This window comes from Bradyrhizobium sp. JR4.1 (assembly GCF_040548605.1).
GTDB classification, from domain to species: domain Bacteria; phylum Pseudomonadota; class Alphaproteobacteria; order Rhizobiales; family Xanthobacteraceae; genus Bradyrhizobium; species Bradyrhizobium canariense.
Map to the genome: position 1 here is coordinate 1 of NZ_JBEPRY010000016.1, position 52,626 is coordinate 52,626.

General features: G+C 62.3%; 65 protein-coding genes and 1 pseudogene (1 of these 66 only partly in view). 38 read left to right on the forward strand and 28 right to left on the reverse strand.

Features of this window, described 5'->3' with window-relative positions; translation table 11 throughout:
• Window positions 1-272: 272 nt before the first annotated feature.
• Complete coding sequence (locus tag ABIB90_RS26640; protein ID WP_283806973.1) at window positions 273-398, forward strand: hypothetical protein; 126 nt, start codon at window positions 273-275, stop codon at window positions 396-398.
• Between the two features lie 203 nt (window positions 399-601).
• Here ABIB90_RS26640 and ABIB90_RS26645 read toward each other — a convergent pair whose 3' ends face one another.
• Window positions 602-1,108: an SCO family protein gene (locus ABIB90_RS26645; RefSeq protein ID WP_354201679.1), complete on the reverse strand. Its 507-nt coding sequence runs from the start codon at window positions 1,106-1,108 to the stop codon at window positions 602-604.
• 108 nt (window positions 1,109-1,216) lie between these two features.
• On the reverse strand, window positions 1,217-2,326 hold the full coding sequence (locus tag ABIB90_RS26650; protein ID WP_354172961.1) for an MBL fold metallo-hydrolase: 1,110 nt from the start codon (window positions 2,324-2,326) through the stop codon (window positions 1,217-1,219).
• Window positions 2,327-3,612: 1,286 nt separating this feature from the next.
• On the opposite strand from ABIB90_RS26650, the gene ABIB90_RS26655 reads away from it, so the two are divergent.
• Window positions 3,613-3,813 carry a hypothetical protein gene (locus ABIB90_RS26655; RefSeq protein ID WP_035992571.1) on the forward strand — a complete coding sequence of 67 codons (201 nt, stop codon included), beginning with the start codon at window positions 3,613-3,615 and terminating at the stop codon, window positions 3,811-3,813.
• Window positions 3,814-4,753: 940 nt separating this feature from the next.
• Here ABIB90_RS26655 and ABIB90_RS26660 read toward each other — a convergent pair.
• The gene (locus tag ABIB90_RS26660) at window positions 4,754-5,047 is read right to left on the reverse strand and encodes a hypothetical protein (protein WP_354201680.1); all 294 of its coding nucleotides are present in this window, start codon (window positions 5,045-5,047) and stop codon (window positions 4,754-4,756) included.
• Between the two features lie 99 nt (window positions 5,048-5,146).
• On the reverse strand, window positions 5,147-5,707 hold the full coding sequence (locus ABIB90_RS26665; RefSeq protein WP_354201681.1) for a hypothetical protein: 561 nt from the start codon (window positions 5,705-5,707) through the stop codon (window positions 5,147-5,149).
• Window positions 5,708-6,255: 548 nt separating this feature from the next.
• On the opposite strand from ABIB90_RS26665, the gene ABIB90_RS26670 reads away from it, so the two are divergent.
• Complete coding sequence (locus tag ABIB90_RS26670) at window positions 6,256-6,744, forward strand: hypothetical protein (protein WP_354201682.1); 489 nt, start codon at window positions 6,256-6,258, stop codon at window positions 6,742-6,744.
• A 1,033-nt stretch (window positions 6,745-7,777) separates the two neighbouring features.
• On the opposite strand, the pseudogene ABIB90_RS26675 reads toward ABIB90_RS26670, so the two are convergent.
• The 5 genes and pseudogenes from ABIB90_RS26675 to ABIB90_RS26695 form a co-directional block, all read right to left on the reverse strand.
• Window positions 7,778-8,475, reverse strand: a pseudogene (locus ABIB90_RS26675) (type 1 glutamine amidotransferase domain-containing protein).
• 136 nt (window positions 8,476-8,611) lie between these two features.
• The gene (locus ABIB90_RS26680; RefSeq protein WP_354201683.1) at window positions 8,612-9,418 is read right to left on the reverse strand and encodes an alpha/beta hydrolase; all 807 of its coding nucleotides are present in this window, start codon (window positions 9,416-9,418) and stop codon (window positions 8,612-8,614) included.
• A gap of 30 nt (window positions 9,419-9,448) precedes the next feature.
• Window positions 9,449-10,129: an alpha/beta fold hydrolase gene (locus ABIB90_RS26685; protein ID WP_354163913.1), complete on the reverse strand. Its 681-nt coding sequence runs from the start codon at window positions 10,127-10,129 to the stop codon at window positions 9,449-9,451.
• A 249-nt stretch (window positions 10,130-10,378) separates the two neighbouring features.
• On the reverse strand, window positions 10,379-11,071 hold the full coding sequence (locus ABIB90_RS26690) for an AraC family transcriptional regulator (RefSeq protein ID WP_354163911.1): 693 nt from the start codon (window positions 11,069-11,071) through the stop codon (window positions 10,379-10,381).
• Between the two features lie 595 nt (window positions 11,072-11,666).
• A complete protein-coding gene (locus ABIB90_RS26695) occupies window positions 11,667-12,059 on the reverse strand; it encodes a VOC family protein (RefSeq protein WP_354163909.1) in 393 nt (130 codons plus the stop codon).
• 118 nt (window positions 12,060-12,177) lie between these two features.
• Here ABIB90_RS26695 and ABIB90_RS26700 point away from each other — a divergent pair, with 118 nt between their 5' ends.
• Together ABIB90_RS26700 and ABIB90_RS26705 are read left to right on the forward strand one after the other, a co-directional pair.
• Window positions 12,178-12,330, forward strand: a complete 153-nt coding sequence (locus tag ABIB90_RS26700; RefSeq protein WP_035992850.1) for an integrase — start codon at window positions 12,178-12,180, stop codon at window positions 12,328-12,330.
• Entirely contained in the window at window positions 12,330-12,713 is a 384-nt protein-coding gene (locus ABIB90_RS26705; protein WP_354163925.1) for a hypothetical protein, read from the forward strand. Before ABIB90_RS26700 ends, ABIB90_RS26705 begins: the two co-directional genes overlap by 1 nt.
• Before the next feature lie 146 nt (window positions 12,714-12,859).
• Here ABIB90_RS26705 and ABIB90_RS26710 read toward each other — a convergent pair whose 3' ends face one another.
• The 5 genes from ABIB90_RS26710 to ABIB90_RS26730 all read right to left on the reverse strand — a co-directional run bounded on the left by ABIB90_RS26710 (window position 12,860) and on the right by ABIB90_RS26730 (window position 16,154).
• Window positions 12,860-13,492 (reverse strand): class I SAM-dependent methyltransferase, encoded by a 633-nt coding sequence (locus ABIB90_RS26710; RefSeq protein WP_354163906.1) that lies wholly within the window; start codon window positions 13,490-13,492, stop codon window positions 12,860-12,862.
• A gap of 10 nt (window positions 13,493-13,502) precedes the next feature.
• Entirely contained in the window at window positions 13,503-13,913 is a 411-nt protein-coding gene (locus ABIB90_RS26715; protein WP_354163904.1) for a nuclear transport factor 2 family protein, read from the reverse strand.
• 69 nt (window positions 13,914-13,982) lie between these two features.
• Complete coding sequence (locus tag ABIB90_RS26720; RefSeq protein WP_502917013.1) at window positions 13,983-14,582, reverse strand: NADPH-dependent F420 reductase; 600 nt, start codon at window positions 14,580-14,582, stop codon at window positions 13,983-13,985.
• A 32-nt stretch (window positions 14,583-14,614) separates the two neighbouring features.
• Window positions 14,615-15,367, reverse strand: a complete 753-nt coding sequence (locus ABIB90_RS26725; protein ID WP_354163902.1) for a glucose 1-dehydrogenase — start codon at window positions 15,365-15,367, stop codon at window positions 14,615-14,617.
• Between the two features lie 52 nt (window positions 15,368-15,419).
• On the reverse strand, window positions 15,420-16,154 hold the full coding sequence (locus ABIB90_RS26730) for an SDR family NAD(P)-dependent oxidoreductase (RefSeq protein WP_354163900.1): 735 nt from the start codon (window positions 16,152-16,154) through the stop codon (window positions 15,420-15,422).
• A gap of 266 nt (window positions 16,155-16,420) precedes the next feature.
• Between ABIB90_RS26730 and ABIB90_RS26735 the strand changes: the two genes are divergently transcribed.
• The 3 genes from ABIB90_RS26735 to ABIB90_RS26745 all read left to right on the forward strand — a co-directional run bounded on the left by ABIB90_RS26735 (window position 16,421) and on the right by ABIB90_RS26745 (window position 18,107).
• Window positions 16,421-17,317: a LysR family transcriptional regulator gene (locus ABIB90_RS26735; RefSeq protein ID WP_354163898.1), complete on the forward strand. Its 897-nt coding sequence runs from the start codon at window positions 16,421-16,423 to the stop codon at window positions 17,315-17,317.
• Window positions 17,318-17,423: 106 nt separating this feature from the next.
• Entirely contained in the window at window positions 17,424-17,666 is a 243-nt protein-coding gene (locus ABIB90_RS26740) for a type II toxin-antitoxin system Phd/YefM family antitoxin (RefSeq protein ID WP_007592169.1), read from the forward strand.
• A 3-nt stretch (window positions 17,667-17,669) separates the two neighbouring features.
• Window positions 17,670-18,107, forward strand: a complete 438-nt coding sequence (locus ABIB90_RS26745) for a type II toxin-antitoxin system VapC family toxin (RefSeq protein ID WP_354163896.1) — start codon at window positions 17,670-17,672, stop codon at window positions 18,105-18,107.
• Window positions 18,108-18,156: 49 nt separating this feature from the next.
• On the opposite strand, the gene ABIB90_RS26750 is transcribed toward ABIB90_RS26745, so the two are convergent.
• The gene (locus ABIB90_RS26750; RefSeq protein ID WP_354163894.1) at window positions 18,157-19,062 is read right to left on the reverse strand and encodes a LysR family transcriptional regulator; all 906 of its coding nucleotides are present in this window, start codon (window positions 19,060-19,062) and stop codon (window positions 18,157-18,159) included.
• Window positions 19,063-19,171: 109 nt separating this feature from the next.
• Between ABIB90_RS26750 and ABIB90_RS26755 the strand changes: the two genes are divergently transcribed.
• The 3 genes from ABIB90_RS26755 (at window position 19,172) to ABIB90_RS26765 (ending at window position 21,191) form a co-directional block, all read left to right on the forward strand.
• Window positions 19,172-19,816, forward strand: coding sequence for a DsbA family protein (locus ABIB90_RS26755; RefSeq protein WP_354163892.1), 645 nt, complete (start codon window positions 19,172-19,174; stop codon window positions 19,814-19,816).
• Between the two features lie 72 nt (window positions 19,817-19,888).
• Complete coding sequence (locus ABIB90_RS26760) at window positions 19,889-20,785, forward strand: MBL fold metallo-hydrolase (protein ID WP_354163890.1); 897 nt, start codon at window positions 19,889-19,891, stop codon at window positions 20,783-20,785.
• A gap of 1 nt (window position 20,786) precedes the next feature.
• Window positions 20,787-21,191: a nuclear transport factor 2 family protein gene (locus ABIB90_RS26765; RefSeq protein ID WP_354163888.1), complete on the forward strand. Its 405-nt coding sequence runs from the start codon at window positions 20,787-20,789 to the stop codon at window positions 21,189-21,191.
• 74 nt (window positions 21,192-21,265) lie between these two features.
• Here the strand turns inward: ABIB90_RS26765 and ABIB90_RS26770 are convergent, their stop codons facing one another.
• Window positions 21,266-21,910: an NADPH-dependent F420 reductase gene (locus ABIB90_RS26770; protein ID WP_354163886.1), complete on the reverse strand. Its 645-nt coding sequence runs from the start codon at window positions 21,908-21,910 to the stop codon at window positions 21,266-21,268.
• Between the two features lie 139 nt (window positions 21,911-22,049).
• Window positions 22,050-22,496, reverse strand: coding sequence for an Rrf2 family transcriptional regulator (locus tag ABIB90_RS26775; protein WP_354163884.1), 447 nt, complete (start codon window positions 22,494-22,496; stop codon window positions 22,050-22,052).
• 220 nt (window positions 22,497-22,716) lie between these two features.
• On the opposite strand from ABIB90_RS26775, the gene ABIB90_RS26780 reads away from it, so the two are divergent.
• The 3 genes from ABIB90_RS26780 (at window position 22,717) to ABIB90_RS26790 (ending at window position 25,819) form a co-directional block, all read left to right on the forward strand.
• Complete coding sequence (locus tag ABIB90_RS26780) at window positions 22,717-23,598, forward strand: AraC family transcriptional regulator (RefSeq protein WP_354163882.1); 882 nt, start codon at window positions 22,717-22,719, stop codon at window positions 23,596-23,598.
• Window positions 23,599-23,688: 90 nt separating this feature from the next.
• Window positions 23,689-24,447 carry an SDR family oxidoreductase gene (locus ABIB90_RS26785; RefSeq protein ID WP_354163880.1) on the forward strand — a complete coding sequence of 253 codons (759 nt, stop codon included), beginning with the start codon at window positions 23,689-23,691 and terminating at the stop codon, window positions 24,445-24,447.
• Window positions 24,448-24,559: 112 nt separating this feature from the next.
• Window positions 24,560-25,819, forward strand: coding sequence for a serine hydrolase domain-containing protein (locus ABIB90_RS26790; protein ID WP_354163878.1), 1,260 nt, complete (start codon window positions 24,560-24,562; stop codon window positions 25,817-25,819).
• A gap of 7 nt (window positions 25,820-25,826) precedes the next feature.
• Here the strand turns inward: ABIB90_RS26790 and ABIB90_RS26795 are convergent, their stop codons facing one another.
• Window positions 25,827-27,377, reverse strand: coding sequence for a carboxylesterase/lipase family protein (locus ABIB90_RS26795; RefSeq protein WP_354163876.1), 1,551 nt, complete (start codon window positions 27,375-27,377; stop codon window positions 25,827-25,829).
• Window positions 27,378-27,626: 249 nt separating this feature from the next.
• Between ABIB90_RS26795 and ABIB90_RS26800 the strand changes: the two genes are divergently transcribed.
• The 3 genes from ABIB90_RS26800 to ABIB90_RS26810 are packed head-to-tail and all read left to right on the forward strand — an operon-like array spanning window position 27,627 to window position 29,505.
• The gene (locus tag ABIB90_RS26800) at window positions 27,627-28,424 is read left to right on the forward strand and encodes an AraC family transcriptional regulator (protein ID WP_354163874.1); all 798 of its coding nucleotides are present in this window, start codon (window positions 27,627-27,629) and stop codon (window positions 28,422-28,424) included.
• Window positions 28,425-28,480: 56 nt separating this feature from the next.
• Window positions 28,481-29,143 (forward strand): SRPBCC family protein, encoded by a 663-nt coding sequence (locus tag ABIB90_RS26805; protein ID WP_354163872.1) that lies wholly within the window; start codon window positions 28,481-28,483, stop codon window positions 29,141-29,143.
• Window positions 29,143-29,505 (forward strand): ArsR/SmtB family transcription factor, encoded by a 363-nt coding sequence (locus ABIB90_RS26810; protein ID WP_354163870.1) that lies wholly within the window; start codon window positions 29,143-29,145, stop codon window positions 29,503-29,505. The genes ABIB90_RS26805 and ABIB90_RS26810 overlap by 1 nt, the downstream gene beginning before the upstream one ends.
• 35 nt (window positions 29,506-29,540) lie before the next feature.
• On the opposite strand, the gene ABIB90_RS26815 is transcribed toward ABIB90_RS26810, so the two are convergent.
• The 3 genes from ABIB90_RS26815 to ABIB90_RS26825 form a co-directional block, all read right to left on the reverse strand.
• Entirely contained in the window at window positions 29,541-29,945 is a 405-nt protein-coding gene (locus tag ABIB90_RS26815) for an MAPEG family protein (protein WP_354163868.1), read from the reverse strand.
• Between the two features lie 25 nt (window positions 29,946-29,970).
• Window positions 29,971-30,384 carry a GFA family protein gene (locus tag ABIB90_RS26820; RefSeq protein ID WP_354163866.1) on the reverse strand — a complete coding sequence of 138 codons (414 nt, stop codon included), beginning with the start codon at window positions 30,382-30,384 and terminating at the stop codon, window positions 29,971-29,973.
• A gap of 106 nt (window positions 30,385-30,490) precedes the next feature.
• On the reverse strand, window positions 30,491-30,988 hold the full coding sequence (locus tag ABIB90_RS26825; protein ID WP_354163864.1) for a peptide deformylase: 498 nt from the start codon (window positions 30,986-30,988) through the stop codon (window positions 30,491-30,493).
• 76 nt (window positions 30,989-31,064) lie between these two features.
• Here ABIB90_RS26825 and ABIB90_RS26830 point away from each other — a divergent pair, with 76 nt between their 5' ends.
• The 3 genes from ABIB90_RS26830 to ABIB90_RS26840 all read left to right on the forward strand — a co-directional run bounded on the left by ABIB90_RS26830 (window position 31,065) and on the right by ABIB90_RS26840 (window position 33,825).
• Window positions 31,065-31,649 (forward strand): TetR/AcrR family transcriptional regulator, encoded by a 585-nt coding sequence (locus tag ABIB90_RS26830; RefSeq protein ID WP_354163862.1) that lies wholly within the window; start codon window positions 31,065-31,067, stop codon window positions 31,647-31,649.
• A 105-nt stretch (window positions 31,650-31,754) separates the two neighbouring features.
• Window positions 31,755-32,333: a DUF308 domain-containing protein gene (locus ABIB90_RS26835; protein WP_354163860.1), complete on the forward strand. Its 579-nt coding sequence runs from the start codon at window positions 31,755-31,757 to the stop codon at window positions 32,331-32,333.
• Between the two features lie 271 nt (window positions 32,334-32,604).
• Window positions 32,605-33,825 carry an MFS transporter gene (locus tag ABIB90_RS26840; RefSeq protein WP_354127948.1) on the forward strand — a complete coding sequence of 407 codons (1,221 nt, stop codon included), beginning with the start codon at window positions 32,605-32,607 and terminating at the stop codon, window positions 33,823-33,825.
• Window positions 33,826-33,847: 22 nt separating this feature from the next.
• On the opposite strand, the gene ABIB90_RS26845 is transcribed toward ABIB90_RS26840, so the two are convergent.
• The 3 genes from ABIB90_RS26845 to ABIB90_RS26855 form a co-directional block, all read right to left on the reverse strand.
• Window positions 33,848-34,234, reverse strand: a complete 387-nt coding sequence (locus ABIB90_RS26845; RefSeq protein ID WP_354163857.1) for an ester cyclase — start codon at window positions 34,232-34,234, stop codon at window positions 33,848-33,850.
• Window positions 34,235-34,291: 57 nt separating this feature from the next.
• Window positions 34,292-35,164: a bifunctional helix-turn-helix transcriptional regulator/GNAT family N-acetyltransferase gene (locus ABIB90_RS26850; protein ID WP_354163855.1), complete on the reverse strand. Its 873-nt coding sequence runs from the start codon at window positions 35,162-35,164 to the stop codon at window positions 34,292-34,294.
• A gap of 74 nt (window positions 35,165-35,238) precedes the next feature.
• Window positions 35,239-35,592, reverse strand: a complete 354-nt coding sequence (locus ABIB90_RS26855; RefSeq protein ID WP_354163853.1) for an MmcQ/YjbR family DNA-binding protein — start codon at window positions 35,590-35,592, stop codon at window positions 35,239-35,241.
• A gap of 171 nt (window positions 35,593-35,763) precedes the next feature.
• Between ABIB90_RS26855 and ABIB90_RS26860 the strand changes: the two genes are divergently transcribed.
• The 10 genes from ABIB90_RS26860 to ABIB90_RS26905 all read left to right on the forward strand — a co-directional run bounded on the left by ABIB90_RS26860 (window position 35,764) and on the right by ABIB90_RS26905 (window position 42,848).
• Entirely contained in the window at window positions 35,764-37,428 is a 1,665-nt protein-coding gene (locus tag ABIB90_RS26860) for an acetolactate synthase large subunit (protein WP_354163851.1), read from the forward strand.
• A 182-nt stretch (window positions 37,429-37,610) separates the two neighbouring features.
• Entirely contained in the window at window positions 37,611-37,958 is a 348-nt protein-coding gene (locus ABIB90_RS26865; RefSeq protein WP_007592122.1) for a Lin0512 family protein, read from the forward strand.
• A gap of 4 nt (window positions 37,959-37,962) precedes the next feature.
• Window positions 37,963-38,655: a GNAT family N-acetyltransferase gene (locus ABIB90_RS26870; RefSeq protein WP_354163849.1), complete on the forward strand. Its 693-nt coding sequence runs from the start codon at window positions 37,963-37,965 to the stop codon at window positions 38,653-38,655.
• 75 nt (window positions 38,656-38,730) lie between these two features.
• Entirely contained in the window at window positions 38,731-39,915 is a 1,185-nt protein-coding gene (locus tag ABIB90_RS26875) for a serine hydrolase domain-containing protein (RefSeq protein WP_354163847.1), read from the forward strand.
• A gap of 98 nt (window positions 39,916-40,013) precedes the next feature.
• Entirely contained in the window at window positions 40,014-40,223 is a 210-nt protein-coding gene (locus tag ABIB90_RS26880; RefSeq protein WP_027517471.1) for a YgaP family membrane protein, read from the forward strand.
• Window positions 40,220-40,741 (forward strand): RNA polymerase sigma factor, encoded by a 522-nt coding sequence (locus ABIB90_RS26885; protein WP_354163844.1) that lies wholly within the window; start codon window positions 40,220-40,222, stop codon window positions 40,739-40,741. The genes ABIB90_RS26880 and ABIB90_RS26885 overlap by 4 nt, the downstream gene beginning before the upstream one ends.
• 3 nt (window positions 40,742-40,744) lie before the next feature.
• Entirely contained in the window at window positions 40,745-41,092 is a 348-nt protein-coding gene (locus ABIB90_RS26890; protein WP_354163842.1) for a carboxymuconolactone decarboxylase family protein, read from the forward strand.
• A gap of 34 nt (window positions 41,093-41,126) precedes the next feature.
• Window positions 41,127-41,792 (forward strand): DUF429 domain-containing protein, encoded by a 666-nt coding sequence (locus tag ABIB90_RS26895; RefSeq protein ID WP_354163840.1) that lies wholly within the window; start codon window positions 41,127-41,129, stop codon window positions 41,790-41,792.
• Window positions 41,793-41,906: 114 nt separating this feature from the next.
• Window positions 41,907-42,050 (forward strand): hypothetical protein, encoded by a 144-nt coding sequence (locus tag ABIB90_RS26900; protein WP_354163838.1) that lies wholly within the window; start codon window positions 41,907-41,909, stop codon window positions 42,048-42,050.
• A 93-nt stretch (window positions 42,051-42,143) separates the two neighbouring features.
• Complete coding sequence (locus ABIB90_RS26905; protein ID WP_354163921.1) at window positions 42,144-42,848, forward strand: glutathione S-transferase family protein; 705 nt, start codon at window positions 42,144-42,146, stop codon at window positions 42,846-42,848.
• Window positions 42,849-42,850: 2 nt separating this feature from the next.
• Here the strand turns inward: ABIB90_RS26905 and ABIB90_RS26910 are convergent, their stop codons facing one another.
• The 3 genes from ABIB90_RS26910 to ABIB90_RS26920 all read right to left on the reverse strand — a co-directional run bounded on the left by ABIB90_RS26910 (window position 42,851) and on the right by ABIB90_RS26920 (window position 44,857).
• A complete protein-coding gene (locus ABIB90_RS26910; RefSeq protein ID WP_354163836.1) occupies window positions 42,851-43,633 on the reverse strand; it encodes a sulfite exporter TauE/SafE family protein in 783 nt (260 codons plus the stop codon).
• A gap of 3 nt (window positions 43,634-43,636) precedes the next feature.
• The gene (locus ABIB90_RS26915) at window positions 43,637-44,269 is read right to left on the reverse strand and encodes a TetR/AcrR family transcriptional regulator (protein WP_354163834.1); all 633 of its coding nucleotides are present in this window, start codon (window positions 44,267-44,269) and stop codon (window positions 43,637-43,639) included.
• 216 nt (window positions 44,270-44,485) lie between these two features.
• The gene (locus ABIB90_RS26920) at window positions 44,486-44,857 is read right to left on the reverse strand and encodes a tRNA-binding protein (RefSeq protein WP_354163832.1); all 372 of its coding nucleotides are present in this window, start codon (window positions 44,855-44,857) and stop codon (window positions 44,486-44,488) included.
• Between the two features lie 105 nt (window positions 44,858-44,962).
• Between ABIB90_RS26920 and ABIB90_RS26925 the strand changes: the two genes are divergently transcribed.
• Window positions 44,963-45,337 carry an ArsC family reductase gene (locus ABIB90_RS26925; protein ID WP_354163830.1) on the forward strand — a complete coding sequence of 125 codons (375 nt, stop codon included), beginning with the start codon at window positions 44,963-44,965 and terminating at the stop codon, window positions 45,335-45,337.
• Window positions 45,338-45,340: 3 nt separating this feature from the next.
• On the opposite strand, the gene ABIB90_RS26930 is transcribed toward ABIB90_RS26925, so the two are convergent.
• Window positions 45,341-45,988, reverse strand: coding sequence for a hypothetical protein (locus ABIB90_RS26930; protein ID WP_088941288.1), 648 nt, complete (start codon window positions 45,986-45,988; stop codon window positions 45,341-45,343).
• Window positions 45,989-46,359: 371 nt separating this feature from the next.
• Here ABIB90_RS26930 and ABIB90_RS26935 point away from each other — a divergent pair, with 371 nt between their 5' ends.
• The 7 genes from ABIB90_RS26935 to ABIB90_RS26965 form a co-directional block, all read left to right on the forward strand.
• Window positions 46,360-47,115 (forward strand): ABC transporter ATP-binding protein, encoded by a 756-nt coding sequence (locus ABIB90_RS26935; RefSeq protein ID WP_018459153.1) that lies wholly within the window; start codon window positions 46,360-46,362, stop codon window positions 47,113-47,115.
• Window positions 47,108-47,854, forward strand: coding sequence for an ABC transporter ATP-binding protein (locus ABIB90_RS26940; RefSeq protein WP_007592091.1), 747 nt, complete (start codon window positions 47,108-47,110; stop codon window positions 47,852-47,854). The genes ABIB90_RS26935 and ABIB90_RS26940 overlap by 8 nt, the downstream gene beginning before the upstream one ends.
• Before the next feature lie 33 nt (window positions 47,855-47,887).
• Window positions 47,888-49,111 carry an ABC transporter substrate-binding protein gene (locus ABIB90_RS26945; protein ID WP_007592089.1) on the forward strand — a complete coding sequence of 408 codons (1,224 nt, stop codon included), beginning with the start codon at window positions 47,888-47,890 and terminating at the stop codon, window positions 49,109-49,111.
• A gap of 72 nt (window positions 49,112-49,183) precedes the next feature.
• Window positions 49,184-50,047 (forward strand): branched-chain amino acid ABC transporter permease, encoded by an 864-nt coding sequence (locus ABIB90_RS26950; RefSeq protein ID WP_007609236.1) that lies wholly within the window; start codon window positions 49,184-49,186, stop codon window positions 50,045-50,047.
• A 1-nt stretch (window position 50,048) separates the two neighbouring features.
• The gene (locus ABIB90_RS26955) at window positions 50,049-51,017 is read left to right on the forward strand and encodes a branched-chain amino acid ABC transporter permease (protein WP_007592084.1); all 969 of its coding nucleotides are present in this window, start codon (window positions 50,049-50,051) and stop codon (window positions 51,015-51,017) included.
• A gap of 158 nt (window positions 51,018-51,175) precedes the next feature.
• A complete protein-coding gene (locus ABIB90_RS26960; protein ID WP_007592082.1) occupies window positions 51,176-51,820 on the forward strand; it encodes a DUF47 domain-containing protein in 645 nt (214 codons plus the stop codon).
• 15 nt (window positions 51,821-51,835) lie between these two features.
• On the forward strand, window positions 51,836-52,626 hold the 5' portion of the coding sequence (locus ABIB90_RS26965; protein ID WP_354163824.1) for an inorganic phosphate transporter. The gene runs 217 nt beyond the window's last position; only the first 791 of its 1,008 coding nucleotides appear in the window; its start codon is at window positions 51,836-51,838; the stop codon falls past the right edge of the window.

A 52,626-nucleotide genomic window follows, 5' to 3' on the forward strand; every position in this document is an offset into this window, starting at 1 on the left:
AGTGCTCGCTGCGACGATGAAGCCGAAAACCGAGGAGTCCGACGAGCTCTAACGGTTAACTGGAAAGATCAGCGCGCTGCGGCCTACCGCGTAGGGTTACTCCGAATTGGCTGCGACGGGCAGATGTCAGGCTGCGGCCTAGGGCCGGCGCTCAGGTCGACTTACAACCGCTGTCGGAGCGCAGCGGACGATGGCTAAAGGCGAACTTGTTTCGCTTCCCGGGCGCGGTGTGGTCGCGGAAGCGTGGCTGTGTGGAGCTGTCAGAGGGCGACGTGATCGCGCTGCATCTTGTTGTCGAGCGGATCACGGAAGCCGGGCTGAAGGTGCGGCTGTCGGGGCGCCTTCGCGGCTGGGACGGTGCGTCGCCTGTTTGGTCTTTGCTGGTGCGCAAGCGTTAGCGGATCGGGCCCTCCTGAAACGCACGCCGACGATGACGGCTTGGGGTCACCAGCGCCGGTTTGATGGGCGCTTTTTCACTTCCGGTCTGCCCCTTTAGCAGACCATATCTGAGCCAAACCGCACTTCGCCAACGGGCCAACAGCAGACCGAGCACAGAACGCTTTAGTGCTGCTACCGAATGAGCGGCGGGAGGTGCGCCGCGTCAATCAAGATATTTGCGCAGGATTTCGATGAGCCGATCGGGCCCCGTCTGCGGCGGCATGAAGCCGAGATATTCGCCGTTCCGCCCCATTAGATAGATGACGCCCGAGTGATCGATAGCATACTCGCCGCTGCGCTTGTCATCCACCTTCCGGTAGTAGGCCTTGTAGGAATTGGCGACCTGCCTGATCGTGTCGGAAGACCCGGTCAGCCCGATGAAGCTGGGGTAAAATGCCTTGAGGTAATTCGCAAGCACCTCGGTATCACGTTCGGGATCGATCGTGATGAAGATGGGTTGAACTCTTTCGGCTTTGGGCCCCAGCGCGTCCAGCGCCTGCGTGATTGCCATCAGGTCAGTCGGACAGACGTCGGGGCAGGAAGTGTAACCGAAATATACGATCGTCAGCTTGCCGCGAAACTCGGCGGCGCTGCGCATCTTCCCGTATTGGTCAGTCAGGGTGAACGGTCCTCCGATCGGCCCGCGGGCGAACATCAGATCGTCCATCATCTCGGCGGCCGATGGTTGCGGGTCGGCGACCGCCGTCATAGCGCCAATCATGGACGCTGCCACAACAAGCGCGCACGCCGTCAGCCTCGTCACCGCGTGTCCCGTTGATTAAATCCCGAACGTTATGCGTGTGCCCGTCGTTGTGGTCAGCACTTTGCCCGGCATCTGGCGCTGTGCTTCCTGGGTGAAGTTCAGCCCGCTGCAGTGCATCGGGATCAGCACGTCAGGATTGAGCTTTGCGATCTCGGCGACAACCTGCGTAAGATAGTCGGCCGGTGCCGGTCCGAGATGGAAGCCGCCCATGATGGCATGAACCTTGTCGATGCCGGAAACTGCCATCGCCTGCCGCACCGAATTGACGATGCCAACATGACCGCAGGACGAGATGACGATCAGGCCTTTGTCTTTCAGGTTAAAGCAGGTCGCGTGCTCATGGATATGTTCGTCGGGTACGATCTTGCCTTCCATCTCTGCCGGCAAATAGTGGCTGGTATTGCAGCCGGCACCGTCCTTGAGCTGAAATCCCACCAGACTGTTCGGAAGCACCTTCTCGATGCTGCTGCGGGTAATCCTACCAGTGGTAAAGGCCTGACCGCCGATTACGACCGGAGCTTCGCACAGTACAACCTTCACGTTTTGCTTGGCAATGTCCCGGCGATCGAGCGTGCCAAAGTCGGCAAGGTCGCCTCCGCCACCCATCTTAACGTAGCGCGGGCAGAAATTATCCTCGCCACCGGCGTACATCGTGAGGTCAGCCGGCATATCCTTGCGGTGCCGCTCCAGGAAGCCGAGCAGGCCACCCCAATGGTCAAAGTGGCCGTGGCTAATGATCAGCGCGTCGAGCTTGGAAGCATCGAGCTTCAAGAGCTCCATGTTGCCGTTGATCGCCTCCGGCGTCCAACCGAAATCAAGAAGAAAGGTTTTCCTCTCATCGCCGCGCTGCGGCTCCAGGTACAGCGACAACCCCCATTCGCTATGCAACGGCCGCTTCGGATCGGCCGGACGGCCGGGCTCGGTCCTCACTCCGCTCACATCTTTCGGCTTAAAGAAGATGTCGCTCGCGCTGTCGACGAGAACCCGGACGCTGAGCTTGTCGATGGTTGGGACCTCGATCGGGCCAGCCTTGGCTACCTCTAGACAGGAAAAGCTGCCCGCCGCGGTCGTAAGCGTCAGGCCAGCGGAAATCTTCAAAGCATCCCGTCGGCTGAAATTCATCATGAGCAATTCTCCATCGGCAATTCGCGCCCGCATAAAGTGTTGCCCTTCAATTACAGGCGCAATCGGTTGCGCTGTCAACGCTAGACGGGATCGTCGCGGCTGACGTCGGCTGTGGGTCAAAATGCGAAGAACTCAACTTGAGCAAATTTGGGCCGCCATGCCTCGCTGAGCGGACCTCAAGAGCGCCGCTACTTCGCTGACGGGCCACAAGCGCGAGTACATGGAGGGCTTCGGCTTTGTCCGGGTCGGACCAGACGACTTCGCCGATTTGGCAACTCTTGGCGTATAGCTAAATTGCTGCAATTCACGTTGTTGAAGGCCAGAAGATATCCACTCCTCCACATTCAAACGACTATCGTATTGAAGCTTCGTTCTAATTCTGGCTCGATAGTGAGTGCGCTACCGCCTACCTACGGTGCCAACCTACGGGTCATCGAAAAAACTGCCAAGACGCGCAGCATGGTGTGACAATAACGCATTTTTCTTATCCGCCTGCGACCGCGAATACCTGGAGCGATGTTGGTTCAATGCCAGCATTGGGCGACGCTGAAGGGCGATACGCTGGAGAGCGATGGGGTGTGAAAATGAAAGCTGCCCCGCCTCAGTTGGCGTAGTTGCAATGTACCGAACAACGCTCGTCGGGCCGATCAGGCTGTATGTCGAGAGAACTTCCATAATGCCTGAAGAAGTGATCAAGCTTCACTGGTTCACCGGTATCTCGCCAGAACAGTTTTTTACCGAGGCTGGCTGCCACCGCGAGGCGGTGGTGGCCGCCGATTAAAGTATGATCATCCGATGTCAGATCCTGGAAAACTTCCCGGTTCCAGCCGAAAGTGGAACCTAAGTACTTAACATGTATGAATGATCTTGCGCCGATCTTTGGCCGCATGCCGAGCAGACCAGGCACAAGCCGACACGCGACCAGGGCTGATCCTGCGCGAGCAGCCGCACGTCGACCCCGCGATCGCAAGAGCCGTTCAGGCACTGGATGCCGCAGGTCAAACGGCCGTCTGCCAGCCATTCAGCAGGACTACCGGGCGGATAATGGCCCGCCCATTTTGTGTATCGACGGGGAGCGCGCATACCGCGATCACAGCGGCATCGTCAGCACCGCGCAAATTATCGATTCCTAGTAGCTGGGACCGCGTGCGCGGCTACTGCGAGTCGTGGGTTAGACATTGCACATGAATCGAACCGGCCGGCCTGGCGGGCGGACCCGGTGGGATAGTTTGATTGCGGCAGGATAGCTGGCTTGAACCTGGGTGCCACAGGCGCATATTCGGCGGATGTTCGAGCAGCGACCAACTTTCATGGCTCGGAAAAATCCCGGACTCGGCTGGGGGGTCGATATTCTGTGGCCCGATGGCGAAACGGAAGTCATCAAGGGCTTTATTACGGAAGGCGACGCGGTCAAGTGGATTGCTGAGCATGAGCACTCTAAGCCGTGGCAGGGAAATACCAATCAAAAGCCATCCCTAGCGCCTTAGAAACCCCGCCCACCGTCTGGAAAATCGATCGACTGACAGCACACTGCCTGTGCGGCCCGGGGCCATGGGCGGACTCCCTAGACTTGACGGCGACCACGCGGCGGGAGTCTGATCGGTTGCATGGGGGCATCAGCACGACATCGACGATCTCAAGCGTCTGGAGCGCATCTGCCGGGATTTGGCGGAGGAGAGCAGGGTGCCTGGAGAGGTCGGCGCGCTGCGGAAGCTCGCTGGAAACTATGGTCGCGAGGCTGCCAAACTGACCGTAGCTCGGACCGTAGGTTACGCGCGGCGCGTGCGGAAAAAGCGATCAATATCGGCGAGGCTGACGGGACACCCCTGGTAGTTTCACCCGTTTCGCCGTTCGTAGGACATCTCGACCACCGCGGTTAGGATCAGCGGCTGCGGCGGAAGAATGACCGTTAGCGCGGCGTGATCCAATCACTTTCGTGATCGTCGCCTGTCGCGCGATTTTCGCGCTCTCGCGGCCTCGGCTTGTTTTACCCGCTCGCGCAGCTCTAGCAGTTCACGATATTGCCGTTGAAGCGGGTCGAGCCATTCAATCTTCTCGCGAGGTTTATCGCGATAGTTGGTGCTGCCGTACGATGAATACCTGATCATAATGACGCCTTTGGTTTAGGCAGTCACGAGAAATAAAATCAGAAAAAATGCTCGCGTTTATCAAAGTATTTCCGCGAAACGACAACGACGCAACAAAGGTCGCGCGTTAAGCTTGATGTCCATGCCGGAGGTTAATTCTGGAACTTTCAATTCGCCAAGAGCGCCGCAGACACGATAGGTCTCTGCAACATGACATACACCGTCACGACCCTCTGCACGATCACCGCGGTGCGGCTCCAGTAGCGCCCAAACAGCTAAGCATCAGATGGAGTCGTCCAGCGCTCCAACAGGCGCAAAGCAACGATGGCGCGAAATATCCCTAGCAAGCCGCCAATGATCTTTTCGGAGGCATCCAGCAATTTGCCATGACGATCTGCGTCAGGGTTTGCAAAAATTCGAGCGCGACTGCGCTACTCGGCACGACGCTGCATACAAATTTCAATCGCTTCCGATAGGCGGTACAAAATGCGAAGCCTAAAAACGCAAAGGCGGCGACGTGTTCGATGTCGGCCGAATTGCTCAGTTGAGGCCTATCGCCGATGGGAGACAGAGTCGCGTAACTGATGAATGCAAGAGAGGTCCAGGCCACGGCGGCAGAGAGTTTGTGCGGCATGATGGTTCCTGAAAATTCTCGTGGCCTGGAGCCTCGGAAACTGCTGGCGCATTGTGGCGAACAATTGAGCGGTTCGAGTTGATAATCACTGACGTGTGGTCAGTTCGTCGCAGCAAGAGGAGGCAGCACACTGCTCGCCGTCCTCACAAGCGTTCGACTTCCGTTCACCTCGACGAACGTAACAGTCACTTCGACCAAGCTACGCCGCTGGTCTGAAGCCTCCTGAGTCTGGATCAGCAGTACCAGATTGCCCATTCCATTATTGTCTTCGTAGCCTTGTCCATCATCCACCCCGAAGGACTTTGCGGGCGGCACGACGGGGAGATAGGAGTTTCCAATCTCAACGTAGGATATGAGAGCGTCCACGGGCTTGCCGATCTGAACTGATGAAATTCTAACCCGGTAGGGGAGCTGTGATGTAAATTCCAATCTGCCGAGCCTCATTTTCTGTGGATTGAGACTGTCAAACATCTGAAGCGTCACGTTTAGCGCTTTGGCGTCTTCGTTCTCCCAGCGGACGCCTTGGCGTCTATATGCAAGGACGGCAAACAAGAGCGAAGTCAGAGACACCGTTAAGACGATTAGGCTGAGGATCGGCCCGACAAACGGCTTGGACAGAAAATCCCTGATCATCTCGAACGCTGTTGGCCCTGTGCTCATGCTCGTGTCCCGGAAGGTCTGATTCGACCGCGTTACTGAGGATGACACGTCAAGCGAGCGCCGGGGGGGTATTGCTCGCTTGTCCGGCTTATTCACAGGGCAGACGCCGAGCCGCCCCCAAAAGAGGATGGGGGTTTCTGTAAGGTCGTGAAGGTCGTGCTCGCAGTTATCGACGGTGCACGCACGCCTGCACGTACTCCCTAATGGCGGGATCCCCCTTGCTCACACTGAGACGGCAATCAGCTTTCGGATAATGTCTAAATGAATGGTCTTCGCCACGACATCTCTCCTCGCCTTGATCTCGACGACGCCGCAGATGCTCGGGCAACTGCAAGTCGCGCGCAAGCGTTTGTCAAGGGATGGCGAGTCGCAGGGCGTCCTGGCCAGCGGTCATGATCCGATAGGTCCCGCTCTCGTTTCCGAGTTCAAGCCATCCCTTCGCAACCAACTTGACGATCGTGCGATGCCCTGTCGGAGCGAGGGCGTCCAGTTTCTAAGACGCGCGGCTTGCAACCGAAGATTCCTAGCACTCTCCGTCCAAACATGACATGGTGATCCATATTCGCGTTTCGGAGGGAAAGCCCGATGCGCCTTGCATTGCCTTATCTTGGAATTTGTCTCTGCGCGTCACTCGCGGCGTGGTTGTCCTTCACGCTGATCTATTGACCGAGCAAACCATCGCCAGGTGTCAGCAGCCGCACGTAGGTACCGCTCTCGTGCAGGTCGAGCCAGCCGCGCTCGACGGCATACTTGATGCCGGCACCGAACTCTGTGCCGCTTCTCTTGAGCGTGTAGAGGAAAGGAGCCGCTTCTATTTTTTTAGGAGCAATCCCATCTCTCGCGCCATCCGCTTCACCGATCCGGTATGCCGCCCGAGGACTGCCGCAATTTCCGACGCGGCGCGCCGACGTGCCATCGCGGCAAGCCTCTTTCGCTCGCTCTCGGTCCACTGCTTTGGCTTGGATGATTTCATTTCGAGATCATCCGGCCGGCTCGACGAAATCGGTACTGGGAAATTTCCGGGTGGCAACCCTTGACGGCTTGGTGCAGGCCGGAGTCTGATCACCGGCATGGGGCGACATCAGCACGACATCGACGATCTCGCGCGCATGGAGCGCATCTGCCTGGATTTGGCGGAGGAGAGCAGGGTGCCCAGAGAGGCCGGCGCATTGCGCGAGATGGCGGAAAACTACGGTCGAGAGGCTGCGAAACTGATCGTGGCTAGGACCGTAGATTGCCCGCGACGGGAACGAAAAAAACGAGCGATTTCAGCAAGGTTGACAAGACACCCCTTCCGCCGACAAGGGCGCCCCTCCTAACGAGAGCCAAGATCTTCAGTTCTCGACAAATTCGGGCGCTCGGCGAATATTCTAGAGGTCCGATTGCAACCTAGGTTCGCGATCGAACGGAGACTTGAAGGTAGTCCGCACGAACTGGTCGCCCGATGGCGGCGCCGGACGCAGATCCGACTTTCGGTCGGACAAAACGCGAGCTGGCGGAGAAGGCCGCTTCTGGCCAGAAAAGCGGGCCAGAAGATCAAGGACCGCGTTTTCAGCAGCAAAGACATGAAAGAAGGCATCCAGTCTTTCGTGGAGCGTCGCCCGGCGGTGTTCCGCGGAAAATAGATCCGGCTGGCCACCCCGATAGACGTCTGTTTGTGGGTCGGCGAGGTCGACAGCAGCGGCATCAAGAGAATATTCATCTTTTCTTCAAGAACGCCTTTGTCTGTGCGGACCGAGCGAGCGCCTTTCCGATCTCTGACGGTATTTGAATTTACACCGCACCAGTGCGCGCACAGCCATCTTCGCTACCCAGGGAGCGCCGATCAGTCGATTGACCCCGATAGGTACCGGAGCCACCAGCGTTACGAGCGGCTCGAATTTTTCTGTGAATTCAAGACCGAAAAATCGCAGCGGGTATGTCGTCGGGATTTGTCCGTCACACGTGGAGAATTTTGCTTACTAATCAACGACGAAGCCGCGTTCGAAATGATAGAGTGGGAGTAGGCTAGGTCCGTGAAGAAACTCGTGGGGTGGATTGGCCGCAGGCGCAATCCACCGCATTGAAGCATCATCTGTCGGCAGCTCCGAGATGCGCTCGCGGTCGTTTGAGGGCGGCGACCAGCTCTTTACCCAGCGGTCCCGCCGAGGCCGGATTCTGGCCGGTGATAAGGCGGCCATCAACGACGACGTGAGGTTGCCAGTTGGATGCAGAGGAGTACTCGGCCCCCTCCGCTCTCAGCGCGTCCTCGAGTTCGTAGGGTACGTCCTCGCGGGCGTAGTCGTACTCTTCCTTGTTCGAGAACGACGTGAGCTTCCTGCCGCGCACGAAGGGCGTGCCATCGCCGAGGTCGACGCCGAGCAGCGCGCACGGACCGTGACAAACAGCAGCCACGAGCTTTCCCGTGGTCCAGGCGCGCACGATGGCCCTCTGGACGTCCGCATTGCGTTGGATGTCGACCATCGGCCCGAGGCCGCCGGGCACCAGGATCGCGTCGTAGTCCGCGGCGTCCACCTCGGATAACTTGCGGCTGTGATTGAGTCGGCGGAAGGCCTTGCTCTCGAAAAACTCCCTCTGGGCCGGGTCTTTCTCGTCGTACGCGTCGTAGGGCGTCCATCCGCCGGCAGGGGACGCGAACTCTACCGCGATTCCCGCCTTGTCGAGCGCGTCGAAAGGAGAGCGACCTCACCGAAAAAGAAGCCGGTCCGGCGATTGTGCGGCCCGAGCACGGCTGCGTTGGTGACGATGAACAGGACATGCTGGGTCACGGTTTTTCCTTGATTGAATGGTGATACGCGCAGGGGGCGAACTCGCGGGGCGCATCGAGCCAACCGGCGAGGGCGGGTTACGCTCCGCTCGGCCGGAATCAGCGAGGCGAAAGCAACGCCGCCGGTCAAGCGCCTCCTACTCGGCGGCCTTGATGATGAGCTCGGCGACTTCCTTTGGATAGGAAAGCATTGCGATGTGGCCTGATGGCACCTTAATGGACGTCGCTTTGGCCAACTTGACCTGATCCGCCTCAAGAAGCGGCGAGATGACGGCGTCTTTTGTCGCAACCACCATGAACGACGGCTTGTCGCGCCACGCAGCATGACTGACGGGCGAAGTGAGCGTTCGAACGTGGAACGGTCCTTGTACTGCTGCGATCAGCTTCTGCTCTTCCGGCGGTAGACCGGCCGCGAAATATTTCGCAACTCCGCTATCATTAATCTTGAGATAACCGTCCTTGTCCTTGACGAACGAGCTCTGAACCGGCTGTTCGGGATATTTCTTCGCGATATCCTCGGCCGATTGACCGTTGTCGGGCGCAAAGGCGGCCACGTAGACCAGCGATTTGACCTTCGGGTCGTTGCCCGCTTCCGTAATGACGACGCCGCCCCAGGAATGGCCGACAAGCACGATTGGCCCCTCCGCATTGGCGATGGCGCGTTTGGTGGAGGCCACGTCATTTTCCAATGCATCGAGGGGATTTTGTACGGCGACGACGCTCAATCCTGCTTTTTCCAAAAGCGGAATGACTTTTTGCCATGACGAGCCGTCCGCGAACGCGCCATGCACGAGAATTGCGGTTTTTGCTTTGAGCTCCGCTGCCGCAGTCCTCACTGGCGCGATTGCGATCGCAAGCAAGCCGGTACCCAATAGGATCAGATTTCGAAGCGCCATCATGGAACTTCTCCCGTGATGAAGATTGAAGATGCGCGACCGCTTCACTTGAAGGCGAAGCAAAATACGAAGCCGAAACTACAGAGAGGCGGCCGCACTTGCGATAAAGTCCGCGACTGCATTGGGCTTCGAAAGCATGGCCACGTGCGAGCTTTCAAGCGCCAGCGTCTTTGCACCCATCCGAGCGGCAGAATCGCGCTCGACGTCGGGTGGAATAGTCTTGTCGTCTTCCGCGATGATGTACCATGAAGGCTTGGAACGCCAAGCGGCATGGCTGATCTTGTCGCTAAAGCATACGACAGCGAGCGGACCCTGCGTAGCGTAGACGATATCGGCTTCAGCGTCCGACAGGTCCTGCACGAAGTGCTTTCGTGTGCCTTCCCGCGTCAGGGCAACGTAACCCTCCCCATAGGGAGCGATCGCGCCGCCGGCCACCGGCTTATAATTCTTCCACCAGTCGTCAAAGGACTGGCCGGTGTCTGGTGCACCCGCCGCGACATAGACGAGACCCGTCACCTGGTCATGGTTACCTGCTTCCGTGATGACGGCACCACCCCACGAATGGCCCACCAGCAGGACCGGGCCTTCTTGCATCTCGATGACCCGGTGAACGGCCTTCACATCGTCGCTGAGCGAGCTAAGCGGGTTTTGAACGGCGATGGTTGTCAGCCCCTTGGCCGTCAAAAACGGAATTACCTTCGCCCAGCAAGATCCATCTGCAAACGCACCGTGGACGAGAACGACCGTACCGATTGCCATGTCAGTAATCCTTCGTCGTGCGCCCGTACATTGCTAGCCAGGTCGCGAACGTTGCTTCGCGGACGCGAAGCTGAACCAATGGTAGATTGGCGCACCAAGTTACGCATGCTCGCTGCGTGCTGCGTTTCATTCTTGGTGTGCCGAGTTGATCCCGGCGTGCTGGTTGCCCGGGGATGGGCGGGGCAGCGGGCGAGACAACGCGAACCGCGCCGGATCGCGCACGCATCGGCTACAGCTCCGCGATAGCCGCTATTTGCGAGCCCGGTTGCGGTGTTGGCCCGGTGTGAGGCCTGTCGCCCGTCGAAAGGATCGGACAAAATTCGACTCTGAGGAAAACCCGCAATCGTGGGTCACGTCGGCAATCGATCTGCCTGCAATCAGAAGCGATTTGGCCAGCTCTAAGCGTAGGTGCCCGATGAAGCGGCTGGGCGATTGTCCTGTGGTTGCTTTGAACATGCGCGAGAAATGAAAACGGCTTAACGAAGCGACCGAGGCCAGTTCGTCAACAGTGATCTCCTTCGTCAGATTTGCATTGATATACTCGATCGCGCGCTGAAGGCGCCGCGAGTCGAGCCCTTTTGACCGGTGCGAAACCTGAAGAGGATTGGCGCTTTGACTGGAATAATTATTGAGCAGCCGCACCGCGAGTGTGTCGGCCAGCGTTTCGACCAGAAGGTCGCCGCAAGACGTCTCGAACTCTAATTCGCCAAGCACCTCCGCTGCGATATGTTCGATGAGGGGATCTCTGAATCCCGCATCGTATCTCACGGAGGTTGCGCTGAAATCCTGGGGCGTGTGCTTGGCAAGGGCCGCAAACGGGCTGGGGGAGAGATAGATGTGCAGCATCTCATCGATATATTTTGATACATGGGTGAACTCTTCGCGCAATCCCACGGGGCACAACCCGATCGTACCCGGAGCACCGACAATGCGCTGTTTCATGCCTCCCGCCCGTCTTGTCACGACTGACGCTCCTCGCAAGAGCACGGCAATCTCAGTGAAGGGAGGCACATACGGTGGTATTTCCCCGGGAAAGTGACATCGGAGCTCGGCAGACATTCCGCGCCAGCGGCGCCCGGCAGATGACAGGAAAACACCGTCCACCGCATACCTTTTAGACCTATAACCGGCTACTTCCATGCCCACCGTCCATGGCCTTTCGGAAACGAACTTCACGCTGCCATCTCTCGGAATAATGGAAGAATACGGTTAGCCCGGCAACTGAGCGGCGAAAGGTCGGCGTGCGTTCCTGAAAAACCGCCCGATTGATGCCGATCCTCGCTGAAACCGAGCAAATCGCAGATCGTCGAATTCCTGTTTGGAATCAAAAGCGAAATTTCTGACGGATCGGGACTCGTCTTGCGACACGCGCCAAATAGTTTGCATTGAAATCAGCGCGTTAGCATGGTCTCGAACGAGAGAGTGGGGAGAGCGGCGCTATCGCCCGATTGGCCCTGTTGATGCCATCGGAGCAATGCTCTGCCACTCGCCAATGAGAACCGCTTTGGTGCAGACGTCCCGGCGCGGATGACGGATGTTAGGAGGGTATCTCCTGTGCGATCTCCCACATATGACCGGAGGGGTCGGAAAAGGCGGCGGTGCGGCGACCCCAGGGACGATCGATAGGGCCGTTCACCAAGTCTACGCCGCTTTGCCGGAGCCTCTCACAGGCCTCATCGACATCGCCGACTCGAATGGTCATGAGCATGCGAGGTCCGGCGCTCGAAGCAGCCGGCACCACCGGCTGCACGAGCTGCAGTGCCTCCGTCTCCTGTAGCAAATTGACCATGACGCCACCGAGCCCGATCACGCTGCATACGGCGTCGGAATAAATCGGCTTGGCGTCGAACACGGCCTCGTAGAATGCCCTCGCGCGCGCAAGGTCGTCAACGAAGAGGGTCACGCACTCCAGATTGTTCAAGCGTTTCATTCGCAGGGCCTCGGTTGACCGGGCAGTCGAGTTTCTTTTGACAAAAGATAACAACGTATTTGAGAATAATGAAGCAGTACCATGATAGTATCTGGCGGCGAACCGAACGGAGAGTACCTTGTTGACCGATACGGGACTTCCGAAGCTTAAGCCTGGCAAGAAGCTCTACAAGCGCGGCGACCGCGACGGCATGTACGTTACCGTCCTGCCCATCAATAGGCGCAAGCAGATCTGCGAAAGTGGCGACCACTCGATCAAGGTGGTGCATTGATGCGCGCCGCGTTGAAAGTGGTACCGGCCGCAATATTTGTGATGCCGGCTGCGGTGGCTCTGGCGAAGTCTCCGGACTGCGCGAGTTGGCCCACGAACATGGCCCTCGTGCACCTCAAGAACGCCGGCCTGATCGATATTCCATCCGTGATCGAGGCGCAGACCAAGGCCGTTCGTCTCGCATCCGAAAAGATCGGCAAGGACCTCCACCAGGAGGTTTACGACATCACGTTTCACACCAAGGATGGCAAGACAATCGAGGTCATCACGAAAAGCCAGGCATCAAGCGAGGAATGCTCGATGAGCGGCGTCGACGTCTATGTGGTCGCGAAGAAAATCGGCGGGTCGGCAGAGCAGTCATCTGACGGCAGGGCCAAAAAGTGATCCGGCTGCACCGAAAGCTCAAGAACCGAAATTGACCTGCAGCGGATGCGTAGGGCGGATTGGCCGCAAGGCGTAATCCGCCCTCTCTCGCCGAGTCGCGCGCAAGATGGCGAATTACACTTCGCTAATCCGCCCTACGATCTCTGTCACGGCTTCACGAACCGATAGGCGAAGCGATCGGTTTTGCCCTTGATCGAGGGATCGAACACCTTGATCGTGTGCGGATCGTCCTTGTTCGCGAGCAGGGTGCTTTGCGCGTCCAGCACGAAGCCGGCCGCCTCCACCTCCTTGCGAACGGATGCGGGCTCGATCCGATGCAGCGACTGGGCCTCGCTCGTGCCCGCCCCGAGCGCGGCAGCGTGGTCGACGATGACGTAGCACCCGCCGGGCTTCAGCCGCTCGTAGACGGCTCGATTGAATTGGGCCGCCGTCGCGCCCCTGGCCTGGATCAGCGCGGTGTGGAGATCGTGGTAAAACAGGTGCAGCCACAGCACATCCGCCGGTCGCGTGACCTCCGGCATCGCCACGAGGTCCGCCGAGACGGCTTCGACGTTGTCTCGACCCGGCTCCCTTGCAAGCGCCTGGATGCGACCGAGCGGATCGTTCTTGAAGTGGGCCACTTCGGCCGGCACGAAGCTGTCAACCCGTCCTTCGCCTCCCACGATCTCGGAGAAGAGACGGGTCCAGTCGCCATCGCCGGGGTAAACGTCGATGACGGTGGAGCCCGCGTTTACGCGTGCGAACCGGATCAACTCGGCTAGCTTGGATTGGTCGTACATCGGGATCTCCTTAGGCTTGGGCATTCGACGCGCGCGCGGCTCGCGCCAGTGCTTGCGTGTCGACGTACTCCCGGATGTTCGTCAGTTTGCCTTTGCGAACGGTGATGGCGAAGACCCAGTCGTCCCTAAACGTCTTATTCGTGGCTTTGATCTTTCCCTTCGCGAAGCCGACGACCAGGACCCGGTCTCCTTGCGCCACGAACTCTCGGGGTTCCGTGGACGTTTCGATCGACCTGGATGCCGTCTCCAGCAGATCCGTCACCCCGTCGTGCCCGCGATGCGTTCCGGCCAGCGGCCAGTCCTCGCCCGGAATGATCCACTCGATGTCCGCACTGATCAGCGCCAGCAGAGCCTCCCTGTCGCCGCGGCCGATCGCGGCGAAGAAGTCCTTCACGGTCTGGATGTTTTTCTCGGTGCTCATGGGATTTCTCCATTTCGCTCGGATCGGATCGCGTGCGATCCGATCGCATGCTTCGTGTCCCCGTGTTCATCAGCCGAACTTGACCAGATCCTTGAAGATCAGGTGGCCCCAGCTGTTTCCGCGCGCCTGCACAAGCAGTCCGCCTTCCGAAAGCCCGCCAAGCTTGATCGGCGCGAAGCCGAGCTTTTCCGCAAGCGCGCCGATCTCCGCTGCGGCGGCGTCATCGTCGCTGGCCAGGAACACGACTCTCCTGCCGCCATGGACGGCCGGATCCTGACCAAGCACGGCAGCACCCAAATGGTTGAAGCCCTTGACCAGTCGACCGCCGGTGAAGGCTTGCGCGAGGGCCTTGGACGAAGGTTGTCCTCCCAGTTTCTCAGGCGGCACGCCGTAGGCGTTGGTCACATCGATGATGGTCTTGCCCTGCCAAGTGGGCAGCGCCTTCGCGACATCCTGGTGCGACTCGAAACGGACCGCCAAAAAGACGATGTCCGCCTTGACCGCGTCCACCAGCTTTTTAGGAATGATCGAAGGTCCGATCGCGGCCGCGGCGGATGCAAAGCTTTCCGGGTCGCGCGTGGTTGCAACGGATACTTCGACGCCATTGCGGGCAAACGCCCTGGCCAGGGCCTGGCCGATATGGCCGAAGCCGATAATCGCGTAGCTCATGGTGTTTCTCCGATCTTGTGTCGATGGCGCGGTCAGACCTGCGCCATGCCGCCATCGACGGCGAGATCCACGCCGGTGATGTAAGAACTTTCATCGGAGGCGAGGAAAGTGACGGCAGCCGCGATTTCCTCCGGCTTGCCCCTGCGCCCCATCGGGACCTGTGAAGCAAATCCGGCGGCCGCTTGCTTGGCTTGCTCGGCGGTCAAGCCCGTCGTTGTTTCCAGGGCAGGGGTTTCGGTTGGTCCGGGGCTCATCGTGTTGACGCGGATTCTGCGGTCCTTCAGCTCCAGCGTCCAAGCTCGCGAGAAGCTGCGCACCGCCGCCTTGCTCGCGGCGTAGACGCTGAACCCTGGCAGCCCCTTCACGTTCGACACCGAAGAGTTCAGGATGATCGAACCGCCATCCCTAAAGAGGGGAAGGGCCTTTTGCACTGTAAAGAACAGCCCCTTCACGTTCACGTCGAAGGTCTGGTCGAAATGGGCCTCGGTCGCTGCCGCGAGCGGTGCGATCGTCCCCGCGCCCGCATTCGCGAAGAGAATGTCGATGTGACCATGTTTCTCTTTCACGACGGCATAGAGCCGGTCGAGATCGTCCAGGCGCGACACGTCGCCGATGACCGTCGTAACGTTTGTCTTGATGAAGGCCGTGGCCTCCTTCAGTTCTTTCTCGCGTCGCCCGGTGATCACGACATGCGCACCTTCGTCCACGAAGCGCTTGGCTGTGGCCAACCCGATCCCGCTGCTGCCGCCGGTGATGATTGCGATCTTGCCTTCTAGTTTTTTCATGATCTTTCTTCCTTCGTTGTGTGTGTGGGCCAGGTGCGGGACTGCGCCGGGATCAGAGTTGCGCCAGGCCGCCGTCGACGGCGACTTCGCTGGCGGTCATGAAGCTGCTGTCCGATGAGGCGAGAAAGGCGGCCACGGCTCCGATCTCCGCGGGATCGGCCATGCGCTGCAGCGGGGTCATCGCGGCGAACACCTTCTGGCCTTCCTCGCCCAACGCTTCCTTCGCGAGTTCGGTGGCGGTCGCCCCGGGCGACAGCACGTTGACGCGGATGCCGCTGCCCTTCAGATCCTCGGCCCAGGTCCGCGCGAGGTTGCGCACGGCCGCCTTGCTCGCGCTGTAGGCGCTCATGGCCGGGGCGCCCGTGGTGCCCGCGCTCGATCCGGTCAGGATGATCGAACCACCCCGGCGCATCAGCGGCAGCGCCTTCTGCACCGTGAAGATCGTACCCTTCACATTGGTGTCGAAGGTTTCGTCGATGTGCGCGGAGGTGATCTTGCCGAGCGCAAGCTGGCTTCCCGCGCCGGCATTAGCGAAGACGATGTCGAGGGTTCCGCGCTCGGCCTTCACCGCCGCGTAGAGCCGGTCGAGTTCGGCCTCATCCGAGACCGAGCCCTTCACCGCGCGGGCATTGGGGCCGAGGGCGGCGACAGCTGCGTCGAGCGCTTGCTGCCGGCGGCCGAAAATGAAGACGAAGGCACCGTCCTCGATGAAGCGCTTTGCCGCGGCGCGGCCGATGCCGGTCGCGCCACCCGTGATGACTGCAACCTTGCCGTCGAGCTTTCCCATAATTTCTCCTGTCGTGGTGCCGGGACAGCATCTGCCCCCGACGTCCCCGACATAGGTCCGCCGGCGTCAGGCGTTGAGTGCGGAAGCGCGCACATCGGTGGTGCAAAATCGATCCGGCCGGACGACGGGCGCCAGCCGCGGCGAGCGGTGTCCGCCGTTCGGAATGGGTCCTGCTGGCCGGAACCGGCTATGATGACCGCCCGTACTGCTGTACGAGGCATCCAGATACGGCTTGAAAGGCGCACCGCGCGGTGCGGGATTGCACCATGATCGACTGGGATGACGTTCGCTATTTTCTAGCCGTCGCGCGTGGAGGCTCGGTGCGGGCGGCCGCCGAGCACCTCGGTGTGAACCACGCGACCGTGCTGCGACGCATCGCCCAGCTCGAGGAACGCCTCGGGGTCCAGATGTTCGAAAAGCTGCCTTCGGGCTACCGCCTGACGGCTGCGGGCGAGGAGGTCCTCGAATTCGCGGACCAGATGGAAGCCTCCTCACACCTGCTGGAGACGCGTGTGTTCGGGCGCGACCAGAGCGTGCGTGGGCGTCTGCGGGTGACGCTGGCGCCGCCGCTTGCGACGCACCTGCTGATGCCCGATTTCGCCGATTTTGCGCGCCTGCATCCTGATATCGAGATGGATATCTTGTCGGCCGGCGAGCTGGCTAATCTGACCAACCGGGAGGCCGACGTCGCGATCCGCGTCGTCTATGACCGCAAAACCCTCCCGCAAAATCTTCACGGCATGAAGGGACCGGAGCTGTTCGGCGCCGTCTACATGTCCAGGGATCGGCTGGCCGCCTGGCGTGCGGGCGCGCCTGATCCCTTCCGCTGGATCGTCATCAGCATGCACGGCATCCCGGACTGGGCCAGCGCGGGCGAGGTCCGCACCACGGGCGTTCCATTCAGGACCTCGGACGCCGGGACGCAGATCGCTGCGGTCCGGCAAGGGCTCGGGATCACGACGCTGCCGTGCTTCGTCGGCGATGCCGACCCCCTGCTGGTGAGGGTGCCGGGCACCGAGCTACACATGTACGGAACGGTTTGGCTCCTCACACAGGGCGAGACACGCAAGACCAAGCGCGTGCGGCTCTTCACCGAGTTCGTATCCCGCAGGCTCGCCGCGTACGCGCCGCTTCTCGCGGGGCTGTCCGTATCGCGCGACTGACGTGGGACACGTCGGTCCATTCGGATGCCGTCCGGTGGTCGGCCGGGAATGCCTTGAAATACAAGCCGCCCTCCTATATGACTACTGTAGTCATATTGGAGGACTCATGCGAGAGATTCAGCTTCGTGACGCAAAGGCTAACCTCTCCGCGGTCGTCGATGAAGCGGTCGATGGCAAGCCCGCGATCATCACGCGTCACGGTAAAAAGCAGGCGGTGGTCTTGAGCTATGAGGAGTGGCGGCGTCTGTCGCAGGTGCCGAGCTTCGGGCGCCTGCTGATGGCGGCCCCCGTGCGGGCCGGCGACGTGCCGACGCGTAATCGCGCCAAGCTGCGCAAGACCGATTTCTGAGACGTGTACCTCGTCGATACCAATGTCATATCTGCCGTCTCGCCGAACCGGCCGACGCCTGCGGCACTCGTCGCGTGGATGGATGCGCAATCCGCCTCCTTGTTCTTGTCCGTCGTGACGATTGCGGAGGTTGAGGACGGAATAGCCAAATTGCGACGCGAGAAAGCCACGCGCAGGAGTAGAGATTTGGCTCAATGGCTGGAAGCCGTGCTGCACCTGTATGAGGATCGAATCCTGGCGTTCGATACCCCCACTGCGCGGATCGCCGGACAATTGTCGGACCGCGCGCGAGGGCAGGGGCATTCTCCGGGATTTGCCGATATCATGATTGCCGCAACTGCGCGTCAGCACTCGTTGACGGTCTTGTCACGCAACGCGAGGCATTTGCTGCCGCTCGGCGTACCCGTGCATGATCCCTTCGACGAGCTGCCGCCGTCCTGATCATCGCGCAGGCATAGGGAGGGCGTGGCCTCTAATTGGCTGCCCACCGCTACTCCGCCCCAACCGAACCCGCCTGTCGCTGAGCCGCGATCAGCATCTCCACGAACGCCGTCACCTTGGGCGGCCGGAAGCGGGCCGCGGGGTAGACCGTGTGAATGCCGCCGGATGGCAGTTGCCATTGCGGCAGGATGTGAATGAGGCGGCCCGCCGCGAGATCGTCGGCCACCAGGAAGTCTGGCAGCACCGAAAGGCCGCCGCCGGCGAGCACGGCCGCGAGTACCCCCGGCGTCGTGTCGATCGCGATGCTCGCTTGCAGCCGCACAGCAAGTCGATCGAGATCGCCGCGCGAAAACTGCCACAGCAGCGGCTCGCGCAGCGCCATGTTGGCGATGAACGGCAGCGTGACGATGTCGTCGGGATCGCGCGCGGCGGCGATCCGATCCGTGAACGCGGGAGCGCCGACCAGACATTGCCGGAACGATCCGATCTTGCGCGCCTGCAGGCTGGAATCGACCAGCCAGCCGACACGGATCGCCATGTCGATCTGGCCTGAGGCGAGATCGACCGTCTGATCTTCGAGCGTCAACTCCACGCGGCAGTTGGGATAGCGCGCCGCGTAGGCGGTGACGACGGCAACGACGACGGCTGTGCCGTAGTCGTTGGGCGCCGTGATCCGCAATGTGCCGGTCGGCGCGGCAGCGGCCTGGGCGAGTTCGTCGAAGGCATCCTCCGCCTCGCGCAAGATCATGGCGCAGCGCGCATGAAACATGCGGCCCGCCTCGGTCGGATGGACCCGGCGCGTCGTGCGCACGAGCAGGCTGGTGCCGAGATCGCGCTCCAGCTGCGCCACCTGCTGGCTCACCACGGCCTTGGTGATGCCGAGCCGTTCGGCTGCCCGCGTGAAGGATCCGGTGTTCACGACGGCTGCGAAATAGGCCAGGCGGTTCAGGTTCATGGCTCGTCCGGTCAGATGGGATTGTTAGTTTATAACATACATTCTGTCTATTTTGTTGATATTTATCTACCAATTAGCGCGTGCCACATTGCGGTTCAAGGAGATCGCCATGTCCGCGCCCATTCCCATCACCTACCTGTTCGATCCGCTCTGCGGCTGGTGCTACGGCGCCTCCACGCTGCTCGAACAGGTCGTCGCCCGGCCGGATTTCGCTGTCGAACTTGCGCCGACAGGCCTATTCGCCGGCGAGGGCGCGCGTCCGATGGACGATGGTTTTGCAGCCTACGCCTGGAGCAACGACCAGCGGATTTCGCGCTTGAGCGGTCGGCCCTTCAGCGAAACCTATCGCCGCGATGTGCTGGGCGACCGCACGCGCCTGTTCGATTCCGGCCCGACGACACTGGCGCTCACGGCAGTCGCGCTCATGGCCCCGGATCGGGAGTTCGCGGCGCTGAAGGCCTTCCAGCTCGTCCGCTATGTCGAGGGCCGCGACAGCACGGATATCTCCGTTCTGTCGGACGTGCTGCGCACGATGAATTTGCCTGAGGTTGCCGCGCGTCTGGCGAGCCCCGACGTCGCACTGATCACCGCTTACCGCGCGCGCCTCGAGGCCACGCGTGCCGAGATGCGCCGGTTCGGCGTCAACGGTGTCCCGGCCCTCATCGTAGGGACGGGCCATGATCGCCGCCTCGTGCAAGCAAGCGCGCTGTTCGGCAGCCTCGACGTCCTCGTCGATGGACTGAAGGCGGCCTGAGCGCAGCGATCAACACAGACCGGACCATCCAGCTTTCATTTCGCGATCCCAGACCAGCACCAGGAGACCAACATGCCGACAAGGAGAACCATCATGAAAACCACTCTCGCCGCGGGCGCCGCCGCACTCTTCGCACCCGCAGGGCTCGGCCATGCCGCCGGCGGGTTAGCCTGGAAGCATTTTCCAGCCGGACAGAACGGTTTCTTCCGGGCTCCCGTTCTGGTGTCCGGGCCGAGCGAGGCCGTGCTGATCGATGGCGGCTTCACGCTTTCAGATGGCAAGGCTGTCGCAGACGCCATCAAGGCCACCGGCAAGAAGCTCACCACCATCTACATCACCCAGTCGGACCCGGATTATTACTTCAGCCTCGGCGCGATCAAGGCAGCCTTCCCCGACGCCCGCGTGCTCGCGGCGCCGGCGACATTGGCGGCCATTAACGCCAGCGTCGAAAAGAAGCTTGCCGTCTGGGGGCCGCAGCTCAAGGCGAACGGCCCGCAGGTGCTCGCCGATGTGGTCATTCCCGAAGCGTTCGAGGGCAAGACGCTCAGCGTGGACGGCGAGACCATCGAGATCGTCAGCGCAGACGGCCTGGTCAACCGGCGCTATCTGTTCGTTCCCTCGCTCAACGCGGTGTTCGGCGGCGTGCTGATCTTCTCCGGCGTCCATGTCTGGACCGCCGACACGCCGACCAAGGAGCAGCGCGCCGCCTGGATCGCCAATCTCGAAAAGATCGCGGCGCGCAAGCCGGCGATCGTCGTGCCCGGCCATTTGTCGGTGGATGCAAAAACCGACCTGTCCGGTGTCGAGCACACAATCGCCTATCTCAAGGCGTTTGACGAAGAGCTGGCCAAGGCCAAGGATTCCGCCGCGCTCAAGGCAGCGATGGAGGCGCGTTTCCCCGGCCTCGGCATGGGCGTCGCGCTCGATATCGGCGCCAAGGTCGCCACCGGCGAGATGAAGTGGGGCTGAGATGGGGGCGAACCTCGATCTGATCCGCGCCACCTATGAGGGATCGTCGTCGGAAGAGAACGGCCGCAATTTGCTGGCCGCTCTCGCTCCCGATGCCGCGTGGACCGAAGCGGAAGGGTTTCCGTACGCGGGCACCTATGTCGGACCCGACGCGATCATATCAGGCGTGTTCCGGCGTCTCGCCACCGAATGGACCGGCTACCGTGCCGATGTTCACACCTATCTCGAAGACGGCGACCGCGTCGCCGCCTTCGGCATCTACTCCGGCACCTACAAGGCGACGGGCAAATCCATGCGCGCCAATTTCGCGCATCTCTATCTGCTGAAGGACGGCAAGATCGCCAGCATGACGCAATATGTCGACACCGCGATGGTGCAGAAGGCGTTGGAGCCTGCCGGTCCGTAACAGCGGTATGACGTCGGAACATACGAGAGGGGAGCCCGCAACATGTGGGCTCCCCATTTTCGTTCCGGCGCCTGCTATATCTTGATGAAATTGTGCGCGGCCAGCGCGCCGAAGGGCAGGGTTGCCAATCGTCCGCCGACGTCGAGCGATCCCAAATCGACCGGGAAGAAGCCGGTGTCTTCGATGAGCTTGCGGACCTCTGCCTTTGCGGCAGCGTCATTACCCGAATAGAACAGCACGCGCCGGCCACCCGCCGCTTCCGGCTCCGACAGCGCCGCAACGTCGTTATGGTTGAACGCCTTGACCACGCGGGCGCCCGGAACGAATTGGCTGAAGATCTCGCTCGAATGCTTGTCGCCGAGATCGACGGCCTTGATGCCGTAGGCCGCCAGTGGATTGCTCGGGTCCTTCGCATCCGCCGAGTTGGGATCGAGGAATTCCACCGGATTGGTGGCGTCGATGACGATGCGACCGTTCCAGGCCGGCAAGCGGCTGAACACCTTCTCCACATCAGTCCAGCGGATGGCGGCGATGACGATATCGGCGCCGGCTGCCTCTTGCACGGTGCCGGCCTTGATTGAAGGGCCGAACTCCTGAATCAGCGACGCCAGCGATTCCGGTCCGCGGCTGTTGGAGATAGTGGCCGAGATGCCTTTCCTGGCGAGAGCGCGTGCGAGGTTCGAGCCGAGGGCGCCAGAACCGATGATACCAATACTCATGATGGACTCCTGTGAGGTGAGGGGCTTGAAAGAAGGACCGCCAGCGCCCCGAAGGCTGGTCGGTCGTTACTGATCGATGCCGTTCGGCATTGAAGATATTATGTGTCGATGACACGATTACATTTAAGAGCAAAACAAATCACCAGGCGAGCGGAATGGAGAACTTGCCCAGCCGCGCCACCTCGGCTGCAACATCCGCCACTGTCGTTTTTGCGAGTTCAGCCTCGAGCGCTTTGCGCGCTCGGTCTAGGGCGGGTTGTATCGCCGCAATGATGTTGCCGCCCACCGCGCAACTCTCGCAAGGCGGGGTCCGGTGCAGCGAAAACAGCTCGGTGTCCTCGACCGCCGCATAGACGTCGAGCAGCCGTATCTTCTTCGCCGGTTTCGCCAGCAAGGAGCCGCCACCCGCTCCGAGCTGCGAACGCGTCAGTCCGGCATCGCTCAGGCGGGACAACAGCCCGCGGATGACGACCGCGCCGGTGTTGGCCGACCGGGCCAGATCCTCCGACCGCAGCGGCTTTCCGTCGCTCACGGCAAGTCCTGTGAGGATATGAACGGCAACGGCGAAGCGGGTGCTGGTCGGCATGACGATCTCGTTTGTGTGTAACCATCACTATTACACACTTTCGGCGGTGTCAACACACTCCCTTTGCGCGATCCCGGCGAAAGTTGCCGCCGTCTTGATCCTTGCGCAGGCGCTCATCACGCCCACAAATGGGGTCGACGGGATCCATGCCGAACCGCAAGATCGGTCGAGCAAATCATTGCCGTCAGCGACTAGATGGAGCCGCCACGGAGGAGGGACGATGAAGGCGGCGCTGCAAAACTATCAGGACCGGATGCGACGGGTGCTGGATCATATCGATCGGCATCTCGACGGTGATCTGGATCTGGACACGGTGAGTGCTGTTGCGGCTTTCTCAAAGTATCATTTCCACCGGCAGTTCTCGGCAACCTTCGGATTATCAGTGCATCGCTATGTCCAGCTGGCCCGCATGAAGCGCGCTTCGCATCAACTAGCCTATATGGACGCCCTTGATGTGACGGAGATTGCGATGGATGCCGGTTACGATGCACCGGATGCCTTCGCTCGCGCCTTTCGGCAACGGTTCGGGCAATCGCCGTCGTCCTTCCGGAAGTCTCCCGACTGGGAGCCGTGGCTTGCGGCCTTAGGGCCTCTCGACAATGCGAGGAGCAAGCTCATGCAGAAGACCTTTACCATCGACGACGTGACGATCCGCGATGTGCAACCCACCAAGGTGGCAATCATGGAGCATCGGGGAAGCCCCGAGACACTTGGTGACACGATCCGGCGGTTCATCGCGTGGCGCAAGGCCGCCGGCCTTCACCCCAGGACAAATCCTACCTTCACTGTTTGGCGTTCCGAGCGGCGTCCTGCCTCGCCGGCCGAGTACAGCACGGACCTCTGCGTCGGGACCGACCAGCCGATCGCGGCGAACGGCGAAAAGATCAAAGCCGGCACGATCCCCGGCGGACGCTGCGCGGTGCTGCGCGTCGTCGGCTACACCGACAATCTCGAGCCGGCCGCGCTCTTTCTTTATCGCGACTGGCTTCCGGCCAGCGGCGAGGAAGCCCGCGACTTCCCGATCTATTGCCAGCGGCTGAGCTTCTTCCCGGAGGTGCCGGAGCACGAGACGGTCGCGGACGTTTTTCTGCCGCTGAAATAACCCCTGGCGGCGCCTGACCCGGGAAACGGGTGGCGGCCGGCAGATGCCCGATGTCTTGTTGGCTTGTACTTGACATCAGGAGAGGTCGCGGTGGAACTGGCAAACAAGACGATCATTATAACCGGCGCCAGCAGCGGTATCGGTGCTGCCGCGGCGTCGCTGTTCGCGTCCGAAGGCGCCGATGTGGTGCTCGGGGCGCGCCGCGCCCCCGAGCTGCAGGCCGTTGTTGCAAGCATCAAGAGCGCCGGAGGCCGCGCGACTTTTCTCGCGGGCGATGTTCGGGACACCGGCTACGCAGCCCGCCTTGTCGCGCACGCCGTCACGACGTTCGGAAAGCTTGACGGCGCTTTCGACAATGCCGGCATCGTCGGCGAGATGACGCCGGTCCCCGAGATGAGCGTCGAAAACTGGACCGATGTGCTCGCGGTGAATCTCACCTCGGCGTTCCTCAGCGCAAAGGCGCAGATCCCGGCGCTGCGCAAGCAGGGCGGCGGTTCGATCGTTTTCACCTCGTCCTTCGTTGGGTTCAGCAACGGCGGCATGCCGGGAATGGCGGCGTACGCAGCCACCAAGGCAGGACTGATCGGCCTGGCTCAATCGCTGGGCGCCGAGCATGCGGCCGAAGGCATTCGCGTCAACGCGCTACTGCCTGGCGGGACCATCACCCCGGCGGCGGGCGAAGGAAATCCCGACGCCCTGAATTTCATCGCCGGGCTCCACCCGATGAAGCGGATGGCCAGTCCCAAGGAGATCGCGCAGGCGGCGGTTTTTCTCCTGAGCGACCGGGCATCGTTCATGACGGGAAGCCCCATGACGGTTGATGGCGGCATGTCGGTCCGCCTGACGTGACGACGAACCCGCCAAGCGCACGACGACGGTCACCTCGGCGCAAACACGGGATGTTCGCCACTCATCGCCATGATACGAAATCTATCTCGTTCGCTTCCGGAGCCCGCCGTTCATGTCCGCCGCCACCGCCGCGAGTCAGTCGCCCGCGACCGCCGCCGAAACCGATCCCGAAACACTCGGCTGGATGAAAGGCTTCCCGCCGTCTCCGGACCGCATCATCAGCTTCCAGGATGGTTCGTTCCGCAGCTTCCCCGAGCTGCGCTGGGCATGGAGCAACATCCGCCAGCTGGTGCCGACCGTGAACGTCTGGCGCGGGGCGGGGCCTGCGTCGGCGCTGCCGCGCGAGGACCACGACATCGGCGCGGTCGCCTGCGTCACGATGGACGGGCGTCCCATCACGTTCGCGAAGATGCTCGACGAGACTTACACCGACGGCATCGCCGTGCTGCACCGGGGCAAGCTGATCTATGAGCGCTATTTCGGCGCGTTGAAGCCGCACAAGCCGCATATCGCGATGTCGGTGACGAAGTCGTTCACGGGCGTGCTCGCCGGCATCCTGGTCGCCGAGGGCAAGATCGATCCGCAGGCGCCTGTCGCGGAGTATGTGCCTGAGCTGAAGGCCAACGCCTTCGGCGATGCGCGCGTGCACGAGGTCATGGATATGACCACCGGGCTCGAATACACCGAAGTCTACACCGACAAGAACTCGCATGTGTGGGGACTGCGGCGCGCCAACGGCATGGCGCCGATTCCACCCGGCTATGACGGTGCGACCACCATCTTCGATTTCCTGGTCGCGCAGAAGAAGCAGGGCGAGCACGGCAAGGCCTTTGCCTACAAGACCGTCAACACCGACGTGCTGGCCTGGATCATCCGGCGCGTCAGCGGCATGACGTTGTCCGATTTTCTCTCCGAGCGCATCTGGCAGCCGATGGGCGCGGAGGAAGACGCGCATTACCACGTTGATCGCATCGGCACCGAAAGCGGCGGCGGCGGCCTCTCCACCACCTTGCGCGACCTCGCCCGCTTCGGCGAGACCATGCGCAATCACGGCCGCTTCAACGGCCGGCAGATCGTGCCTTCGTCTGTCGTCGAGGACATCGCGCGCGGCGGCGATCCCGAAAAATTCAAGCCGGCCGGCTACACCACGCTAACAGGTGCGTCCTATCGCAATCAATGGTGGGTCACGCACAACGCCCACGGCGCCTATATGGCGCGCGGCGTTCACGGCCAGGGCATCTATATCGATCCCAAGGCCGAGATGGTGATCGCGCGCTACGCCTCGCACCCCGTAGCGGGCAACGCCGCCAACGACCCCGTGACGCTGCCGGCCTACATGGCGCTGGCGAAGCAGCTGATGGCGGGCGGGTGAGGCCGCCTCACGGCAGCTCCCGCCAGCGCATCGGCAAAATGCCGTCCTGCCTGAAGCTATCGAGGAAGCGGAAGCGGGCGGCTTGCGGATTGGGGCGGGATTCGATCGGTTTGCCCAGGATCTGCACGACGTCGTTCTCGTCATAGGCGGGCCAGGGTGGCAGGTCCGATCCGTTGGGATCGCCATGCGCGGCGAAATTGACCCAATAGGCCATCATGGTCCGCGCCAGCGCGCGGTCCTCTTCGGCCGGCGGTGCCGAGCTGCCGATCACCTGTTGCGGTGTGAGTGTGCCGAACACGAACGGGATCTCAGTGACGTGCGAGGCGATCGGCGTGTAATGCGAGGTATAGCTGAAGTGATAGCCGTAGACCGGCGCTTGTCCCCCGCGCCGATGCAGACGCAGCCACTGCCAGCATTGCTCGCCGACCACGATGTCGCCGTTAAGCGCCGCCGCGGAAGTCCTGGCCTCCGCGTCGGTCGCGGCGGGATAGACCTTCAGGAAATCGGCCATGCGCTCCTTGCCGAACGTCGCCCGGGCCGCGGCGAGAAAGTCTTGTGCCGATTGATCGGGGAGTGACTGCGAACGGAAAGGAAATTCCTCGGCAGCGTTCCAGCCCGCCAGCAGCGGGATGTGCATCTGTTCGCCGCGAAGGAATCGCCGTGCGGGCACATCAGGCACAACATGACCATCGATACTCGGCGAGAAGGCCGTCACGACCGGGCTGGTCCTGAAACTCCATGGCGCGGCTGCATTCAATCGATCGGCCGGCATGCTGCGCAAAACTGCGATCGACCCGTTGCCCCGTTGCCGGGCAAAAGCCAGACCACGCGCGCGGGCTTCTTCAAAGCCCTGGAGTGGGCCGTGCTTGCCATCCCAGAACGCGCCGCTCTGTCCAATGGCCTTGTGAAACAGTCCGTGCGCGAGCGGCGAGGCCATCAAGATGCCGACGGCCATGGCGCCGGCGGATTCGCCGAACAGGGTGACGTTATCGGAGTCGCCGCCAAAGCCGGCGATGTTGGCCTTGACCCAGCGCAGCGCCATCAGTTGATCCTGCAGGCCGTAATTGCCTGACGGCGCCTCCATGTCGAGATCGGGATGGGCGAGGAAGCCGAAGATGCCGAGGCGGTAGTTGAAGCTGACGACGACGACACCTTTCACTGCTAGCGCGTTGCCATCGGTTGCAGGATTGGCCGAGGAGCCGAACTGAAAGCCGCCGCCGTGAATCCACACCATCACGGGCCGCTTCTCGTCCGCGTGCTTCGCCGCGGTCCAGACGTTGAGATAAAGGCAATCCTCGTCACGCGGCCCCGGCCGCTGGTCGTTTTCGAGCGCCGACAGACACCCCGCGCCGAACACGAGCGCATCGCGCACGCCATCCCAGGGCGTCGGCGACTGCGGTGCGCACCAACGCAGAGGCCCGACCGGCGGTGCTGCGTAGGGAATGCCTTTGAACGCGATCACGCCGCTTGCATCGCGCGGACCGGCACGCAGGGTGCCTGCTTGCGTGCGGACCACGCGTTGCAGCTTGGCTGCTGTCACACTTGTGGAACCATGCATGGTGACATCTCCAGGGCAATCGCACACAGAGCGTGTCCTTCATGGTTCGAGACGCCCGCCTGAGAGCGGGCTCCTCACCATGAGGATTTGCGATTGCGCCGCGAAACAAGACCTCATCCTGAGGAGCCCGCCGATGCGGGCGTCTCGAAGGATGGCCACAGCGAAACCGCTGCCACGCCGAGATCCTATCGACTTTCTTGTTCGCTCGATTTAGATATTCTGCCAATCGATTGCTAAAAACCGGCAAGCATGCGGCAGCCGCTCCGTTTTCCATGGCCTGATCTCGACGTGGATGATGTCTCCGCGCCCGTTATCGCCGTGCGCGTCGACGTGATCGGGACTAAGGGCGAGGTGCCCGATCACAGGCACCGGAAGGGGCAACTTGTCTTTGCGCTGGGAGGCGCCGTGACATGCCGCATTCCCACCGGTCTGTGGATGGTGCCGCCGCATTGCGCAGTGTGGGTGCCCGGGGGCATGCAGCACAGCAACCTCGCGACAGAAAATGCCCGGCTGTTCTTCGTCTATATCGAGCCTGACCGCGTGGACCTGCCGGATCGTTGCTGCACGCTCTCGATCTCCCCGCTGCTGCGTGAAGTGATCGTCGAATTGTCCGATCAGATCGCGGATGACGAGGCGAGGGTGGACCTTCTGGCAAGCGTCCTTCTGCGCGAGCTTCCCCGCATGCCCGTTCAGCAGCTTCATCTGCCGCTCTCGCCCGAGCCGCGGTTGAAGAAGATTGCCGCAGCGCTGGCGAAAAACCCTTCCGATCGCAGGACGCTGGCCGAATGGGCCGATCGCGTCGCGCTGAGCGAGAGCAGCCTCGCGCGTCTCGTCGTCCGGGAGACGGGCTTGAGCTTCGGGCGCTGGCGCCAGCAATTGCATCTGATCGTCGCCTTGCGGGAGCTGACGTCCGGCGCGAGCGTCCAGCAGGTGTCCGCCGATCTCGGCTACGACTCCGTCGCGGCCTTCATCACCATGTTCAAGAAGGCGCTCGGAAAACCGCCGGGGAAATATCTGAGCGGCATTTTCCCTGAATATAAGAGTTGACTTATATTAGCTTCAACCGATATTCATCCTGGCACGAAACGACGAGGAGGAGCGCCATGGAGATCGACGTCGTCAGGGTATTGGGGCTGGTTACGCGTTCGGTGAGGAATTTCGAGAAGGACGGGAAAGCGGCCAGTGCGGTGACACTGACGCGGCTTTACGAAACCAGCGTCGACGATCTCTGGGACGCAGTGACCAGCGAACAACGCATTCCGCGCTGGTTCTTGCCGGTCGAGGGAGATCTCCGGCTCGGCGGAAAGTACCAGCTCAAGGGGAATGCCGGCGGGACCATCACGGCGTGTACGCCGCCGACCCATTTTGCGGCGACTTGGGAATTCGGCGGCGCGATGAGCTGGATCGATGTCAAGCTGTCGGCAGAACGAAGCCAGGCGCGGCTGACGCTTGAGCACACGGCGATGATCGAGGATCATTGGAATCAGTTCGGTCCAGGGGCAGTCGGGATCGGCTGGGATCTCGCCATTGCGGGGCTGGAGCGATATGTTGCGACCGGGGCATCGGTCGACCATGAGACGGCCGAGGCATGGATGGGCTCTTCCGCGGGCAAGGAATTCATGACGAGCAGCGGCGAGTATTGGCGCGCAGCACATGTCGCAAGCGGCGTGGATCCTGCCTCCGCGAAGCAGCGCTCCGACCGCACCATCGCCTTCTATCGCGGCGAGACGCCGCCCGACGTGGTGCATCCGGGCACAGGAAGGTGATGCAAATCTTCGAGGTCCTCGCCGACCCCGTCCGCCGTCGCATCCTCGAGCTGCTTGCGCCCGGCGAGATGGCCTCCGGCAAGGTCGTCGAAGTGATCGGGGCGGAGTTCGGGATCACGCAGGCCGCCGTGTCGCAGCACCTCAAGGTGCTGCGCGAGAGCGGCTTCGCCACGGTTCGCGCGGAGGCGCAACGACGGCTCTATTCGGTCGATGCTGCGGGGCTCCAAGCGGTGGATGCATGGGTCGGTCAGTTCCGCAATTTCTGGGAGCCGAAGCTGGATGCGCTGGCGACGGAAATTGCGCGCGGCAAACGCGAGCGTCGTAACGCGCCCATGACCAAGCGGAGCGGCAAGCGGGCGTGATGGCGCGGCAAAGGCAAAGTCGCTATCGCGCCGCATCAGTGAGGCACGAAAGCCGCTGCCAAAACGGCAAGCATGCCAAAGCTGGCGATATTCCAGAACAGTGAGCGGACGAGCGGTATGCCGGATAAGTAAAGCGCGGTGTAGGCGATGCGTCCGCCAAGATAGGCGATCGATCCCCAATAAGTCAGCTCATTGTGAACGCCTGCGGCGTGAGAGATGAGGATCGCTGCGGCAAAGAACGGAAACGTCTCCATGTAGTTGCGGAAATTTCGGTTGAGGCGGCCGGGGATGGGCTTGAGCGGCGGCATCTCGTTGTCGCGCGGGCTCGCAGCCCATCTGAGGCCGTACTGCAGGTTCGCGGCTTGCGCGGCGGCGACAAGCTGTACGAAGCCCCAGACGATTGCGGCGGCCAGCATCGATAGCTCAAAGCTCATCGCCATTGGCTGTCCCCCAATCTGCAAGAAATCAGCGCGATCCCGGGTGCCATTCCGGCAGTTTGGGAATCTCGGGATCGAGGTGATCCCAGGCATATCCGCGCGAGCAGAACAGCACGACGGACGGCTTGAACGTGCTGGCATCGTCCAGTGTGCCGACATAGATGCCGATGAACTCCGGCTTCTCGTCCGGCTTGTTGTAGATCGGCGAGCCGCAGCTCGGACAGAATCCCTTGTGCTTGACCGCGCCGCTGTCGGCAGTGCGCTCGATTTCGCGCACCTCGCCTGTCACCGAGACTGCGCTGCGCGCGAACACGAAGATGGAGCTGTGGCCGCTGCCGGTATCGCGCTGACAGTCGCTGCACTGACATTGGAAGCCGCGGATCGGCGCGGACGCAATGGTGTAACAAACCGCGCCGCAGGCGCAACGACCTGAATATGTCATTCGTCTCCCTCCCGACGGGGCCGACCGTTCCAATCATATCAGGCTGGTTTGATTTCGCCACATCGAGCAGCCGGCGCGATTTCACACAAGATCTTTGCCGGCCCGCTCACTCGCGCGACATCTTCTCAAACCTCTTCACCAGCCGTTCGCGCTTCAGCCGCGACAGGCGCTGGATCCAGAACATGCCGTCGAGCTGGTCGATCTCGTGCTGGTGGCAGACGGCGCGCAAGGCTTCCGAATCCTCGCTGTGCACGTTGCCGTCGAGATCCTGATAGCTGATCCGCACGCGCGCGTGGCGCTGGATGTCGTCGTTGACGCCGGGCATCGAGACACTGCCCTCGCGATGCATGATCATCTCGGGCGAGGCCCATTCGATCTCCGGATTGACGTAGGTCCGCGGTCCGTCCTTCGGGTCGAGTTCGAGCACGACGACGCGCAAGGGCACGCCGACATGCGGCGCCGTGATGCCGATGCCGGGCGCGGCGCGCATGGTCTCGAGCAAATCCGTTGCGAGCTCACGCAAACCGGCGTCGAACGCGGTGACGGGGCGGGCCGGCAGCGCGAGGCGGCGGTCGGGATAGCGGACGATCGGGCGAATGGTCATGCAGGCTCCTAGCACTCACGGATGGTTGAAGCATCCCGTTCTTGACGCCCTACCAACTGGAAGGTAGCTAAGGCCCATGACCAACGTCTCCTCAACTGCCGACGACATCCTGGCCTGCGCGCGCAGCTTGATCATCGCGGGCGGCTATAACGGTTTCAGCTATGCCGACGTGGCCGATGTTGTCGGCATCCGCAAGCCAAGCATCCACCACCATTTCGCCAGCAAGGTCGATCTGGTCCGCACCCTCGTGTCGCGCTACCGCGCCGAAGCCGAGGCGGGACTGTCCGCGCTCGAGCGCAATGTCCCTGATCCGTGCGGCCAGCTCGAAAACTATGTCGCGTACTGGAAGGCGTGCATCAATGATGCGACGGCGCCGTTCTGCGTGTGCGCGCTGCTGGCCAGCGAGCTTCCGATCCTGCCGGAGGAGGTTGCGCTCGAAGTCCGTGCGCACTTCCGCTCCCTGGCTTCCTGGCTGACGGCCGTCATGGAGCGCGGCAAGCGGAAAGGGCAGCTCAAACTCTCCGGCACGGCCCGAATCGAGGCCGAAGGATTCATGGCGACCATTCACGGCGCGATGCTGTCGGCGCGTGCCTATGGCGATCCAAAAATATTCGGTGTGATCACCACCCCGCTGCTGGACCGGCTGGCCAACAAGCATTGAGAGACATCAGCGAAGCAATGGCGACAGGCCGCAAGCGGGCTGGAGCGAAGTCGGTTTCGCTATGTGTAAGAAAACTACCAACTAGTAGGTATAGGAGAGACTGCAATGGCGCGATATCAATTGGATCCGGTTCATACCGACCGCGAGCGATGGCTGAAGCAATACTACTTCGTGCGGGCGGCATTCTCGATTGCCTGGGTCGCTGCTGCGTTTGCCGCCGCGGCTTCTTCTCCAGTGATCGCCGGCGCCTTGCTCGTCCTCTATCCCGCATGGGACGCCGCCGCCAATTTCGCGGACGCGGTTCGCAGCGGCAGGCTCGCTCAAAGCCGCACGCAGGCTCTGAACGTTGTCGTCAGCCTGGCGACCACCGTAGCGGTGCTTGTGACCTTGCAGATGAGCATGAACCGGGTGCTCGGTATCTTCGGGGCATGGGCAATTCTGTCCGGACTGCTGCAGTTGGGGACGGCCATCCGCCGCTGGCGGAGTTTTGGCGCTCAATGGGCCATGGTGCTCAGTGGTGGCCAGTCGGCGCTTGCGGGCGGTTTCTTCATCTTTCAGGCCACGATGCCCGCGGTTCCGTCGATCGCGAATGTCGCGGGCTATGCCGCCGTCGGTGCGCTCTACTTCCTGGTCTCTGCGGTCTGGCTCACGGTCGGCGAGTGGCGGCGCGGCGTGGCTGCTTGAAGCCTGTTCGCGAGGGGACGAGATCGATAGCGGCGGGATGATGCCATGATGCAGGTGTTTTGCCCGACGAGTCAAACGGCGGTTCCTCGCACGGCAAAGGGCTGCGCTGTAAGTCCTTGATACCAAAGCGCCCGGCTACTGTGCATGGGGTTGTTTTCGCCGTTTTTGTTTGGCAGGTCACAAAAGCCTGCCGCAAAAACTTGCGTCGGCCTGTCGGTCCACCATGTTCCCATTCGTCTTCCACCCAGACAGACCTGACGGGAGACCAAAAATGAACTCTTCCTCCTATCGCTGGGTGATCGTCGCCGCGGGCGGCTTGCTCGGCTGCGTCGCCATCGGCGGCATGTTTTCGCTGCCGGTGTTCCTGCAGCCGATCGCGAAGGACACCGGCTGGTCGGTGACCGGCATCTCCAGCGCGATGACGATCGGCTTTCTGGCGATGGCCTTCACCAGCATGGCCTGGGGCACGTTGACGGACCGGTTCGGGCCGCGGCCGGTGGTGCTGACGGGATCGACGGTGCTGACCGTGAGCCTGTTCGCGGCGAGCCACGCCACCTCGCTGCTGGCGTTTCAGTTCGTCTTCGGCCTTCTGGTCGGGGCGTCCTGTGCGGCGATCTTCGCGCCGATGATGGCGACCGTGACCGGCTGGTTCGACACCCATCGCAGCCTCGCGGTCTCGCTGGTGTCGGCCGGCATGGGCATGGCGCCGATGACGATGGCGCCGCTCGCGGCCTGGCTCGTCTCCAACCATGACTGGCGCACCGCGATGCAGATCGTAGCGCTGGTGGTTGGCGCCATCATGATCCCGGTCTCGTTCCTGGTGCGCCGCCCGCCGGCGCTCGCGCACGCCGTGGCCGCGCCTGCGGGCGAGGGCGCCGGGCAAGGCGAGATGTCGATGGGGGAGGCGCTGCGCTCGCCGCAATTCCTGATCCTGCTCGCCACTAACTTCTTCTGCTGCGCCACCCATTCCGGCCCGATCATTCACACCGTCTCCTATGCCGTGAGCTGCGGCATCCCGCTGGTTGCGGCGGTGACGATCTACAGCATCGAGGGCTTTGCCGGCCTCGGCGGGCGCATCGCTTTCGGCCTGATGGGTGACCGCTTCGGCGCCAAGCGCGTGCTCGTCTCGGGCCTGCTGTTGCAGGCGTTCGGCGCGCTGGGTTATGTCTTCGCGCACCAGCTCACGACATTCTACGCCGTCGGGGCCGTCTTCGGCTTCATCTATGCCGGCACCATGCCGCTCTACGCGGTGCTGATCCGCGAGAACTTCCCGCTCAAGATGATGGGCACGGTGATCGGCGGCACCGCGATGGCCGGCAGTCTCGGCATGGCCACGGGCCCGCTCGCCGGCGGCCTGATCTACGATGCGTTCTCGAGCTACGCCTGGCTCTATATCGCCTCCTGGGCGATGGGCCTCGGCGCCTTCCTGATGGCGATGAATTTCAAGCCGTTCCCGAAGCCGCGAGCGGAGTTGGCGCCGGCGGCGGCGTAAGCAGGTTCATCGAGGCGCAGCGCTAGAGCTGCGCCTCGATCGCGGGCTTGTCGACGATGGACCACACGTGCCGTATTTTTCCGTCGCGAAATTGATAGAACACGTTTTCGCAGAAGGACACGCGCCTGCCGTTCACATCCAGCCCCAGAAACGTTCCAGCCGGCGTGCAATCGAACGTCAGCCGGGAGGCGATTTGGGGCGGATCGCAGACCAGCAGCTCGATGTTGAAATGCAGATCGGGAATTGAGCGAAAATCCTGCTCCAGCATGGCACGATAGCCGGACAATCCGAACGGTCGCGCATTGTGGACGACGTCATCGTGAACGAATTGTCCGAGCGCGGGCCAATCCTGCCGGTTCAGGCAGGCGATGTAATTGCGGTAGATGTCGGCGAGGTCGGACCTGGTCATGGCGTTGCTCCTGCGGCTCCGGCCATAACGCGGCAACGGGGCGATCGGCGCCCGCGCTCACAGACGTTTTTCGAAGAACAGGTCCGGGTAGGGATCGTCATTGAAGCGGGGGATCTCGCTCCAGCCGCTTCTTCGGTAGAGCTGGCCGGCCTCCGCCAGCGCGCTGTTGGTGTCGAGCCGCAGCAGCTTGATGCCGAGCCCGCGCGCGACATCCTCGCTCGCGTCCATCAGGCGCCGGCCGAGCCGCAATCCGCGCGCCGCCGGTGCGACCCACAGACGCTTGATCTCGGCATAGCCGTGATCCGTGCCTTTCAGCCCGACGCAGCCGACCGGCAGCGTGTCCGACATCGCGACGATGAACGTGCCGCGCGGGCGGCGCATATCCTTGGCGTCAGGATCGCGCGACAGCGAGACGTCAAAGCCCTGCTTGAAGCGGCGGCCGAGCTCGCCATAATATTCGCCGAGGCAATAACGGGCCTGTTCGCTCCGCGGATCTATCTCGTCCAGCGTGACGCGCTCGCGCGTCAATGCGGAAGCAATCAAATCCATCGCCGCCAGCAGCGCCTCGCGTTGTGAATGCTGGGCAAGGAAGCCCTCGGCCTGCGTGTTCGACAGCGCTTCATAGGCCGCGAACTCGCGCCGGCCCGCACGAGTCAACGATACCACGCGGCGGCGCGCATCTTCCTCATGCGCAATGGTCTCGACCAGCCCCTCGTCCTCGAGGCTGCGGAGCAGGCGGCTCATCAGGCCGGAATCGAGGCCGAGATAGTCGCGGATCTCGGCCACGTCCGAACGTCCATGCCCGATCGCGTTGAGCACGCGCGCCGCCCCCAATGGCCGCCCGCGCCCCAGGAATGACGTGTCGAGCGCACCGACAGCGGACGTGACGGCACGGTTGAAGCGGCGGACGCGGGAAACAGGGTCGAGCATGATATATCTGACTTTAGTCAGGCATATCATCGATGTCAATCAGCGCAGGCTTTCGCTTCGGCACCGGCTGCACTTCACTCGAGGCCCAGCGCCTTGCGGGACTTCCGCGTGAGTTTCGCCGCGACCAGCGCGTGCGCCTGCGCCAGATAGCTCGTGAGCTCGGCGTCTGATAGCGCGTTGTTGCCGACGAGCTGCACCCACTTGGCGCGCGCCAGATAGGGCGCCGGCCGCGCAAGGCCGTGCTCAATCAGCATGGCATAGGCCATGTTCGAGACCTTGAACATGTAGCCGCCGGAGCACGCGGCAAAGCCGCCGCCGAGTGCGAACATCTTGCCGCCGACCTTGAACACGGAGGTGCCCTCCCACTGCACCACCTTGGTGACGGCGGGCAGGCGCAGGCAGCGGGTTTCGAAGGTATTGGGAGTCATCGCCCGAGCGATAGCACAGCGCACGCGGCAAGGACACGAGAGGGACGAGCGTTGTCGCCACGAGGATGGTGCGGTTGCGCGCCTCTTTGTGAGTTGTGCCCGCGCCGCGGACCGTTACCATGTGCCGGCTGCCGTGGAACACGGGAGCCGACATTGTGACCGGGAGGCGACATGAGTGGGCAGGAACGCAAAGCAAAAGGATCCGACCTGTTCGTCGCGGCGCTGGAGAACGAAGGCGTCGACCGCATCTTCGGCGTGCCCGGCGAGGAGAATCTCGATCTGGTGGAATCGTTGCGCACCTCCAAAATCGAACTGATCCTGACCCGTCACGAGCAGGCAGCCGCCTTCATGGCCGCGACGCATGGGCGGCTGACCGGCAAGCCCGGAGTTTGTCTTTCGACGCTCGGCCCGGGCGCGCTCAATCTGTCGACGGGCGCGGCATATGCGCATCTTGGTGCGATGCCGATGATCTTGATCACCGGCCAGAAGCCGATCATGAGCAGCCGGCAGGCGCGTTTCCAGATCGTCGATGTGGTCGCCACCATGAAGCCGTTGACGAAATTGTCGCGGCAGATCATCAGCGCCTCCAGCATCCCAACCGTGGTCCGCGATGCGTTTCGCGTGGCGATGGAGGAGCGGCCGGGGCCCGTGCATCTCGAACTGCCCGAAGATATCGCAGGCGATGAAGTGCCTGAGGTCCCGGTGATCCCGGTTCATCCGATCGAGATTCCGGTCGCCCATCGCGCCGCGCTCGACCGCGCCGCCGAGATGATTTTGGCCGCGAAGCATCCGCTGGTGATGATGGGCGCTGCGACCAGCCGGCCGCGCGCGACACACGGCATCGCCAGCTTCGTGCGGCGGACCGGCATTCCCTTCTTCACCACGCAGATGGGCAAGGGCACGGTGCCCGGCGGCACCAATCTCTACATGGGCACCGCCGCGCTGTCCGAGCGCGACTACGTTCATGACGCGATCGACTCCGCCGATCTGATCGTCGCGATCGGTCACGACCCGATCGAGAAGCCGCCCTTTATCATGGGACCATCGGGCCCCAAGGTGATTCACGTCAGCTACACACCGGCCAGCGTCGAGCTGGTCTATTTTCCCGATGCGGAAGTCGTCGGCGACGTCGGCCCCAGCCTGGAGCTGCTCGCCGACCGGCTCGAAGGTAAGCTGCCGCAAGCCGCCGCGCTGCTGCCACTGCGCGAAAAGATCCTTACGCAGATCGCCGACCGCGCCACAGAAGCGCGCTGGCCGCCGACGCCGCAACGCATCGTGCACGACATTCGGCAGGTCATTCCGGAGAACGGCATCGTCGCGCTCGACAACGGCATGTACAAGATCTGGTTCGCGCGCAACTACCGCACCCGCGTCGCCAACACGCTGCTGCTCGACAATGCGCTGGCGACGATGGGCGCCGGGCTGCCGTCGGCGATGATGGCCGCGATGCTCTATCCGGAGCGCCGCGTGCTCGCGGTCGCCGGCGACGGCGGCTTCATGATGAACAGCCAGGAGATGGAGACCGCCGTCCGCCTCAAGCTCAATCTCGTCGTGCTGGTGCTCGAGGACAACGCCTACGGCATGATCCGCTGGAAGCAGGCCGTCGATCACTTCGCCGATTTCGGCATGACCTTTGGCAATCCCGATTTCGTCCTGTACGCGAGGGTTTATGGAGCGAAAGGACATCGCATCGAGAGCATCGACAGCTTTGGCCCGACCTTGGATGCCGCCTTCAAGGAGGGCGGCGTGCATCTGGTCGTGATCCCGATCGATTATTCGGAGAATGTGCGGGTGCTCGTTGAGGAGCTGCGGGCGAGGGAGAAGTCGAAGGCGTGAGTTTGTGCGATGCTGCTGCCCCCGCGTCATTGCGAGCGAAGCGAAGCAATCCAGGTTGTCTCCGCGGGGGCGGCCTGGATTGTTTGGTCGCTTTGCTCCTCGCAATGACGGAGTATGCGGGCCGGCCTGAATACGATAACAAGTCGCGTCCATATCATCCAATCAACCACAGGAATAAGAACATGGCTCGCGTTCGCTGTATCACCGAGATGGGCATGGGCGTCGACGTCCACGGCAGGGACGCCACCAAGGCGGCGAAGCGTGCCGTGTCTGATGCCATCAGGCATTCGAGCCTCGGCTTCTTCCGGATGATCGACAAGACTGCGAACGACATGTTCGTGGACGTCACGATTGCGGTGCCGAATCCCGAAGCCGTCGACAAGGACGCGGTCGCGAAGGAGCTGCCTTACGGCACTGTCACCGTCAACGCGGTGAAGGGCGGGCTAGAGATTCCCTCGGCCCCCGAACAGGGCAACGATCCTATCCTCATCGCCAATGCCGCCGTCATCGTCAGCTTCGAGAAGGAGTGAGACGGTGTCCGCCGGTGACCTGACGCTGCTGGATCGCCCGATCTGGAGCGCGCTGACGACCAGCCACAAACATCTGGCCGAGGGTGGCCCGCGAGCGTTGCGCTATCCGGTGGACATGACGCCCTTTGCCGACATGGTCGACATGTCCGAGGCGAGCTTTGCCGCGCTTCGTGATCTCCTGTCGGGCTCGCAGGTCGCCGCGCTGTTCACGCCGGAGGCCGTCGACGTTCCCGCCGGCTTCAAGGTCGTCCTTGCCGAGACCGGCGAGCAGATGATCGGCTCTCCGGCCGACAGTCCGCTTCGCGATGCCGAGATTGTCCGGCTGGGTGCCGCCGACGTTCCCGCCATGTTGGCGCTGACGGAGTTGACGAAGCCCGGTCCATTCGCGCGGCGCACGCACGAACTCGGGACGTTTCTCGGCATCCGCGCCGGCGGCGAATTGGTCGCAATGGCCGGCGAGCGCATGAAGCCGGGCAATTTCGTCGAGATGACGGCAGTCTGCGTCCACCCCGACCATCGCGGCCGGGGCTACGCGCAGGCGCTGCTGGCGGCGGTCGCGCGCCAGATCGAGGCGCGCGGCGAAATTCCGTTCCTGCACGTGTTCTCGAGCAACTCATCGGCCATCGCGCTGTACCAGCGGCAGGGGATGTGGATTCGGCGCCGCCTGCACGTCACTGCGTTCATGAAGCAGGAATGAGCCGCGCCGTCCGGTCAGGCTTCATATCCGGCGAATTCACGCTATATCGATCCCAACCATCATTGGGGGAAGCACATGGACGCCAGAACACCTGATTTTTCCGCCACGCGGACGGCAATGCAGCGTTACGTCGATCAGGAGATCATTCCGGGTGCATCCTGGGCGGTGCTGCGGGGCCGCGAGGTCGTCGATCAGCAATGCGTCGGTTTCGCCGATCGCGAGGCGAGCACCGCGCTGCGGCCCGATCACATTTTTCGTGCGTTCTCCAATACCAAGATCTTCGTCACCTGCGCGATCATGCTGCTGGTCGAGGAAGGCCGCATCGGGCTCGATGACGTTGTCGAGAAATTCCTGCCGCAACTCGGCAATCGCAAGGTTCTGAAGCCGGGCGCTTTGAGCCTTGCCGACGTCGAACCGGCGAAGAGCCCGATCACGATCCGGCAGCTTCTGACTCACACCTCCGGCCTCAGCTACGGCGTCTTCGATCCCGGTACGGTGCTGTTCAAAGCCTATAACGAGGCGCGCGTTCTCAATCCGTTGACGCCGCTGACCGGCATGATCGACCAGCTCGCCGGTCTGCCGCTGTCCTTTCATCCCGGCACGGCCTGGGAATATTCGGTTGCGACCGACGTGCTTGGGCGTGTCGTGGAGGTCGTCTCCGGCAAGCCGCTCGACGCCGTCCTCAAGACGCGCATCTTCGAGCCGCTCGGCATGACCGACACCGGCTTCCAAGTGCCGGACGCGCAGCAGGGCAGGCTGGTCGCGCTCTACAACGGCACGGATGTGCTCGATCCCATGAAGCCCGGGCTCACGCGGGCCGACGACCTGCCTTATCCGCAGGCCTATCGGCGGCAATTCCCGCGGCTGTCGGGTGGCGGCGGACTGGTCTCGACCTTGCCCGACATGCTTGCTTTGGTACGGGCGCTGCTCCCCGGCTCGGATGCTCTGCTGAAGCCGGAGACGCTGCGGTTGATGATGACGAACCAGTTGCCCGCCGGCGAGAACATCCGCTTCGCCAATCTCGGCCCGATCCCCGGCAAGGGCTTTGGCCTCGGCGGCGCCGTCACCTTCGCGCCGACGCCGTTCGATCCCCCGAATTCGACCGGCGAATTCCAGTGGGGCGGCCTTGCCGGCACCCATTGGTGGATCTGCCCGCAGGCCAATACCGCCGGCGTGCTGATGGCGCAGCGCTACATGGGCTTCTGGAATCCGTTTTTCTTCGAATTCAAGCGTCTGGCCTATCAGGCCGTCGGAGGCTGATCGCGAAAAAAACTGCATGTTGCCGCGAATCCTTTCCGGTCGTCGCGCCCTCTCTTGACGGTCGAGGCATTTTGCTTCGGCTTATGTCGGAGGATGTGATGGCATTTTACAGGAAGAACATCGGGGGCCTGCATCAGGCCGTGCGGATCGCCTTGGGCGTCGCGGTGGCCGTCGCGGCATTCGTGTATCTTACCGGCGCCGCGGCGTGGCTGGTTGCGCTCGGCGGCGCCGGCTTCGCACTGACCGGCCTCGTCGGCTATTGTCCGATGTGCGCGATGGCCGGTATCGGAAGGGGAGGCGTGTCGTGAGCGCCGCTGTGATCTCGCCGGACCTGTTCGAGGCCGCACGCCTTGGCGATCCCCAGGCGATCGCGTCTCTGCTCGAGATGGCGCAGCCGAACATCCGCCGCTACGCCCGCGCCACCTGTCGCAGCTCGGCGGATGCCGAGGATGCGATGCAGGAGGCGCTGTGGATCCTGTTTCGCCATGTCGGCACCATCCGCTCGTGGCTGGCATTTTCGGCCTGGCTGTTCAGTGTGGTCCGCCGCGAATGCCTGCGGCTCGCCCGCAAGGCGGGCCTTGCGCCGGCGATCGACGACGCAGAGGCGGAGGCGCTGCTGTTGTCGCGTCCTGAGGCCGATTTGCGGCTCGACGTCGCGGCGGCCTTCGAGGCGCTGCCGCCGCACTACCGCGACGTCGCGCTGATGCGCGACGTCAAGGAAATGACCATCGACGAAATCGCCGTCGCACTCGGTGCGACCCGGCAGACCGTGAAAGCACGCCTGCATCGCGCCCGCGCTCTGATGCGCGAATACCTGACGAGATGAGCCATGAGCGATTATCAAAGCCCTGACGATCTGAAATCCATCCCAGGCTTCGTGGCGCTCGCGCCGGTCGAGGCCAACGCGTTCCTTGCGTTCAAGCACGCGGTCGAGCGCAAGGACGGATTGATTCCGCCAAAATATCGCGAGCTGATCTCGCTCGCGGTCGCGCTCACCACGCAATGCGCCTATTGCCTCGATGTGCACACGGCGCAAGCGGTGAAGGCCGGTGTAACGCGCGAAGAAATCGCGGAAGCCGCGCTGATTGCGGCGGCGGTTCGCGCCGGCAGCACGCTCGGCCATGCGTTGTTGGCGCAGCGCCTGTTCGAGCGACATCGGGGCGAGGAACCCGGATAAAGGAGCGGGCAGATGTCCGTCGGGGATCAGGAAATTGCCAAACTATCTCGGCCTTGACGGATTTCGCTTCGGCTGGGTCGCCGCCTGGATCGACCACCGCGGCGATCACGGGTTCGACTATTCGCCGGGTCTCGCGCGGCTGCTCGCGCTGCCGCATGCACGCGCGATGATCGACATGCCGATCGGATTGAAATGGAGCGGATACCGCATCTGCGATTTGCGGGCGCGCGAGCTGGTTGGTCCCGCCGTGTTTCTCGGCGCGCGCCGTGACCTCTGGCGATTTGCCGATATGGCTGCAGCTAACCGGCACTACTGGGAGCGCGAGGGCAAGGGCAGGGGCGTGTCGGCGCAGCTCTGGAACATCAGGGACAAGATCAGGGACGTCGACGAGATCATGACGCCGGAGCGGCAGGCGACCATCGGCGAAGCGCATCCGGAATTGATTTTTTGGAATCTGGCTGGGCGGGCCCGGCTCGCAAAGAAGGCCTCGGCAGAGGGCCGCGAGCAGCGCATCGCACTCCTGGAGCAGCGCGGCTTCGCGCGTTTGCCGAAATGGCTGACTCAACGACACGGCACCGGCATCGGCCGTAACGATCTCATCGACGCCTGTGCCTGCGCCATCGCGGCACGCGACAGCACGCAGAGGTTCGGCGGAGAGGAGACCGACCCGAGGGGCTTGCGGATGGAGATCAATTATTGAGGCTGTCGGCGTGCGAGGGGCCGGGAAAAAGCTGCAATTTATTTGAAGCTTGCAGGAACAGACGACGGCTGGCCTGCGTTCCTCGTGCGAACCGAACACGGAGAAGCTCGTCCGATGAGGGATGGCAGTCAATTCGCGACCGCGATGCTTGCGCTCGTCTTCACCGGAGCACTGCTGGTCACCGGCCAACTTTTCATCGAGCAACGCTCGCAGCGCGATGTGATGCACGCCACCAACCATTCGCTGCGGCCGTTGTGACCTGTGCGGGAAAATGATCTGACCACTCGACCTTGCGTCGTTCGTCCGCTTGCCTAAACTAGGCGGCATCTCATGAACGAAGCCGGGGTCCTGATGTCCGATCTGTCCGCCTTTCCCATCACCAAGCGCTGGCCGGCCAAGCACCCGGAGCTGCTCCAGCTCTATTCGCTGCCGACGCCGAACGGCGTCAAGGTCTCGATCATGCTGGAAGAGATCGGGCTTCCCTACGAAGTCCATCTCGTCGATTTCGGCAAGGACGACCAGAAGACACCGGAATTCCTCTCGCTCAATCCGAATGGCAAGATCCCGGCGATCCTCGATCCCGACGGTCCCGGCGGGAGGCCACTGCCGCTGTTCGAATCCGGGGCGATCCTGCAATACCTCGCGGAGAAGACCGGCAAGCTGCTGCCGCAGGATCCCGCGCGCCGCTACCAGACCCTCCAGTGGTTGCATTTCCAGATGGGTGGTATCGGGCCGATGTTCGGCCAGGTCGGCTTTTTCCACAAATTCGCCGGCAAGGACTTTGAGGACAAGCGGCCGCTCGAGCGCTACGTGGGCGAGGCCAAGCGGCTGCTCGGGGTGATGGAGATGCGTCTTGCCGGCCGGCAATGGTTCATGGACGACGACTACACCATCGCCGACATCTCCATGCTCGGCTGGGTGCGCAACCTCATCGGCTTCTACGGCGCCGGCGATCTCGTCGAGTTCAGCCAGTTCAAATCCGTCGCCGCCTGGCTCGAACGCGGGCTGGCGCGTCCGGCGGTCGAGCGCGGGCTGAACATTCCGAAGCGGCCGTAAGATCAGGTTAGCGCCTTGTGGGTCATGTAGAGCGCCATCAGCAGGATGAGGACGATCATGACCCGGCGCAGTACCGATTTGCTGACGCCATTGGCCGCGCGTGCACCGAGATCGGTGCCGACCCAGAGGCCGGCCAGGATGCCGATGATGGCCGGCCAGCCGACCATGAGCCCCTTGCTCCAATAGATCCACGCGGCCGGAATATTGGTCGGGATGACCGAGAAGACGAGGCTGACGAGCTGCGCCTGATGCTGCGGCACCCGCAGGCCTGCCGCCAGCCCGACGGTAATCGCCAGCCCGCCGCCGATGCCCATGAAGCCGGAGGAAAATCCGGCAAGCATGCCGATGAGGAGCAGCGGCAGCCACGGCAGCTCGTCTCGGTCGCCGGTCTCATTGCTTTTGTCCTCGCGGTCGCGGCGCAGGATCAGGAGAGCGATCAGTGCGACGAGATAGACGACGTAGGTCCATTGCAACACCGCGTCGGAGACTGCGGCCGCAGCGTAGCCGCCGCCGGCGCCGCCGAACAGAAAGCCGATGCCGATCCAAACGATCCACAGCAACGGGCTGCGATTGCCGTTCTGCCAATAGCGGCGAACACCCGCGAGTCCCGTCGGTGGAACCTGCGTGATCAGCGATGTGCCCTGGGCGACGTGTTGCTCGGCGCCGAGCAGCAGCACGCTGAAGATCACGAGACCGCCTCCGGGACTCGTGCCCATGAAGCCCGATGTCAGCCCGCCGATGAGACCGACCCCAATGCCTGCGAGCAGGTCGTGGATCCACGGCATCGCTCAGTTCCTGGTCCGTCGCTTGACGTCGGCCTTCGTGGTGCGAAATCCATCGATCACGCCGGTCACGGCCGCCATGCAGGCCTCGATGTCAAAATCCTGGCCCCAGCATTTCTGCAGCACAAAGCCCTGGAAGATCGCGATCAGCACGCGCGCGATCGCTTCAGGACCGAGATCGCGCTTGATGAGGCCGTCATGCTGGCCGCGCTCGACCAGTGCGACGATCAGGGCGCGCGGCATGTCGATGCCTTCCACGACGCTGGTGCGGACGCGTCGGTTGCGCAGGGCCTCGGCCCAGCCATGGATACCGACACGGCGGCGCGCTTCGCCGGCGGGGTCGGTGAGCCATTGCGCGTAGACGCCGACCAGTGCGTGAAGTCCTTCGATCGGATCGCCCGATCCTTGCGCGACCGAGTTGAGCACGGCCTCGCGCCGGTGCCGGTCGTCGGCGAGTGCCTCGATCAGATCGTCCTTGCTCTGGAAGTAGAGATAGACCGCACCGTGGCTCAGCCCCGACCGTTTGACGATGTCGGCCATCCCGGTCTGGTGAAAGCCGTCCTCGGCGAAGCAGGCAAGGGCGGCTTGGAGGATCTGCTGCCGCCGGCTTTCGCGTTGCTTGTCGCTGATCTTGGGCATCCGGCTATCCATAAATAACTGACAGGTCGATCGTTTTATCCGTTCCTCGGAGGAGGTAATTGATAAAGGCGGCTGAGATAAAAAACGATCAGTCAGTCATTTATATTATCAAAAAGGATCCCGGTCAATCCCGACGCCCCGGGTCGGGAAACAGGAGGGCTGAACCGTTAATGGGACGCCGCCGGCGGCCTGGAACCGTCCCTTGATCGCGCGGTGCTAGAACAGCCGTCCGCCGTTCGGCACGGGCTTGCTCGGCTGCACCAGCACGACCTTGCCGTCGGTATCGGGGAAACCGAGGGTGAGCACCTCCGAGACAACCGGGCCGATCTGGCGCGGCGGGAAATTCACGACCGCGGCCACCTGTTGGCCCACCAGCGTTTCAAGCGGATGGTTTTCGGTGATCTGCGCCGAACTCTTGCGCACACCGATCGCGGGACCGAAGTCGATCCACAGCCGCCAGGCCGGCTTGCGCGCCTCCGGGAACGGCTTCGCATCGACGATGGTGCCGACGCGGATATCGACCGCGAGAAAAGTGTCGAAGTCGATGGTCGGCGACGCAGTCGCGGCTGGACCGTGGGTGATGTGCATGGAGTGTCCGTTCGAAGAGCTGGCGTCGTTCGCAATATTGTCGCGCGAACCGGAGTTGCGTACAACGCCTTGGGATCACGACACGACGGATGCGCGAGGAACGTTTTGCCCAACATCATCTACGGCATCAAGAACTGCGACACCATGAAGAAGGCGCGCGCCTGGCTCGACAGCCATGGCGTCGCCTACGCGTTTCACGACTACAAGACGGCGGGCGTGGAGAAGGACAAGCTCAAGCAGTGGAGCGACAAGGTCGGTTGGGAGACGCTGCTCAATCGCGCCGGGACGACCTTCAAGAAGCTGCCCGATGCCGACAAAGAAGGCCTCTCCGAGAAAAAGGCGCTGGCGTTGATGCTAGCGCAACCATCGATGATCAAGCGGCCGGTGCTTGAATTTGGTGGCAAGCTGCTGGTCGGCTTCAAGCCGGACATCTATGCCAAGGAAGTCAAGACCAAGGAAGCCGCCGCCAAATCGCGCTGAGCGCTAGTTCAGCTCGATGATCTCGCTGGGAAGGCCGGAGCCCTGCTGGTCCGCGAACTCGACCAACTCGGCCGGCGCGATGCGGCCTGGGGTGCGGTGGAACAGGTCGCGGTCGATCACCGCGCGCAATCTCGGGCGCGGCAGCGCGTCATTTCCGCGCATCAGATTCTTGATCTCGAAGCCGCCGTCCTCGCAGAAGGTCTTGAGCGATGCGATGATGTGACAGACCTTGCCGTCGGTCTGGAACGGCAGCAGCAGGCGCTCATAGGCGACGATACGGCCGTAGATGTCATCGACGTCGGCAACGCTGTAGACTGGCACCCCGCGCGCCACGCATTCATGATAGACCGGCATTACCAGGGGCACGAGACGCGGCCCGATATAGTCGTCGAGCAGAACGCCCTTGCCGGTGTGTCCATAGGCGCGCGAGATGCGCGTACCTTCGCTCTGGATGGTCAGACGCGGTGTCGGCGTCGACATGTCCACCGTATAATAGATCAGATCGGAGAGCTCTTCCTCGAGCCGCGCAGGCTGGTACTCCCAAATCGCCGGGGCCGTCTGCTCGCGCGCATAGAGCCGCAGCCACGTGTTCAGGAGATCACGCTGCCTGATCGACTTGACCACGGAAGGAGCGGCGCTTGCAAAATCCAACACAATATTCCCGGCGAATAGAAATTACGGACGCATCAAACCCGCGCATGATCCTCGTTGCGGGAAAATTTTCTATGAAGGCTGGCGCATGGAACGAAAGACCGTTAACGACGGCTTGATGACCGGCGCTTTGCGAACCGGGAAGCCGGGCAGGCGCGACATCAAAACACGTCCGACTAAGGGAGCATAAGTCTCCCGGCCGGAGGCCTGACCTGCTCAGCTTTCCGCCTTGCCTAACCCCCGTCACCTCCGGCATATTCCGCGCCCGGAGGCGGCGTTCCGGATGGGCTCCAGGGAGTGGCTCCAAGGCCTCCGGAAAGCCGAAGCAACAAGGATAGCCACGCGCGTTGTGCGGGCAGGGGGAAAACTGTTTGGCCGATGAGTTCATTCTCGAAACGGAAGGCTTGACCAAGGAGTTCGCGGGCTTCTTCGCCGTCCGCGACGTTGCGCTCAAGGTTCGCCGTGGGAGCATTCACGCGTTGATCGGCCCGAACGGTGCCGGCAAGACGACGTGTTTCAATCTTTTGACCAAGTTCCTCAAACCGTCTGCCGGAAAAATCCTGTACAAGGGGCAGGACATCACCGCGATGGCGCCCGCCGACGTGGCCCGCCTGGGGCTGGTTCGCTCGTTCCAGATCTCGGCCGTATTTCCCCATCTCACCGCGCTGGAAAACGTCCGCGTCGCGCTTCAGCGCCAGCACGGCAGCTCCTTCGATTTCTGGCGCTCAAAGTCCGTGCTCAACCAATTCAACGATCGCGCGCGCGAGCTGTTGAACGATGTCGGCCTCAGCGAGTTTTCCAATACGCCCGCGGTCGAGATGCCCTACGGGCGCAAGCGCGCACTGGAGATCGCAACCACGCTCGCGCTCGACCCGGAGATGATGCTGCTGGACGAGCCGATGGCCGGCATGGGCCACGAGGACATCGACAAGATCGCGGCGCTGATCAAGCGCATTTCCGCGAAATACACCATCCTGATGGTCGAGCATAACCTGAGCGTCGTGGCCAATCTCTCCGACATCATCACCGTGTTGACGCGCGGGCAGGTGCTGGCGCAAGGCCATTACAGCGAGCTGACCAAGGACGAACGCGTCAAGGAAGCCTATCTGGGAGCCGGTCATGGCTGAGACGGCAACGGCGGACGCTCCCGCAAAGACTGCGAGCGGCGGCAACCTCCTCCAGGTCCGCAACCTGGAAGCCTGGTACGGCGAGTCCCACATCCTGCACGGGATCAACTTCGACGTGAACGCAGGCGAGGTCGTCACCCTGCTCGGGCGCAACGGCGCCGGCAAGACCACCACGCTGAAGTCGATCATGGGCATCATCGGCAAGCGCACCGGCTCGGTGAAGTTCAACAACCAGGACATCATCCGCACGACCTCGGACAAGATCGCGCGGATGGGAATCGCGTTCTGCCCGGAAGAGCGCGGAATTTTCTCCAGCCTCGATGTCCGCGAGAACCTGCTGTTGCCACCGGTGGTGCGTCCCGGCGGATTGCCGCTCGAGCAGATCTTCGATCTGTTTCCGAACCTGAAGGAACGGCTCAACAGCCAGGGAACCAAACTCTCCGGCGGCGAGCAGCAGATGCTTGCGATCGCGCGCATCCTGCGCACCGGCGCGAACTTCCTGATGCTGGACGAGCCGACCGAGGGTCTCGCGCCCGTCATCATCCAGCAGATCGGCCACACCATCGCGCGGCTCAAGAAGGAGGGTTTTACGATCCTCCTGGTCGAGCAGAACTTCCGGTTCGCATCCACCGTCGCCGACCGCTATTACGTGGTCGAGCACGGCAAGATCATTGACGGATTTTCCAATGCGGAGCTTGCCGCCAACATGGACAAGCTCCACACCTATCTCGGCGTCTAGAACTGCCAACAAAAAGATTCATAGGGAAGTAGCATGATGACAAAGTCGATTGCGTCGTTTCTGCTCGGCACGGCGCTGGCCGTGACCGCCACCGGTGCAGCCTTCGCTCAGGACAAGACCGTCAAGATCGGCGCGCTGTCCGATCAGTCCGGGCTCTATGCCGACCTCGGCGGACCGGGCTCGACGCTCGCCGCGCAGATGGCCATTGAAGATTCCGGCCTGGCTGCGAAGGGCTGGAAGATCGACATCATCTCGGGTGATCACCAGAACAAGCCCGACATCGGCACCGCGATCGCGCGGCAATGGTTTGACGTCGACAAGGTCGACGTCATCGTCGACGTGCCGAATTCCGGCGTGGCGCTTGCGGTCAACAACGTCGTCAAGGAAAAGAACGGCGTCTACATCAACTCGGGCGCGGCGACCTCGGATTTGACCAACGCGCAGTGCTCGCCCAACACGGTGCACTGGACCTACGACACCTACATGCTGGCCCACACCACCGGCCAGGCGCTGGTGAAGGCTGGCGGCGACACCTGGTTCTTTCTGACCGCGGACTACGCTTTTGGCGCGGCGCTGGAGCGCGACACCACCGCTGTCGTTACGGCCAATGGCGGCAAGGTGGTCGGCGGCGTCAAGCACCCGCTGAACACGCCGGACTTCTCGTCCTTCCTGCTCCAGGCGCAGGCCTCCAAGGCCAAGATCATCGGCCTTGCCAATGCGGGCGGCGACACCACCAACACGATCAAGCAGGCGGCCGAGTTCGGCATCGTCAAGGGCGGCCAGAAGCTCGCGGCGCTGCTGCTGTTCCTGACTGACGTCAAGGCGATCGGGCTCGAGACCGCTCAAGGCCTCAACTTCACCGAGACCTTCTACTGGGACATGAACGACCAGACCCGGGCGTTCTCCAAGCGCTTCGCCGAGAAGATGAAGAACAACGCGCCGCCGACCATGGTGCAGGCCGGCGTCTATGCGGGCGTGCGTCACTATTTCAAGGCACTGGAAGCGCTCGGCGGCAACCCGCACGACGGCGCCAAGGTCGTCGAGAAGATGAAGTCGATGCCGACGGAAGACGATCTGTTCGGCAAGGGCGAGATCCAGCCCAACGGTCGCACCATCCACAATGCCTATCTGTTCGAGGTGAAGAAGCCCTCCGAGTCCAAGGGACCGTGGGACTTCTACAAGCTGGTCGGCACGGTGCCGGGCGACCAGGCCTTCACGCCGCTGTCCGAGAGCAAGTGCGCGCTCTTGAAGAAGTAAGATAACCGCCCGCAGGCCATCAGGCCTGCGGGCGACTTTCAGGGAACGCCGAAGGGACCGGGTGCGGGATCGATGCAGGCTCTTTACGCTCAGCTACTGGTGGGACTGATCAACGGCTCGTTCTACGCGCTGCTCAGTCTCGGGCTTGCCGTGATCTTCGGCATGCTCAACATCATCAATTTCGCCCATGGCGCGCTCTACATGATGGGCGCGTTCGTCGCCTACTTCCTGCTGAACATCGGCGGCATCAACTACTGGTGGGCGTTGCTGTTGGCGCCGATCATCGTCGGCATCTTCGGCATGATCCTGGAACGGACCATGCTGCAATGGCTGACGGGGCTCGATCATCTCTACGGCCTGCTCCTGACCTTCGGCATTGCGCTGATCGTGCAGGGCGTGTTCCAGAACTATTTCGGCTCCTCTGGCATGCCTTACGCCATTCCGGACCAGCTCAAGGGCGGCATGAATCTCGGCTTCATGTTCCTGCCCATTTATCGCGGCTGGGTCGTCATCTTCTCGCTGGTGGTCTGCATCGCGACCTGGTTCCTGATTGAGAAGACGCGTCTCGGCGCCTATTTGCGTGCCGCGACTGAAAACCCGACGCTGGTGCGCGCCTTCGGCGTCAACGTGCCGCGCATGATCACGCTGACCTATGGTTTGGGTGTCGGCCTGGCCGCGCTTGCCGGCGTGCTGTCGGCGCCGATCAACCAGGTGCGGCCGCTGATGGGCGCCGACCTGATCATCGTGGTGTTCGCGGTGGTCGTGATTGGCGGCATGGGATCGATCATGGGCTCCATCATCACCGGCTTTGCGCTCGGTGTGATCGAGGGCATGACCAAATATTTCTACCCCGAGGCCTCCAACACCGTCGTGTTCGTGCTGATGGTGCTGGTGCTCTTGGTGAAGCCAACGGGATTGACGGGAAGGGCGGCCTGATATGACAGCCTTGACGGACGACACGCTGCCGGTAACCCCGCGCGCGATCCGCGACGAGATGATCGTGTTCGTGGTGATGGCGCTGCTGCTGGCTTCGGTGCCATTCACGGGCGTCTACCCGTTCTTCGTGATGCAGGCGCTGTGCTTCGCGCTGCTCGCCTGCGCCTTCAACCTGCTGATCGGCTACGGCGGTTTGCTGTCCTTCGGCCATGCGATGTTCTTAGGCACCGCCGGCTATTGCAGCGCGCATGCGCTGAAGGTCTGGGCGCTGCCGCCGGAGCTCGGCATCCTCGTCGGCGTCGCCGGTGCCTTCGTGCTCTCGCTCATCACGGGCTATATCTCGATCCGGCGCCAGGGCATCTATTTCTCGATGATCACGCTGGCGCTGTCGCAGCTTCTGTACTTCATCTACCTCCAGGCGCCGTTTACCCATGGCGAAGACGGCATCCAGGGCATCCCGCAAGGACGCATGTTCGGCGTGTTCGATCTGACCAAGCCGACCGTGCTCTACTATGTGGTTCTGGTCGGCTTCCTCGCCGGCTTCCTGCTGATCTTCCGCATCATCAACTCGCCCTTCGGCGAAGTCCTCAAGGCGATCCGCGAGAACGAGCCGCGCGCGATCTCGCTGGGTTACCGCACCGATCAGTACAAGTTCCTGGCTTTCGTCCTGTCGGGTACGCTGGCCGGCTTTGCCGGTGCGCTGAAAGTCTTCGTGGCGCAGAATGCCTCGCTCACCGACGTGCACTGGTCAATGTCGGGCGAAGTCGTGCTGATGACGCTGGTCGGTGGTCTAGGAACCGTGTTCGGTCCCGTGGTCGGTGCCTTCGTGATCATCGCCATGCAGCAATATCTGGCGGGGTTCGGGCAGTGGGTGACCGTGATCCAGGGCTCGATCTTCGTGATCTGCGTGCTCACCTTCCGCCGTGGCGTCATCGGCGAAATCGCGCATTACTTCCGGCGGTCGCTGTAAGTCATTGATCTAATGGAAGATGTGTTGACTCGCGAAAGCGGTGGATGATCCGGCTCCACGGGCGTGAGGTGGCACGCGCGTGGATCGAAAATGGTCTATGACAGTTTCATGACGGCCCCCTTTGGCCAGGCCATTATCCAACCGGTAGTTTCTCTCCCATGATGCGATTGTTTCGCTCTTTCCTGCCCAAGGAAGAACGGTTCTTCGACCTGTTCGACCGCCACGCCCAGACCGTGATCCAGGGCTCGATCGCGCTCCAGAGCATGCTCAACGGGGGCGAGGAGACGCCGGTCTATTGCCAGCGCGTCAACCAGTTCGAGAACGATGCGGACAATATCACCCGTGAGGTGCTGACGGCGGTGCGTCGCACCTTCATCACCCCGTTCGACCGCGGCGACATCAAGAACCTGATCACCTCGATGGACGACGCCATCGACCAGATGCAGCAGACCGCCAAGGCCGTGATGCTGTTCGAGGTCCGCAGCTTCGAGCCCCCGATGCGGGAGATCGGCGGGCTCCTGATCGAATGCGCCAATCTGGTCGGCCGTGCGCTGCCGCTGATGCAGAAGATCGGTCAGAACGTGGCCATGCTGACTGCGATCACGGAAGAGCTTGGCAAACTGGAAGGCCGCGTCGACGATCTCCATGATATCGGGCTGAAGGAACTGTTCCTCAAGCATCGCGACGGCAACGCGATGGATTTCATCGTGGGCGCAGAGATTTACGACCATCTCGAGAAAGTCGCCGATCGCTTCGACGACGTCGCGAACGAGATCAACAGCATCGTCATCGAGCAAGTTTAGGGCAGGGGCCACGCCGTGGATGTTGCGTTGGGTCTTCCCGTCCTGATCGGATTGATCGCCGTCGCGCTGCTGTTCGACTTCCTGAACGGCCTGCACGACGCCGCCAATTCGATTGCGACCATCGTCTCGACTCGCGTGCTGCGGCCGCAATACGCGGTGTTCTGGGCCGCGTTCTTCAATTTCGTCGCCTTCATGGTGTTCGGGCTCCACGTCGCCCAGACCATCGGCACCGGCATCATCGATCCCGCGATCGTGGATGCTCAGGTGATCTTCGCCGCGCTCGTCGGCGCCATCGTCTGGAACCTCGTGACATGGGCGCTCGGCATCCCATCGTCCTCGTCTCATGCATTGATCGGCGGCTTGTTTGGTGCCGGTGTGGCCAAAGCCGGCCTTTCGGCGGCGGTCTGGAGCGGATTGTCCAAGACGGTGATCGCTATCGTGCTGTCTCCGCTCGTCGGCTTCCTGCTCGCGATGGTGCTGGTCGCGATCGTCTCCTGGGCCTCGGTGCGCTCCACGCCCTTTGCCGTGGATCGCGCCTTCCGCATCCTGCAATTCGCCTCCGCCTCGCTCTATTCGCTCGGCCATGGGGGCAACGACGCGCAGAAGACCATGGGCATCATCGCCGTGCTGCTCTATTCGCAGGGCCAGCTCGGCGGCGAATTCTTCGTACCCTTCTGGGTGGTGCTCTCGTGCCAGGCCGCGATGGCGATGGGGACGCTGATGGGCGGCTGGCGCATCGTTCGCACCATGGGCCTGCGCATCACCAAGCTGACCCCGATGCAGGGATTTTGCGCCGAGACCGGCGG

Bases quoted from the DNA above. Each gene is read 5' to 3' on its own strand.
- ABIB90_RS26645 (WP_354201679.1), bottom strand. From the start codon at position 1,108: ATGATGGACGATCTGATGTTCGCCCGCGGGCCGATCGGAGGACCGTTC.
- ABIB90_RS26650 (WP_354172961.1), bottom strand. From the start codon at position 2,326: ATGATGAATTTCAGCCGACGGGATGCTTTGAAGATTTCCGCTGGCCTG.
- ABIB90_RS26655 (WP_035992571.1), top strand. From the start codon at position 3,613: ATGTTCGAGCAGCGACCAACTTTCATGGCTCGGAAAAATCCCGGACTC.
- ABIB90_RS26660 (WP_354201680.1), bottom strand. From the start codon at position 5,047: ATGCCGCACAAACTCTCTGCCGCCGTGGCCTGGACCTCTCTTGCATTC.
- ABIB90_RS26665 (WP_354201681.1), bottom strand. From the start codon at position 5,707: ATGAGCACAGGGCCAACAGCGTTCGAGATGATCAGGGATTTTCTGTCC.
- ABIB90_RS26670 (WP_354201682.1), top strand. From the start codon at position 6,256: ATGGTGATCCATATTCGCGTTTCGGAGGGAAAGCCCGATGCGCCTTGC.
- ABIB90_RS26685 (WP_354163913.1), bottom strand. From the start codon at position 10,129: ATGGCAATCGGTACGGTCGTTCTCGTCCACGGTGCGTTTGCAGATGGA.
- ABIB90_RS26690 (WP_354163911.1), bottom strand. From the start codon at position 11,071: ATGAAACAGCGCATTGTCGGTGCTCCGGGTACGATCGGGTTGTGCCCC.
- ABIB90_RS26695 (WP_354163909.1), bottom strand. From the start codon at position 12,059: ATGAAACGCTTGAACAATCTGGAGTGCGTGACCCTCTTCGTTGACGAC.
- ABIB90_RS26705 (WP_354163925.1), top strand. From the start codon at position 12,330: ATGCGCGCCGCGTTGAAAGTGGTACCGGCCGCAATATTTGTGATGCCG.
- ABIB90_RS26710 (WP_354163906.1), bottom strand. From the start codon at position 13,492: ATGTACGACCAATCCAAGCTAGCCGAGTTGATCCGGTTCGCACGCGTA.
- ABIB90_RS26715 (WP_354163904.1), bottom strand. From the start codon at position 13,913: ATGAGCACCGAGAAAAACATCCAGACCGTGAAGGACTTCTTCGCCGCG.
- ABIB90_RS26720 (WP_502917013.1), bottom strand. From the start codon at position 14,582: ATGAGCTACGCGATTATCGGCTTCGGCCATATCGGCCAGGCCCTGGCC.
- ABIB90_RS26725 (WP_354163902.1), bottom strand. From the start codon at position 15,367: ATGAAAAAACTAGAAGGCAAGATCGCAATCATCACCGGCGGCAGCAGC.
- ABIB90_RS26730 (WP_354163900.1), bottom strand. From the start codon at position 16,154: ATGGGAAAGCTCGACGGCAAGGTTGCAGTCATCACGGGTGGCGCGACC.
- ABIB90_RS26735 (WP_354163898.1), top strand. From the start codon at position 16,421: ATGATCGACTGGGATGACGTTCGCTATTTTCTAGCCGTCGCGCGTGGA.
- ABIB90_RS26740 (WP_007592169.1), top strand. From the start codon at position 17,424: ATGCGAGAGATTCAGCTTCGTGACGCAAAGGCTAACCTCTCCGCGGTC.
- ABIB90_RS26750 (WP_354163894.1), bottom strand. From the start codon at position 19,062: ATGAACCTGAACCGCCTGGCCTATTTCGCAGCCGTCGTGAACACCGGA.
- ABIB90_RS26755 (WP_354163892.1), top strand. From the start codon at position 19,172: ATGTCCGCGCCCATTCCCATCACCTACCTGTTCGATCCGCTCTGCGGC.
- ABIB90_RS26760 (WP_354163890.1), top strand. From the start codon at position 19,889: ATGCCGACAAGGAGAACCATCATGAAAACCACTCTCGCCGCGGGCGCC.
- ABIB90_RS26765 (WP_354163888.1), top strand. From the start codon at position 20,787: ATGGGGGCGAACCTCGATCTGATCCGCGCCACCTATGAGGGATCGTCG.
- ABIB90_RS26770 (WP_354163886.1), bottom strand. From the start codon at position 21,910: ATGAGTATTGGTATCATCGGTTCTGGCGCCCTCGGCTCGAACCTCGCA.
- ABIB90_RS26775 (WP_354163884.1), bottom strand. From the start codon at position 22,496: ATGCCGACCAGCACCCGCTTCGCCGTTGCCGTTCATATCCTCACAGGA.
- ABIB90_RS26780 (WP_354163882.1), top strand. From the start codon at position 22,717: ATGAAGGCGGCGCTGCAAAACTATCAGGACCGGATGCGACGGGTGCTG.
- ABIB90_RS26790 (WP_354163878.1), top strand. From the start codon at position 24,560: ATGTCCGCCGCCACCGCCGCGAGTCAGTCGCCCGCGACCGCCGCCGAA.
- ABIB90_RS26795 (WP_354163876.1), bottom strand. From the start codon at position 27,377: ATGCATGGTTCCACAAGTGTGACAGCAGCCAAGCTGCAACGCGTGGTC.
- ABIB90_RS26800 (WP_354163874.1), top strand. From the start codon at position 27,627: ATGCGGCAGCCGCTCCGTTTTCCATGGCCTGATCTCGACGTGGATGAT.
- ABIB90_RS26805 (WP_354163872.1), top strand. From the start codon at position 28,481: ATGGAGATCGACGTCGTCAGGGTATTGGGGCTGGTTACGCGTTCGGTG.
- ABIB90_RS26810 (WP_354163870.1), top strand. From the start codon at position 29,143: ATGCAAATCTTCGAGGTCCTCGCCGACCCCGTCCGCCGTCGCATCCTC.
- ABIB90_RS26815 (WP_354163868.1), bottom strand. From the start codon at position 29,945: ATGGCGATGAGCTTTGAGCTATCGATGCTGGCCGCCGCAATCGTCTGG.
- ABIB90_RS26820 (WP_354163866.1), bottom strand. From the start codon at position 30,384: ATGACATATTCAGGTCGTTGCGCCTGCGGCGCGGTTTGTTACACCATT.
- ABIB90_RS26825 (WP_354163864.1), bottom strand. From the start codon at position 30,988: ATGACCATTCGCCCGATCGTCCGCTATCCCGACCGCCGCCTCGCGCTG.
- ABIB90_RS26830 (WP_354163862.1), top strand. From the start codon at position 31,065: ATGACCAACGTCTCCTCAACTGCCGACGACATCCTGGCCTGCGCGCGC.
- ABIB90_RS26835 (WP_354163860.1), top strand. From the start codon at position 31,755: ATGGCGCGATATCAATTGGATCCGGTTCATACCGACCGCGAGCGATGG.
- ABIB90_RS26840 (WP_354127948.1), top strand. From the start codon at position 32,605: ATGAACTCTTCCTCCTATCGCTGGGTGATCGTCGCCGCGGGCGGCTTG.
- ABIB90_RS26845 (WP_354163857.1), bottom strand. From the start codon at position 34,234: ATGACCAGGTCCGACCTCGCCGACATCTACCGCAATTACATCGCCTGC.
- ABIB90_RS26850 (WP_354163855.1), bottom strand. From the start codon at position 35,164: ATGCTCGACCCTGTTTCCCGCGTCCGCCGCTTCAACCGTGCCGTCACG.
- ABIB90_RS26855 (WP_354163853.1), bottom strand. From the start codon at position 35,592: ATGACTCCCAATACCTTCGAAACCCGCTGCCTGCGCCTGCCCGCCGTC.
- ABIB90_RS26860 (WP_354163851.1), top strand. From the start codon at position 35,764: ATGAGTGGGCAGGAACGCAAAGCAAAAGGATCCGACCTGTTCGTCGCG.
- ABIB90_RS26865 (WP_007592122.1), top strand. From the start codon at position 37,611: ATGGCTCGCGTTCGCTGTATCACCGAGATGGGCATGGGCGTCGACGTC.
- ABIB90_RS26875 (WP_354163847.1), top strand. From the start codon at position 38,731: ATGGACGCCAGAACACCTGATTTTTCCGCCACGCGGACGGCAATGCAG.
- ABIB90_RS26880 (WP_027517471.1), top strand. From the start codon at position 40,014: ATGGCATTTTACAGGAAGAACATCGGGGGCCTGCATCAGGCCGTGCGG.
- ABIB90_RS26890 (WP_354163842.1), top strand. From the start codon at position 40,745: ATGAGCGATTATCAAAGCCCTGACGATCTGAAATCCATCCCAGGCTTC.
- ABIB90_RS26900 (WP_354163838.1), top strand. From the start codon at position 41,907: ATGAGGGATGGCAGTCAATTCGCGACCGCGATGCTTGCGCTCGTCTTC.
- ABIB90_RS26905 (WP_354163921.1), top strand. From the start codon at position 42,144: ATGTCCGATCTGTCCGCCTTTCCCATCACCAAGCGCTGGCCGGCCAAG.
- ABIB90_RS26910 (WP_354163836.1), bottom strand. From the start codon at position 43,633: ATGCCGTGGATCCACGACCTGCTCGCAGGCATTGGGGTCGGTCTCATC.
- ABIB90_RS26915 (WP_354163834.1), bottom strand. From the start codon at position 44,269: ATGCCCAAGATCAGCGACAAGCAACGCGAAAGCCGGCGGCAGCAGATC.
- ABIB90_RS26920 (WP_354163832.1), bottom strand. From the start codon at position 44,857: ATGCACATCACCCACGGTCCAGCCGCGACTGCGTCGCCGACCATCGAC.
- ABIB90_RS26940 (WP_007592091.1), top strand. From the start codon at position 47,108: ATGGCTGAGACGGCAACGGCGGACGCTCCCGCAAAGACTGCGAGCGGC.
- ABIB90_RS26945 (WP_007592089.1), top strand. From the start codon at position 47,888: ATGATGACAAAGTCGATTGCGTCGTTTCTGCTCGGCACGGCGCTGGCC.
- ABIB90_RS26950 (WP_007609236.1), top strand. From the start codon at position 49,184: ATGCAGGCTCTTTACGCTCAGCTACTGGTGGGACTGATCAACGGCTCG.
- ABIB90_RS26955 (WP_007592084.1), top strand. From the start codon at position 50,049: ATGACAGCCTTGACGGACGACACGCTGCCGGTAACCCCGCGCGCGATC.
- ABIB90_RS26960 (WP_007592082.1), top strand. From the start codon at position 51,176: ATGATGCGATTGTTTCGCTCTTTCCTGCCCAAGGAAGAACGGTTCTTC.